At 70.7% G+C, this 57,671-nt stretch carries 46 protein-coding genes; 29 read left to right on the top strand and 17 right to left on the bottom strand.

Annotated elements, in window-relative coordinates; translation table 11 throughout:
• Positions 1–95: 95 nt before the first annotated feature.
• The 5 genes from ACFXOM_RS04695 to ACFXOM_RS04715 all read right to left on the bottom strand — a co-directional run bounded on the left by ACFXOM_RS04695 (position 96) and on the right by ACFXOM_RS04715 (position 5,874).
• A complete protein-coding gene (locus tag ACFXOM_RS04695; RefSeq protein ID WP_384930070.1) occupies positions 96–704 on the bottom strand; it encodes a TetR/AcrR family transcriptional regulator in 609 nt (202 codons plus the stop codon).
• A 28-nt stretch (positions 705–732) separates the two neighbouring features.
• Entirely contained in the window at positions 733–2,820 is a 2,088-nt protein-coding gene (locus ACFXOM_RS04700) for a YhgE/Pip family protein (RefSeq protein WP_385036951.1), read from the bottom strand.
• Complete coding sequence (locus ACFXOM_RS04705) at positions 2,792–3,841, bottom strand: ATP-binding cassette domain-containing protein (RefSeq protein WP_385036953.1); 1,050 nt, start codon at positions 3,839–3,841, stop codon at positions 2,792–2,794. The genes ACFXOM_RS04700 and ACFXOM_RS04705 overlap by 29 nt, the downstream gene beginning before the upstream one ends.
• Positions 3,842–3,930: 89 nt before the next feature.
• Complete coding sequence (locus ACFXOM_RS04710) at positions 3,931–4,878, bottom strand: MASE1 domain-containing protein (protein ID WP_384930063.1); 948 nt, start codon at positions 4,876–4,878, stop codon at positions 3,931–3,933.
• 141 nt (positions 4,879–5,019) lie between these two features.
• A complete protein-coding gene (locus ACFXOM_RS04715; protein WP_384930060.1) occupies positions 5,020–5,874 on the bottom strand; it encodes a PP2C family protein-serine/threonine phosphatase in 855 nt (284 codons plus the stop codon).
• A 165-nt stretch (positions 5,875–6,039) separates the two neighbouring features.
• Between ACFXOM_RS04715 and ACFXOM_RS04720 the strand changes: the two genes are divergently transcribed.
• The 3 genes from ACFXOM_RS04720 to ACFXOM_RS04730 all read left to right on the top strand — a co-directional run bounded on the left by ACFXOM_RS04720 (position 6,040) and on the right by ACFXOM_RS04730 (position 8,135).
• On the top strand, positions 6,040–6,582 hold the full coding sequence (locus ACFXOM_RS04720) for an SAV_6107 family HEPN domain-containing protein (protein WP_384930057.1): 543 nt from the start codon (positions 6,040–6,042) through the stop codon (positions 6,580–6,582).
• 127 nt (positions 6,583–6,709) lie between these two features.
• Complete coding sequence (locus ACFXOM_RS04725) at positions 6,710–7,486, top strand: methyltransferase (RefSeq protein WP_384930359.1); 777 nt, start codon at positions 6,710–6,712, stop codon at positions 7,484–7,486.
• Positions 7,487–7,745: 259 nt separating this feature from the next.
• Entirely contained in the window at positions 7,746–8,135 is a 390-nt protein-coding gene (locus tag ACFXOM_RS04730) for a DUF3040 domain-containing protein (RefSeq protein WP_384930054.1), read from the top strand.
• A 566-nt stretch (positions 8,136–8,701) separates the two neighbouring features.
• Here the strand turns inward: ACFXOM_RS04730 and ACFXOM_RS04735 are convergent.
• From ACFXOM_RS04735 to ACFXOM_RS04750, 4 genes are all read right to left on the bottom strand, one after another.
• The gene (locus tag ACFXOM_RS04735; protein WP_384930051.1) at positions 8,702–11,116 is read right to left on the bottom strand and encodes a transglutaminaseTgpA domain-containing protein; all 2,415 of its coding nucleotides are present in this window, start codon (positions 11,114–11,116) and stop codon (positions 8,702–8,704) included.
• On the bottom strand, positions 11,113–12,501 hold the full coding sequence (locus ACFXOM_RS04740; RefSeq protein ID WP_384930048.1) for a DUF58 domain-containing protein: 1,389 nt from the start codon (positions 12,499–12,501) through the stop codon (positions 11,113–11,115). The genes ACFXOM_RS04735 and ACFXOM_RS04740 overlap by 4 nt, the downstream gene beginning before the upstream one ends.
• Entirely contained in the window at positions 12,501–13,553 is a 1,053-nt protein-coding gene (locus ACFXOM_RS04745; RefSeq protein WP_384930046.1) for an AAA family ATPase, read from the bottom strand. The genes ACFXOM_RS04740 and ACFXOM_RS04745 overlap by 1 nt, the downstream gene beginning before the upstream one ends.
• A 215-nt stretch (positions 13,554–13,768) precedes the next feature.
• The gene (locus tag ACFXOM_RS04750) at positions 13,769–14,323 is read right to left on the bottom strand and encodes a beta-class carbonic anhydrase (protein ID WP_384930043.1); all 555 of its coding nucleotides are present in this window, start codon (positions 14,321–14,323) and stop codon (positions 13,769–13,771) included.
• 306 nt (positions 14,324–14,629) lie between these two features.
• Between ACFXOM_RS04750 and rsmH the strand changes: the two genes are divergently transcribed.
• From rsmH to ACFXOM_RS04830, 16 genes are all read left to right on the top strand, one after another.
• Complete coding sequence (gene rsmH, locus ACFXOM_RS04755; protein ID WP_384930040.1) at positions 14,630–15,586, top strand: 16S rRNA (cytosine(1402)-N(4))-methyltransferase RsmH; 957 nt, start codon at positions 14,630–14,632, stop codon at positions 15,584–15,586.
• 45 nt (positions 15,587–15,631) lie between these two features.
• Positions 15,632–16,237: a septum formation initiator family protein gene (locus ACFXOM_RS04760; RefSeq protein WP_384930037.1), complete on the top strand. Its 606-nt coding sequence runs from the start codon at positions 15,632–15,634 to the stop codon at positions 16,235–16,237.
• A 4-nt stretch (positions 16,238–16,241) separates the two neighbouring features.
• The gene (locus ACFXOM_RS04765; RefSeq protein WP_384930034.1) at positions 16,242–18,188 is read left to right on the top strand and encodes a peptidoglycan D,D-transpeptidase FtsI family protein; all 1,947 of its coding nucleotides are present in this window, start codon (positions 16,242–16,244) and stop codon (positions 18,186–18,188) included.
• 15 nt (positions 18,189–18,203) lie between these two features.
• Positions 18,204–19,913 (top strand): UDP-N-acetylmuramoyl-L-alanyl-D-glutamate--2,6-diaminopimelate ligase, encoded by a 1,710-nt coding sequence (locus ACFXOM_RS04770; RefSeq protein WP_384930031.1) that lies wholly within the window; start codon positions 18,204–18,206, stop codon positions 19,911–19,913.
• Positions 19,913–21,352, top strand: coding sequence for a UDP-N-acetylmuramoyl-tripeptide--D-alanyl-D-alanine ligase (murF, locus tag ACFXOM_RS04775; protein ID WP_384930028.1), 1,440 nt, complete (start codon positions 19,913–19,915; stop codon positions 21,350–21,352). The genes ACFXOM_RS04770 and murF overlap by 1 nt, the downstream gene beginning before the upstream one ends.
• Positions 21,349–22,419 (top strand): phospho-N-acetylmuramoyl-pentapeptide-transferase, encoded by a 1,071-nt coding sequence (mraY, locus tag ACFXOM_RS04780; RefSeq protein WP_384930025.1) that lies wholly within the window; start codon positions 21,349–21,351, stop codon positions 22,417–22,419. Before murF ends, mraY begins: the two co-directional genes overlap by 4 nt.
• Entirely contained in the window at positions 22,416–23,843 is a 1,428-nt protein-coding gene (gene murD, locus ACFXOM_RS04785; RefSeq protein WP_384930023.1) for a UDP-N-acetylmuramoyl-L-alanine--D-glutamate ligase, read from the top strand. The genes mraY and murD overlap by 4 nt, the downstream gene beginning before the upstream one ends.
• A 62-nt stretch (positions 23,844–23,905) precedes the next feature.
• Positions 23,906–25,384: a putative lipid II flippase FtsW gene (gene ftsW / locus ACFXOM_RS04790; protein ID WP_384930020.1), complete on the top strand. Its 1,479-nt coding sequence runs from the start codon at positions 23,906–23,908 to the stop codon at positions 25,382–25,384.
• Between the two features lie 6 nt (positions 25,385–25,390).
• Positions 25,391–26,485: an undecaprenyldiphospho-muramoylpentapeptide beta-N-acetylglucosaminyltransferase gene (murG, locus tag ACFXOM_RS04795; protein ID WP_384930018.1), complete on the top strand. Its 1,095-nt coding sequence runs from the start codon at positions 25,391–25,393 to the stop codon at positions 26,483–26,485.
• 15 nt (positions 26,486–26,500) lie between these two features.
• On the top strand, positions 26,501–27,301 hold the full coding sequence (locus ACFXOM_RS04800) for a cell division protein FtsQ/DivIB (RefSeq protein ID WP_384930016.1): 801 nt from the start codon (positions 26,501–26,503) through the stop codon (positions 27,299–27,301).
• A 279-nt stretch (positions 27,302–27,580) separates the two neighbouring features.
• Entirely contained in the window at positions 27,581–28,798 is a 1,218-nt protein-coding gene (gene ftsZ / locus ACFXOM_RS04805; protein ID WP_384930013.1) for a cell division protein FtsZ, read from the top strand.
• On the top strand, positions 28,795–29,529 hold the full coding sequence (gene pgeF, locus ACFXOM_RS04810; protein ID WP_384930010.1) for a peptidoglycan editing factor PgeF: 735 nt from the start codon (positions 28,795–28,797) through the stop codon (positions 29,527–29,529). The genes ftsZ and pgeF overlap by 4 nt, the downstream gene beginning before the upstream one ends.
• On the top strand, positions 29,526–30,245 hold the full coding sequence (locus tag ACFXOM_RS04815; protein ID WP_384930008.1) for a YggS family pyridoxal phosphate-dependent enzyme: 720 nt from the start codon (positions 29,526–29,528) through the stop codon (positions 30,243–30,245). Before pgeF ends, ACFXOM_RS04815 begins: the two co-directional genes overlap by 4 nt.
• Before the next feature lie 124 nt (positions 30,246–30,369).
• Positions 30,370–30,993, top strand: a complete 624-nt coding sequence (locus ACFXOM_RS04820; RefSeq protein WP_384930005.1) for a cell division protein SepF — start codon at positions 30,370–30,372, stop codon at positions 30,991–30,993.
• A gap of 70 nt (positions 30,994–31,063) precedes the next feature.
• Positions 31,064–31,360: a YggT family protein gene (locus ACFXOM_RS04825; protein ID WP_384930002.1), complete on the top strand. Its 297-nt coding sequence runs from the start codon at positions 31,064–31,066 to the stop codon at positions 31,358–31,360.
• Between the two features lie 49 nt (positions 31,361–31,409).
• Positions 31,410–32,486 carry a DivIVA domain-containing protein gene (locus ACFXOM_RS04830; protein ID WP_384929999.1) on the top strand — a complete coding sequence of 359 codons (1,077 nt, stop codon included), beginning with the start codon at positions 31,410–31,412 and terminating at the stop codon, positions 32,484–32,486.
• Positions 32,487–32,801: 315 nt separating this feature from the next.
• Here ACFXOM_RS04830 and ileS read toward each other — a convergent pair whose 3' ends face one another.
• The gene (ileS, locus tag ACFXOM_RS04835; protein WP_384929996.1) at positions 32,802–35,972 is read right to left on the bottom strand and encodes an isoleucine--tRNA ligase; all 3,171 of its coding nucleotides are present in this window, start codon (positions 35,970–35,972) and stop codon (positions 32,802–32,804) included.
• A gap of 579 nt (positions 35,973–36,551) precedes the next feature.
• Here ileS and ACFXOM_RS04840 point away from each other — a divergent pair.
• From ACFXOM_RS04840 to ACFXOM_RS04855, 4 genes are all read left to right on the top strand, one after another.
• The gene (locus ACFXOM_RS04840; protein WP_384929993.1) at positions 36,552–37,568 is read left to right on the top strand and encodes a TraR/DksA C4-type zinc finger protein; all 1,017 of its coding nucleotides are present in this window, start codon (positions 36,552–36,554) and stop codon (positions 37,566–37,568) included.
• Positions 37,569–37,651: 83 nt separating this feature from the next.
• Positions 37,652–38,212 carry a signal peptidase II gene (gene lspA, locus ACFXOM_RS04845; protein ID WP_384929991.1) on the top strand — a complete coding sequence of 187 codons (561 nt, stop codon included), beginning with the start codon at positions 37,652–37,654 and terminating at the stop codon, positions 38,210–38,212.
• A 149-nt stretch (positions 38,213–38,361) separates the two neighbouring features.
• Positions 38,362–39,303 (top strand): RluA family pseudouridine synthase, encoded by a 942-nt coding sequence (locus ACFXOM_RS04850; RefSeq protein ID WP_384929989.1) that lies wholly within the window; start codon positions 38,362–38,364, stop codon positions 39,301–39,303.
• 404 nt (positions 39,304–39,707) lie between these two features.
• Positions 39,708–41,294, top strand: coding sequence for a Na+/H+ antiporter (locus ACFXOM_RS04855; protein ID WP_384929986.1), 1,587 nt, complete (start codon positions 39,708–39,710; stop codon positions 41,292–41,294).
• A 110-nt stretch (positions 41,295–41,404) separates the two neighbouring features.
• On the opposite strand, the gene ACFXOM_RS04860 is transcribed toward ACFXOM_RS04855, so the two are convergent.
• Positions 41,405–42,496 (bottom strand): mechanosensitive ion channel family protein, encoded by a 1,092-nt coding sequence (locus ACFXOM_RS04860; RefSeq protein WP_384929983.1) that lies wholly within the window; start codon positions 42,494–42,496, stop codon positions 41,405–41,407.
• Positions 42,497–42,519: 23 nt separating this feature from the next.
• Between ACFXOM_RS04860 and ACFXOM_RS04865 the strand changes: the two genes are divergently transcribed.
• On the top strand, positions 42,520–43,098 hold the full coding sequence (locus tag ACFXOM_RS04865) for a dienelactone hydrolase family protein (protein ID WP_384944282.1): 579 nt from the start codon (positions 42,520–42,522) through the stop codon (positions 43,096–43,098).
• Between the two features lie 92 nt (positions 43,099–43,190).
• Here the strand turns inward: ACFXOM_RS04865 and ACFXOM_RS04870 are convergent, their stop codons facing one another.
• The 5 genes from ACFXOM_RS04870 to ACFXOM_RS04890 form a co-directional block, all read right to left on the bottom strand.
• Entirely contained in the window at positions 43,191–44,147 is a 957-nt protein-coding gene (locus tag ACFXOM_RS04870) for a zinc metalloprotease (protein ID WP_384944280.1), read from the bottom strand.
• Positions 44,148–44,494: 347 nt separating this feature from the next.
• The gene (locus ACFXOM_RS04875; RefSeq protein ID WP_384929974.1) at positions 44,495–46,150 is read right to left on the bottom strand and encodes an alkaline phosphatase D family protein; all 1,656 of its coding nucleotides are present in this window, start codon (positions 46,148–46,150) and stop codon (positions 44,495–44,497) included.
• An 87-nt stretch (positions 46,151–46,237) separates the two neighbouring features.
• Positions 46,238–47,050, bottom strand: coding sequence for a DsbA family protein (locus tag ACFXOM_RS04880; RefSeq protein WP_384929971.1), 813 nt, complete (start codon positions 47,048–47,050; stop codon positions 46,238–46,240).
• A gap of 48 nt (positions 47,051–47,098) precedes the next feature.
• The gene (locus ACFXOM_RS04885; RefSeq protein ID WP_384929968.1) at positions 47,099–47,785 is read right to left on the bottom strand and encodes a hypothetical protein; all 687 of its coding nucleotides are present in this window, start codon (positions 47,783–47,785) and stop codon (positions 47,099–47,101) included.
• A 116-nt stretch (positions 47,786–47,901) separates the two neighbouring features.
• Complete coding sequence (locus ACFXOM_RS04890; protein WP_384944278.1) at positions 47,902–49,242, bottom strand: DUF2252 domain-containing protein; 1,341 nt, start codon at positions 49,240–49,242, stop codon at positions 47,902–47,904.
• A 256-nt stretch (positions 49,243–49,498) separates the two neighbouring features.
• Here ACFXOM_RS04890 and dnaE point away from each other — a divergent pair, with 256 nt between their 5' ends.
• Entirely contained in the window at positions 49,499–53,038 is a 3,540-nt protein-coding gene (gene dnaE / locus ACFXOM_RS04895) for a DNA polymerase III subunit alpha (RefSeq protein ID WP_384929963.1), read from the top strand.
• A gap of 122 nt (positions 53,039–53,160) precedes the next feature.
• Here dnaE and ACFXOM_RS04900 read toward each other — a convergent pair whose 3' ends face one another.
• The gene (locus tag ACFXOM_RS04900; protein ID WP_384929960.1) at positions 53,161–53,331 is read right to left on the bottom strand and encodes a hypothetical protein; all 171 of its coding nucleotides are present in this window, start codon (positions 53,329–53,331) and stop codon (positions 53,161–53,163) included.
• Positions 53,332–53,556: 225 nt separating this feature from the next.
• Here ACFXOM_RS04900 and ACFXOM_RS04905 point away from each other — a divergent pair, with 225 nt between their 5' ends.
• The 4 genes from ACFXOM_RS04905 to ACFXOM_RS04920 all read left to right on the top strand — a co-directional run bounded on the left by ACFXOM_RS04905 (position 53,557) and on the right by ACFXOM_RS04920 (position 57,409).
• On the top strand, positions 53,557–54,810 hold the full coding sequence (locus tag ACFXOM_RS04905) for an NYN domain-containing protein (RefSeq protein ID WP_384929957.1): 1,254 nt from the start codon (positions 53,557–53,559) through the stop codon (positions 54,808–54,810).
• 38 nt (positions 54,811–54,848) lie between these two features.
• On the top strand, positions 54,849–55,823 hold the full coding sequence (locus tag ACFXOM_RS04910; protein ID WP_384930356.1) for an ABC transporter ATP-binding protein: 975 nt from the start codon (positions 54,849–54,851) through the stop codon (positions 55,821–55,823).
• A gap of 97 nt (positions 55,824–55,920) precedes the next feature.
• Entirely contained in the window at positions 55,921–56,745 is an 825-nt protein-coding gene (locus ACFXOM_RS04915; protein WP_384929955.1) for an ABC transporter permease, read from the top strand.
• Positions 56,746–56,779: 34 nt separating this feature from the next.
• Positions 56,780–57,409 carry a DUF2567 domain-containing protein gene (locus ACFXOM_RS04920; RefSeq protein ID WP_384929952.1) on the top strand — a complete coding sequence of 210 codons (630 nt, stop codon included), beginning with the start codon at positions 56,780–56,782 and terminating at the stop codon, positions 57,407–57,409.
• The last annotated feature ends 262 nt before the right edge of the window (positions 57,410–57,671 follow it).

Below are 57,671 nucleotides of genomic sequence, written 5' to 3' on the forward strand. Positions count from 1 at the left end.
CTATTCTTCTCTGGCTGAGGTGGGGTGGGGGGTGCTCACCCTCCCCCTTTCCTCCCTCTTCTCTCTCTCGTCCCCTCTCCCTCTCTCCCTCGGCGCTACTCGCGCCCGCCGACGCGGCCGTGCAGCAGCCGCGACAGCGCGGAGTGGACGTCATCGAGCGACCGCTCGCGCTGGAAGGCCTGCCAGTCGAGCGCTGCCACCAGTACCATGCCGACGAGTGCGGCAGCGGTGAGCTGGACGTCGATCTCCTCGCTGAGCTCTCCCCGCTCGACCGCCTCGCGCAGGACCGCCTCGACCACGGCGACCACCTGCTGACGGACCACCATGAGCGTGGACTGCCAGGCCCGGTTGGTGCGCCACAACTCGGCGACGTACAGCTGGGTGAAGGCCGGGTAGCGTTCGATGAAGCCGAGGCCAGCCTTGATCATCGCGTCGAGCGCCTCGACCTTGGTGCCGCCCCGCTCCTCCGTCTCGTCGGCCGCAGCCTGCAGCGAGGCGGTGAGCAGCCCCACTCCGTACCGCAGCAGCTCCTCGAAGAGCTCGGTCTTGCTCTTGAAGTTGTAGTAGACCGTGCCCTTCGCGACTCCGGCGCGCTCGGCGATCTCGTCCACCGTCGTGGCGGAGAACCCCTGTTCCGCTATCAGCGTCACGGCCGCCTCGTAGAGCTTGGCCCGCGTCGCCTGTCTCCGGGTGCTGCTGTTCATGGTGCCGATTCTCACAGGTCCGCCCATCTCACAGGCTCAGCTCGGGATGAAGACGGTCGAACGTCCAGACCTGCTTGCGCCGGGCCGAGACGGCGGTCAGCGCGAGGGCTCCCACGGTGAAGGCGGCGAGCACGGCGGTCCCCTGCCAGACCGGCGCGACCGGGCCGCCAGTGATCAGCCGGCGCAGCGCCTCGATGACGTACGTCATCGGCAGGAAGGGGTGCATCGTGTTGAAGAACGCCGGGCTGGTCTGGACGGGGTAGGTGCCGCCCGCCGACGTCAGCTGGAGCATCAGCAGGGCCAGGACGAGGATCCGGCCCGCCGCGCCGAAGCGGGCGTTGAGCCACTGGATGATCGCGGCGAAGCAGCACACCACCAGGGCCAGGAAGCCGACCGTTCCTGCGGCGCGTTCCATGCGCAGGCCGAGTCCCCAGTGCAGCACCGACATCAGGGCGGCGACCTGGAGCAGACCGATCGTGGCCACCGGCAGCCAGCCCGCCAGGGCGATCCGCCAGGCGGAGGCTCCGGCCGCGAGGGCGCGCCGGTTGAGGGGCTGGATCAGCATGTAGGCCACCATCGCGCCGACCCAGAGGGAGAGCGGGATGAAGTACGGGGCGAAGCCCGTGCCGTAGTTGTCGGCCTTGTGCATCGACTGGGAGGCGAGCTGGACCGGGTCGGCCATCACGTCCGTGCGGCGGTCGCGGTCCTTCTTGTCGTAGTCGGGGATCTTGTCGACGCCGTCGTTCAGCCCGCCGGCGAGCTCGCCCGAACCGTCGACCAGCTTGAACATGCCGCCGTCGAGCTCGTTCGCCCCGTTGCGGAGCTTGCCGACTCCGGTGTCCAGGTCGGTGGAGCCGGTCCTGGCCTGGGTCAGTCCGGTGTGGATCTTGGCGGCCCCGTCGGCCACCTTGTGGGCCCCGGAGTTCAGCGCGTTGACGTCCTTGACGGCGGATGCCAGGTCCTCGTCCAGGTGGGGGGAGCGGTCGGCGAGTGCCTTGGCCTTCCTCTCCAGGTCCTTCAGTTGGGTGTCGAGCTGCTTCAGGTCGCCGTTGTTGTCCTTGATGAGGGCGTTGAGGTCGTCAGCGATCTCGGCGGAGTCGGCTGCGGTCGCCTTGGCGTCCTGCAAAAGGGCGCACAGCTTGGGGTCGGGCAGGAGAGCGTCCTCGCAGCGCTCCTTGTGGAAGGCGGCGAGCCCGTCGGCGGCCTTGTGCGCCGCGGCGGCCACACCGGGTGCCCGCTTCACCAGCTCGTCGAGGTGACGGCGGGTGAGCCGGGAGGAATCCTCGACGAGGCGTGCCGTGTCCCCGATGGTCTTCCCGTTGTCCCTGAAGTACGGGCGTACACCCGTGGCGATCCCGTTGACCTTGTCGGCCAGCTTCTGCGTGCCGTCGGCGACCCCGGCCGCCCCCGTCTGCAGCCGACCCGCCGCCGAGTCGAGCCGGGTGATGCCACCTGCCAGCTTCCCGCTGCCGTTCTTGGCGTTCTCCAGCCCGTTGGCGAGGTCCTTCGAGCCCTTCTTCGCCTTGCCGATGCCGCCCTTCAGCTCGTCGGCGCCCTTGGCGGCCTTCTCGGTCGCGTCGTGGATGTCCGAGAAGGAGATGAAGATCTTGTCGAGGAAGGTGCGGGAAGCGTTCTTGGACGCGGACTTGCGCACCTCGGCGAAGACCGTGCGGGAGATCGATCCGACGATGTAGTTGTTCGCGTCGTTCGTCCGCACCTCCAGCGCCCCGGTCTCCGGGGCGCTGCCCGAACTGGAAGCGATGCGCTTGCTGAAGTCGGACGGCATGGTGAGCGAGAGGTAGTAGGTGCCGTCCTCCACGCCCTTGCGGGCGTCCGCGGAGCTCACCTCGTGCCACTCGAAGACGTTGCTGTCGTGCAGGCCCTTGGTGATCTCGTCGCCGGCGTGGATCTTCTTGCCCGTGGCGGTGGCTCCTTCGTCCTCGTTGACGAGGGCGACGGGGATCCGGTCGAGGCGGCTGTACGGATCCCAGAAGGACCACAGGTACAGCGCGCCGTAGAGCAGTGGAAGCAGCAGGATCGCGACGAGCGCGGCCCGGGGCAGTTTGCCCCTGCCGAAGCGCTTCAGCTCAAGCGCGGCCAGTTTCGGCGAGCGCATCGGCCGCCCCCTCCTCGTTGTCGTCCTTGTGGTGCTCCGCCGCGGACTCCCGGCCTTCGCGCCGCGTCGCGGTCTCCCCGGTCTCCCCGGTCTCCGCGGTCTGCTCGACGGCCGTCGCGGACTTCCCGCTCTTCACGGGGGCATCCGCGCTGGTCTGCGGGGCCTTCGCGGTGGTCTCCGCGGTCTCCGTGGCGGTCTTGGCGGGGGAGTCGGCAGGGGCCTCGGCAGCACGGCCCCGGCCCTTGGCCGCCGACTTCGCTGCGCCACCGGCTCCGGCGGGCCGGTCGGCAGCGTTCTTGGTCGTGGGGGAGGTCGTGGCAGTGGCAGCCGGGCCGGTACGGACGACGACGGCGTCCTGCGGGGCCTCGCTGCACACGGCCAGGACCGTGGTGCCTTCGGCCACGACGCCGCGGAGCATCTCCCAGACCTCGGACCGCTCCGCTTCGGAGAGCTTGAGGTCCGTGTCGTCGACGGCCAGCAGCCGAGGGCGACCGATCAGGGCGAGGGCGACGGACAGCCGCAGGGCCTCCAACCGGTCCAGGTCCCTGACCGCCGTGCGCTCGCCCTTGGGCAGGGTGTCGAGGTCCAGGCCGGCGGCGGTCAGCGCTTCGCCGATCCGGTTCCGGGCCGCCTTGCTCTGTTCGGAACCGGGCCGCAGCAGCGCGCGCAGCGAGCCGTCGAACCGTCGCTGCAGCAGCGCCCGCTCCCGCAGGTGCTCGGCGACCGTGAGCGCCGGGTCGAGATCGCTGACTCCGGGGACGGGCCCGAGGGCGCTGATACGGCGTACCGCCGCCATCTTGCCCGGCAGCCGCATGCCCCCGACCTCAGCGTGGCCCTCGGAGGGCTTCATCCGGCCGGAGAGCGCGAGCAGCAGGCAGGTGCGACCCGAGCCGGACGGGCCCTCGACCGCGATGAGCGAGCCGGGCTCCGCCCGGACCGCCACCGCGCGGAAAGCCCAGCCGCGCGGCCCCTTGAGTCCGAAGTTCTCGGCGACGACGGCTGCCCCGTGCGGGCTGTCCACGCATCCTCCCCCAATTTGAACTGACTGGTCAGTTCAAAAATAACCCGAACCTGCGAGCGAAGTAAAACCGGGGCGTCGCGGTAGCCCCCTCACCGGTCGCGGGGCTCGATCCCGGCCACCATCTCCGCCAGCTGATCGCACACCCGCTTGATCTCCTCGTGGGTCCGGTTGCGCTCGGTGATGACGGCCGCGACCAGCAGCGCCGTCAATGCCGCCGACCCGTTGAAGGCCTGGAGCGTGACCATGTTCTCGAACAACTCGTGCCCCGCGAACGGGCCCGCATCCCGGGTCGCCGCGAGGATCGCCAGCGTCGAGACGGCCAGCGCGCACGGCGCGGCGCCGGCCAACCGGAAGCGGAACGCGGCCCAGATCAACACGGGGAACACCAGGAACAGCAGGGACGACGTGCTCGTCCCCACGGCCAGGAACGTCACGAAGAACGTGCACAGCGCCAGGGCCGCGGCCTCCGCCCAGCGGCGCGGGCTCGCCCGCACCGGCCATCGGGCGCGGCGCAGGACCAGCAGCAGCGGGGTCACCACCAGGACCCCCATGGCGTCGCCGGTCCACCACACCGACCAGGCCGACCAGAAGTCGTCCGGCGACAGGGCCCCCGCGAGCACGAGCACGCCGCTGCCCACGGTCGAGCTGATCAGCATCCCGGCCAGCGCGCCGAGGAAGACCAGCGCCAGTACGTCCCGCAGCCGGTCCAGGTCCGCGCGGAACCCCGCACGGCGCAGCATCAGGTAGGCGCAGACCGGGGCGAGGGTGTTGCCGGCGGCGATGCCCAGCACCCCGAGCGCCGATGGGCCGATGGAGACGTTGACCAGGAAGGCGCCGAGCGCGATGCCCGGCCAGACCCGCAGTCCGAAGAACAGCAGCCCGGCGAGGGCGACGCCGGTGGGCGGCCACAGCGGGGTGACCTGACCGCGCACCACTTGCTGGAGGAGCCCCAGCTTGGCAGCGACGTAGTAGGCGGCGGCGACGGCGAGGCTCTGCAGCGCTGCGGAGCCGTAACGCCGGATCTCCTCGGTGCGCACCACAGCAGTCTGCGCTGTCGGGAAGACCGCGGCGACTCAAGGGCGAGCAGGTCCGGGGGAGGAGGAGGGGGAGAGGAGAGGGGGAGGAGCGGGCCGGCGGGTGCCGGCCCGGTTCGGAGCGCGGCGGGCACGTCGACGCCGTCACCGGTCGGCCGCGCGACCTGCGTACCGGCGCGGAGGGCCGTCGTAGCGGGCCACGAGGACGGCCGCATCGTCGCTGTGCCCCGTCAGTTCGGCCACGTCGATCACGGCGGAGGCCAGCCCGCCGGGGTCGGGGTCCCCGACCGCGGCGTCCACGAGTCTGGCCACCTCCGCGAGGCCCTCCTCCATCGGGAAGGAGGGCCCCTCCACGACGCCATCGGTCAGCAGGACGAGCACCCCCGCCTCCTTCAGCCTCCGGCGCGTCACCGGGTACTTCTCGCCGGGCACGACGCCGAGCGGGGGACCTCCGCTGTCGAGGGTGATGCCGGCGCGCCCGTGGACGGTGGCCCACACCATCGGGATGTGGCCGGCGCGCGAGACCAGGAGTTCCCCGCTGCGCGGGTCGAAGCGCAGGAGGCAGCAGGTCGCGAAGAGCCCGAAACCCATCGACAGGAGCAGGTCGTTGGCGCGGCTGAGCACGTCCCCGGGGTCGGGGGTCGACCCGGCGAGGGCGCGGAGGCTGGTGCGGACCTGCCCCATGAACGCCACGGCCTCCACGTCGTGCCCCTGCACGTCACCGATGGCCACCCCGACCGAACCGTCCGCGAGGACGAAGGCGTCGTACCAGTCGCCGCCGACGTCCAGCCCGTCCCGTGACGGCGCGTAGCGCCCGGCGATGCGGAGCCCCGGCAGCTCGGGCAGCTCGGGCGGGAGCATGTGGCGTTGCAGGGCCATGGCCAGCTCGACGCGCGCACGCTGGACCTTGGTCCTTTCCCGTGCCTGGTCGACCAGGTGCCCGAGGGTCACCAGGAGTGCCTGCGTACTGTCGGGCGCGTCGTGGCCGTGTTCGCGCATGACCGCTCCGGAAGGCTCCCGCGTTCTCCTCGCATCACCTTAGCCCGCACTCGAGGTAACCACCTCCGCGTGAGAGAGTCCCAGGTCAGGGCCGATTGTCAGTGGTGTCCCCCACGATGGACACATACGGCCACAGCGCCGTCACACGACGACAGGAGGTTCGTCATGGCCAGTTCCCACGCCGCTGCCGCACGTCGGCACCGCACGGCCGGCCCTGCCCCCTCACTGACCGGTCCCGCGACAGACGTCCACCCCGTGCTGCGGCGCTCCTCGGCGCCACCCGCGGCACTCGACCTGCTGGGCCAGGCACGAGCCGGCCTCGACGAAGCCGCCACCCTGGACACGCCCAACGAGCGGTACGCCACCGCACACCTCGCCGCGCTGCGCACCGCCGCCGCCGTCCTCGCCGTCCGCGGCAGGCCGGAGACGGCCCCGCGACGCCGCGCGCGGATACGGTCCGCATGGGAAGTGCTCCCGGAGATCGCACCGGAGCTCACCGAGTGGAGTGCACTGTTCGCCTCCGGCGCCCGGCGCAGGGCCCGCGCCGAGGCGGGCATCCAGGGCGCCGCCAGCACCCGTGATGCCGACGACCTGCTGCGCGACGCAGCGATGTTCCTGCGCATCGTGGAGCGGCTCCTCCTGCCCCAGCCGGTACTTCCGCAGCCCAGGCCGCAGGAGCCGCCGAGGACGGAGGGCGGCCACGGCTGAGACGGACGGCATCCAGGGATGACGGGGACACCCGGTTGAGGCAATAGGGTGGAGCGAGTCTTCACCATTCGCGCCCCGACAGCAGGGGCGGCACCGCGCCGAGGAGTCAACTGCCGTGTCGGACCAGATGCTCCCCCAGGGGCTTCGTCCCGGGGGGACCCCCTCCCGCGCCTCCCTGCGTACCGCCGTGGTCTGGGACGTCCTGTCGGACGCCCTCGACCGCCGGGCCAAGGCCACCGGGACGGAAGCCCTGGACGTCCTCGACACGGGTGGCGGCTCGGGCAACTTCGCGGTACCGGCCGCCCGCCTCGGTCACCGGGTCACCGTGGTCGACCCGAGTCCCAACGCGCTGTTCGCGCTGGAGCGCAGGGCTGCCGAGGCCGGGGTCGCCGACCGTGTGCGCGGTGTCCAGGGCGACGTCCACGGCCTGTTCGACGTGGTCGAGCACGGTGGTTTCGACGCCGTGCTCGTCCACGGCGTGCTGGAGTACGTCGACGACCCGGCCGAGGGCGTGCGCAACGCGGTGGACGCCCTGCGTCCCGGCGGTTCCTTGAGCCTGCTCGCCGCGGGGCTCGGTGGTGCCGTTCTGGCCAGGGCCCTGGCCGGGCACTTCACCGAGGCCCGCCATGCGCTCAGCGACCCGGCGGGGCGCTGGGGGAGCGGCGACCCGGTGCCGCGCCGCTTCACCGCCGATCAGCTCACCGAACTGGTCACGGCCGCGGGGATGCACGTCGGTTCCGTGCACGGGGTCAGGGTGTTCGCCGACCTCGTTCCCGGCGTGCTCGTGGACACCGAGCCGGGTGCGCTGGACGCCCTTCTCAAGCTGGAGGAGGCGGCGGCCGAGCTTCCGGCGTTCCACGCGGTGGCGACCCAGCTCCACGTGCTCGCGGAGAAGCGCGAATGACGCGCCGCTGATCAGCGGCGCAACCGCAGACGGAGTACGCCACAGGCCCCCCGATCGAGTCGCCAGCCCCGTATGATCGGGGGACACCATCCGGCATGACGGATCGGCCGTTGGGGAATCAACGCCTCAGCAAGTCGAGCCCGGCATGGCGGCCCGGAAGGCAAGTGGGTTTGGGGCGGGTTTCACGGGGGCGATTCCCTGCCTATCCTGAAAGGGCCGCATACCGGTCGCCCCCGCGGCCGACGACGAGGAGGACTCCGTGCCGCTCTCGGAGCACGAGCAGCGAATGCTCGAGCAGATGGAGCGAGCGCTGTACGCCGAAGATCCCAAGTTCGCGACAGCGCTTGAGGGAAGCGGGCTGCGCACGTACACCCGGCGACGGGTCTACCAGGCGGTCGCGGGCTTCCTGGTGGGTATCGCGCTCCTCATGGCCGGAATGGTCGCCCAGCAGATCTGGATCAGCGTGGTGGGATTCCTCGTCATGCTTGGCTGTGCGGTCCTCGCGGTCACCGGTTGGCGCAAGGCGCCCAAGCCGGGTGAGCAGGGCGGCCCCGGGGCTCAGGCAACACGCCGGCCCAGGCAGCGCCGGTCGATGATGGACCGGATCGAACAGCGGTGGCAGCGACGCCGCGATGAACAGGGGCACTGAGCTCCTCGGGACCCGGACGTGGTCCATCGGGATGGTCGCGCGGTGTTTCAGAAACGCCGGGCACAACAGTTCGTGGACGGGTGAGGGGTGACCGCGATCAGCGCGGTCACCCCTCACCCGTAGGACGTCATGTCCGTCCGGCGGGTGCCCGCACGGGTCAGCCCCGTCGGGAGGGGCGCCGGCTGAGGCAGGCGCAGGCCGGTTACGCGATCTGGTGAGGCGGGGGCATCCCGGGTATTCACGCAGAGGCCCGGTTCCGGCTCCGCCCCACCACCCCCACGCCCGCCCGCGGCTTGCCTCGTAGCCGTAGCCGTAGCCGTAGCCGAAGCCGTGGCCGCCCGTGCGACTGCCCTGTCTGCGCCCGCCGGCGGTACGGCGGCAGACGTCGCCGCCGTCCCACGCCGTACCGCTGTCGCCCGCCCGGTGGTCGATCTGCTTCGCCGCCGTGGGAAAGGGCGCCGCTCACGCCGGCGCCTGCCGGACATGCTCGGCGGACGGCGGGCCGGGGACGCGCCGCAGCCAGCCAGCCAGGCCGGCCCACCCGCCCGGATAACCCCGCGCCCGCGTCAGCCCCGCTGCCGGGAGGGTCGCCGCAACTGCGCCGTCGTACGCTCCACGAGCCTGAGCCTGGCCGCGGTCCAGCGGCCGAAGAGCGCGTTCCACCGCTCCGACACCGTCCAGACGGCCTGCACCGTCGAGCGGGGCAGGAAGCGTGCGCGCAGGCGTGCGCGACGGCCCCCTGCTGCGGCAAGCCCCTCACGGAAGCGTGCGACGTCGTCGGTGAGCCCCGAGCCCGGATGGGGATCCGGCGCGTACAGCACCTGTTCCACCGCGCGGGCGGCGCGGTGCACCGCATCGGCGGGCTCGCCTTCCAGCCGGCCCTCCCGCACGATGCGCGCGGCGGTCTTGCGTGGCGTCTGCGACCCGTCGGGAGGCATGCCGTGGTCCCACGCCGTGTCGATGATTTCCTGCCAGGCCGCCATCGTCCGGACGGCAGCCTCCTCCGGCGTGCGTCCACCGGCGCCCAGCCGGCGGGCGCGCACCCGCTGCCGCCACAGCATGGGCAGCAGCGGCACGAGCAGTGCGGCGGCTCCGGCCGCGGCCCACAGGAGGATCGCCCCGATGGCGGACCCCTCGTCGGAAGACGGATCCACATCCTGCGGCGCCGCAGCCCCGCACTCGCCGAGCTTGCGGTTCTGCGGCGAGCAGCTCTGGGAGGCCGGGGGAACAGCAGGCGCCGCCACGGACGCGCTCGGCTCCGGCGCGGCGGGCGTGCTCGGTGCACCCGAAGGAGCCTGCGGGCGGGTGTACTCGGGCGCGCTGCCCCGCGTCGGTGTCGGTTCGAAGCGCGTCCACCCCACGCCCTCGAAGTACAGCTCGGGCCAGGCGTGGGCGTCCTGGTTGCTGACGGACATCGCCCCGTCGCTCACGGGCTTGCCGGGGGTGAAGCCGACGGCGACCCGCGCGGGGATCCCCAACGTCCGCGCCATCGCGGCCATGGAGAACGAGAAGTGGATGCAGAACCCTTCCTTGCTCTTCAGGAAGCGCGAGATGCCCAGGAGGCCGCCCCCCGACTCCACGTCGGTGTCATAGGTGAAGCCGCCCTTCACCGCGAACCAGTCCTGGAGCCTGACCGCACGCTCGTAGTCGCTCGACGCGCCCTTCGTCACCTGGCGTGCGGTCTCCAGGACGTCGACCGGAATCGCGTCCGGGACCTTGGTGTACTCCTCCAGCACCGACGCCGGTGCCTTGGGCGCCCGGGCGAGCTGTTCGGCGGTCGGGTTCACCAGCAGGCTGGTGACCGAGTACTGCACTCCACCGGTCGTCTGCCCGTGGTCGCCGAGGATGGTGCGCCGGTCCCGGTCAAATCGCCAGTCACCCTCGATGGACACCTTCGTGGCCGGATACGGCATCGGCAGCCAGCCCTGTTCGTAGGAGTCCGCAGCGGAGATGTTGGTCCTGATCTCCGTCGTGCTGACCCCGTCCGCGAGACCCTCGGGCCGGGGGAACTGCTCGGGCACACCCTGGAGCTTGCGTTGCGAGAACTTCCAAGCACCGCCGTCGAACTGATCCAGCGCCATGATCCGCAGATACATGTTGCTGGTGGTCTCGGCATTGGTCTTGTACTGCAACCACTCGCGGCTCTCGGCCTGGTTGAGGTTGTCCTGCAGCGTCACCACCGGGTTCACCGCGTTGATGACGCCGCCGCCGGGGCCGTCACCCGGGCCGTTACCGGTGCCGTTCAGCAGCCCGCCGCCCAAGGCCGGGAGCACCGTCGGGACGACCAGGGCCACGCCCAGCGCGACCGCGCCGATCCGCCGGCCGGTACGGACCGGTGCCCGGGCGGCACCGTTGTCCGTCGTCAAGCCCCCACCGGTCGACGGCGCACTTCCGAACACCCGGCCCCACTGGGAGAGCCGGTCCCGGCCCTCGGCCAGCAGGAGCAGCAGATAGCCAGAGGCCGCCAACAGGAACCACAGCCAGCCGGAACCGCCGCCGGACAGTCCTGCGGCCACGGAGTAGAGAGCCAGCAACGGAAGGCCCGCGGGAGCGGCGCTGCGGTAGGTCACGGCCAGCGCGTCCACCGTCAGCGCGATCATCAGGACGCCGCCGACCAGCATCAGCTGGATTCCTTCGGTGGCCGGCGCGGGGATCGCGTACTGGCCCACGTCGCCCGTGCCCGACGACAGCAGGTCCCCGAACCTGGCGAAGGCGCGCGGACCGGGGAACAGCCAGAGCAGGGCCTCGTCCCGTGCGAAGACCAGTGTGAGCATCAGCAGGACGAGTACGCCCTGGGCCACCACGGTCAGCGGGCGGGCCAACGGCACCCTGCGGGCCAGTGCACCCGCTCCGGAGACCAGCGCCACCATGAACGCCGCCTGGAGGAACCAGGTCGACGGAGCGACCAGCGGCACCAGTGCGGCGGCCGCCATCATCGAGGCGGCGAAGGCGCACACGGCGAGCCTTCCTCGTCCGCTCATGACCATCCCCCCGGAAGACCCGTCGTGCCGGCCGGAGCCGGTGCACCGTTCCGCTCGCCCGCCGCCTGCCGCCACAGGTCGGGTAGGGCCGCGCCCGGCGGCACGGCCACCGCCGTCCACCCGGCGTCCCGCAGCCGCCCGAGCCGTTCCTCAAGAGCGGAGTGCCCGCCCGCGGCCGCACCGAGCGGGGGGACGCTCCCGTTTCCTCCCGCCCACCAGACATCGCTGTCCAGGACGAAGGCGACGGCGGCCCCAGTGCGCTGCCGCATCCGGGCCGCCGATGCGGACTGCTCATCGTCGAGGTCGCCGATGAAGGCGACAAGCAACCCTTCGCCGCCCCCGCGCAGCACGTCGTACGCACGCGACAGCCCTGTTCCGTCGGAGTGCTCCACCATCGCGAGGGTGTCGAGCATCAGCCCGGCGGAATCCGCCGACTCCTGGACCGACCCGGCGAAGCCCTCCGCCCCCTCCCCGGGCACCGAACTGCCCGTGTCCGTCAGCAGCCGGACCGAGAAGCCCCGCTCCAACATGTGCACGAGGACCGACGCCGCGCCCGATACCGCCCACTCGAAGGCCGAGTCCGGGCCGCCGCCACGGTAGGCGGTGCGGCGGGTGTCCAGCAGGACGGTGCACCTCGCCCGCTGCGGCTGCTCCTCGCGACGCACCATCAGCTCGCCGTAGCGGGCGGTGGAGCGCCAGTGCACCCGACGCAGGTCGTCACCGTGCCGGTAGGCGCGGGGGATCACGTCGTCCTCCCCGGCGAGTGCCAGGGAGCGCTGCCGTCCGTCACCGTAGCCCGCTGCCTCGCCCGACAGCCGCACCGGCGGCAGTGGTTCGGTCCGTGGGATGACGGTCAGCATGTCGGAGGCGCGGAACGAGCGCGTCAGTTCGCACATGCCGAACGGGTCGTTGAGGCGCAGTTGCAGGGGACCGAGCGGGTAGCGGCCGCGCAGGTCCGAGCGCACCCGGTAGGACACCTCGCGCCGTCCGCCGGGCTCCACCCGGTCCAGTACGAACCGCGGCCGGGGTCCCAGCACGTACGGCACGTGGTCCTGGAGCATCAGGAGTCCGGTGGGCAGCCGGGAGACGTTGTCCATCCGCAGGTGCACCCGCGACTCGGAGCCGGCGGCCACCCGGGACGGGGACAGCCGGCGGTTCGCCGCCACCCGGTGACGCGTGCGGTACAGCACGCCGACACAGACCAGCGGCAGGGCGGCGAGCAGCAGCCCGACCCGGAGCAGATCGGCCTGCCCCAGTACGTATGCGCACACGGCCGCGGCCGCACCGGCCGCCAGGAAGGAGCGCCCGCGTGTGGTCAGCCCGCCGAGAGCCGCCCGCAGACCGCCCTTGTCCTCACCGCCGGCGGCAGGACTCCCGGCCGCCATCAGATCCGCCGGACGCCGGGACGCTGCTGGCTGTAGATCGGCCCCGTGGCCATCGGCCGCCCGGAGCCACCCGGCCCGGTGTCGGAGCCCGAGGTGGGCACCGGCGTGCGCTGGAGGATCTCCGACACGACCTGTTCCGAGGTGCGCCGGTTCAGCTGGGCCTGGGCCGTGGGCAGCAGCCGGTGCGCCAGCACGGGCACGGCGAGCGACTGCACGTCGTCCGGCAGGGCGTAGTCCCGGCCGGCGAGTGCGGCCGACGCCTTGGCGGCCCGCAGCAGGTGCAGGGTGGCGCGCGGGGAGGCGCCCAGTCTGAGATCCGGGTGGTTGCGGGTGGCGGCGACCAGCTCCACCGCGTAGCGCCGCACGGAGTCCGCCACGTGGACGTGCCGCACGGCTTCCACCAGCTTCAGGATGTCGTGCGCGTGCGCCACCGGCTGGAGGTCGTCGAGCGGCGACACCGCCCCGTGCACGTCGAGCATCTGGAACTCGGCCTCGGGGGTCGGATAGCCCATCGACACCCGGACCATGAAGCGGTCGCGCTGCGCTTCGGGCAGCGGGTACGTGCCCTCCATCTCCACGGGGTTCTGCGTGGCCACCACCATGAAGGGACTGGGCAGTTCGTGCGTCTGCCCGTCAATGGTGACCTGGCGCTCCTCCATGGATTCCAGAAGCGCCGACTGCGTCTTCGGTGAGGCCCTGTTGATCTCGTCGCCGATCACGATCTGCGCGAAGATCGCACCGGGCTTGAACTCGAAGTCCCGCCGCTGCTGGTCGTAGATGGACACGCCCGTGATGTCCGACGGCAGCAGGTCCGGCGTGAACTGGATGCGCCGGACCGAACAGTCGATGGACCTCGCCAGTGCCTTGGCCAGCATCGTCTTGCCCACGCCCGGGACGTCTTCGATGAGCAGATGTCCTTCGGCGAGCAGCACGGTCAGCGAAAGCCGTACGACCTCAGGCTTGCCCTCGATCACACCCTCGACCGACCTGCGGACTCGCTCCGCTGTGGCGGTCAGATCTGTGAGGCTCGCTCGATCGTCATAGGTCGTCACCCGGCCCTCCTCGGCCCGTTCCATGGGCCGGTGCACTGCTTGCGGCACGGCCCACCCCAAAACACGGACACCCCCTCCGGTCGGTTCCGCAGAGGTGTCACACCCGCATTCTTGTTGCCGTTACCGCTTCGTGTCACTTGCCTGTGGATAAGTGGGCGCCATATGTCAGGCGTTGCCGTACTTTCGCCGCTCACACGGAGCGACGGGAGCGTGGCTCACCCCACGGGGTGGATCTCCCGCAGCAGGCCGGTCGTGACGTCGAAGACGAAACCGCGCACGTCGTCGGTGTGCAGCAGGAACGGCGAGGTGCGCACCCGCTGCATCGACTGCCGTACATCCTGGTCGACATCGCGGAACGCCTCAACCGCCCAGGACGGACGCTGCCCCACCTCGTCTTCCAACTCGTGTCGGAAGTCCTCCGTCAGGCTCTCCAGGCCGCACCCCGTGTGGTGGATCAGTATCACGCTGCGGGTGCCCAGCGCCCGCTGGCTGATGGTGAGCGAACGGATCACGTCGTCGGTGACCACGCCACCGGCGTTGCGGATCGTGTGGCAGTCGCCGAGCTTCAGGCCCAGCGCCTTGTGCAGGTCGAGGCGGGCGTCCATGCAGGCCACCACGGCCACCTGGAGGACCGGACGTGCGTCCATGCCCGGGTCGGTGAAACCTGCTGCGTACTGCTCGTTCGCTGCGACGAGCCGGTCGGTCACGGTGCCGTCGCCCCTGGCGGCGGATTCGGCGGCTTCGGCGGGGAGGTGCGCGGAGGTCGACATGGCTATGACGTTAGTGGTCCCAGGGCCGTGGGGCGCGCGGTGAGGGCGGACAAAGAACGTCAATGGCGCCCGTTGTGAGGTAACCCACAGGCGTGAGTTGCGTCCAGCTGTTTGGGTGACTTGTCTCATATGTCTACCTGGTGTCGGCGGGCCGTGCGACGCGCCAGCCGGTTGATTGACCGGCAGGACCAGTGGACTAAAGTGACGCGCAGTTCACGGACACAACCTGCACGTTTCCACGATCCCCCGCGCGTGCGGCAAACGTACGGCCCGGCATCACCCCCGCGCCGGATCTGAGAGGGCGCATTGAGCCAGCGACACGTCCCGGTGATGCTCCAGCGGTGCCTGGACCTGCTGGCCCCCGCCTTGGAGCGACAGCCCGGCGCGACCGTCGTCGACTGCACCCTCGGCCTCGGCGGGCACAGCGAGGCCCTGTTGTCCCGCTTCCCCGAGGTGCGTCTCGTCGCGCTGGACCGCGACAAGGAGGCGTTGCGGCTCTCCGGCGAGCGACTCGCCCCGTTCGGCGACCGCGCCACCCTCGTGCACGCCGTCTACGACGAGCTGCCGGACGTCCTCGACCGGCTCGGCACCGGACGGGTGCAGGGCGTCCTCTTCGACCTCGGTGTTTCGTCCATGCAGCTCGACGAGGCCGACCGCGGCTTCGCCTACGCCCAGGACGCCCCGCTCGACATGCGCATGGACCAGACGGCGGGCGTCAGCGCCGCAGAGGTCCTCAACACCTACCCGGCCGGCGACCTGGTGCGGATCCTGCGTGCCTACGGCGAGGAGAAGCAGGCCAAGAGGATCGTGGCCGCCATCGTGCGCGAGCGGGAGAGGGAACCCTTCTCGCACAGTGCACGGCTTGTGGAACTGATCCGCGACGCCCTCCCGCAGGCCGCCAAGCGGACCGGCGGCAACCCGGCCAAGCGGACCTTCCAGGCCCTCCGCATCGAGGTCAACGGTGAGCTCGCGGTCCTGGAACGGGCGATCCCGGCGGCGGTCGCGTCCCTCTCCGTCGGTGGCAGGATCGCCGTGCTGTCGTACCACTCGCTCGAGGACCGCTTGGTCAAGCAGGTCTTCGCAGCCGGCGCGGCCAGTACCGCGCCGCCCGGGTTGCCCGTCGTGCCCGAGCGCTACCAGCCACGGTTGAAGCTCCTCACCCGAGGCGCCGAGCTGCCGGGCGAGGACGAGGTCGCCGAGAACCGCAGGGCCGCGCCCGCCAGGCTGCGGGGCGCAGAGCGGATCCGCGAGGACGAGCTGTGACGGCAGCCGCAGCGAGGAACGGCGAGCGGTGAGGAAGGGCGCGCGGTGAGGAAGGCGGCAGGACACGTCAAGGAGCGGGCCGCGCGGCTCGTACGGTTCATGCCGTCCGGTCCCAGCACCGCGGCCCGCACCCCCTTCGTCCTGCTGGTCGTGCTGCTGCTCGGCGGCGGCCTGATCACCCTGCTGCTCCTCAACACCTCCCTCAACGAGGGCTCCTTCAACCTGAGCGAACTGCGCAAGAAGACCACGGAGCTCACCGACGAGGAGCAGGCCCTTCAACGGGACGTCGACAGCAGGTCCGCCCCCGATGCCCTGGAGCGGCGGGCCCGCGAGCTCGGCATGGTGCCCGGGGGCAGTCCGGTCTTCATCGGCCCCGACGGCAAGGTTCAGGGGGTGCCGCGGAAGGCTCAGGCGGACCCGTCGTATGTGCGTGCCCCCGCCACTCCCTCGGCACCCGCCACGTCCCGGATCAAGCCGGTCGGCCCGCCGGTGCTGCCGCCCCCGTCGAGTCCGGCGGCCTCGGCCTCACCCGCGGCTCCCGCTCCGACGGCGGCCCCGGCAGCCCCGACGAAGCCACCCGGGGCGGGCAGCCCGCCCAAGACTCCGCCGTCCCCCACGACACCGCCGTCCCCCACGACCTCCGGCAGGTGACGCTGTGCCCTCGAAGGAACCCCCGCGCCGCGTGCCGGGTCCGGCGCGCCCCCGAGGTGCCGGGAGCCGCAACCGCCCGGCCCCGCGCCGGCCCCGCTCCGCCACCCCGCCCGGGCTGATCCGGCTCGGGCGACCGCGCCCCCGACTCCGGCTCGTCAGCCTGGCACTCACCCTCGTGATGCTGGTGTTCGTCGTGAGGCTGCTCCAGGTGCAGGCCGTCGACGGGAGCGCGTACGCCGCGAAGGCCGAGAAGAACCGGTACATGAGCCACAAGCTGGCGGCCGAGCGCGGGGAGATCACTGATCGGTCCGGGGTCGCCCTCGCCACCAGCGTCGACGCCTACGACATCACGGCCGATCCCAAGATGTTCACGCCCGAGGAGAGCAAGGCCCCCGACGCGCCCGAGCAGGCCGCCGCGATCCTCGCACCGATCCTCGGGGCGGACGCGGCGGAGTTGGCGAACAAGCTCAAGGTCCCCAAGTCCCGCTACACCGTCCTGGCCCGGCGCCAGACCCCGCAGGTCTGGAACCAGATCAAGGACCTCAAGAGCGTCTTCGCCGAGAAGGCGTCCCGGGACAGGGCAGCCGGAGGTCCCGGTGCCAACGTGCTGGCCGGTCTCTTCCGGGAGGCCAGCAGCAAGCGGATCTATCCCAACGGGGACCTCGCCGCCGGGATACTCGGTTTCGTCAACGGGGAGGGCCGCGGCGCGGGCGGTCTGGAGTCCATGCTCGAGAAGACGCTCGCGGGCAAGGACGGCAAGACCACCTACGCCCAGTCCGGGGGGCGCCGGGTGCCTACCGCAGGCACCCGCGAGACCCCCGCCGTCCCCGGCTCCGACGTCGAGCTCACCATCGACCGGGACATCCAGTGGGCCGCCCAGCAGGCGATCACCGCCCAGGTGGAGAAGTCCAAGGCGGACCGCGGTTACGTGGTGGTGCAGAACGCCAGGACCGGGGAGGTGCTGGCGATGGCCAACGCTCCGGGTTTCAACCCCAACGACCTGACCCACGCCGACTCCGCCGCCCTGGGGAACGCAGCCCTCCAGGACGCCTACGAGCCGGGTTCCACCAGCAAGATCATGTCCATGGCCGCGGTGCTGGAGGAACAAGCCGCCACCCCCCGCACCCATGTCACGGTCCCCAACCGGCTGCACCGCGGGGACCGGTTGTTCAAGGACGATATCGACCACCCCACCTGGCACCTGACGCTCAACGGCGTCCTCGCCAAGTCCAGCAACATCGGCACGATCCTGGCGACGGGTCAGCTCGGCAAGACCCAGTCGCAGGCCAACCGGGTCCTCTACGCATATCTGCGCAAGTTCGGCATCGGCAGCCCGACGGGGCTCGGCTACCCGGGGGAGACGCCCGGCATCCTCGCCAAACCGCAGGACTGGTCCACCTCGCAGCAGTACACGATCCCCTTCGGCCAGGGGCTGTCGGTCAACGCCATGCAGGCCGCCTCCGTCTACTCCACCATCGCCAACGGCGGCGTCCGCATCGAACCCACCCTGATCCGCGGGATCAAGGGCCCCGACGGCCGATTCACCCCGTCGCCCGCCCCGGAAAAGACCCGCGTGGTCAGCGAACGGACCGCGAAAACCCTCACCGCCATGCTCGAATCGGTGGTCGGCGACGAGGAGGGCACCGGCACCAAGGCCCGGATCCCGGGCTACCGGGTCGCAGGCAAGACGGGAACGGCCAACAGGGTCGACCCCAAACTCGGTCGCTACCGGGGCTACACCGCCAACTTCGCGGGCTTCGCACCGGCGGACAAACCGCAGATCACCGTCTACTGCGCGATCCAGAACCCGACCGAGGGGAGCTACTTCGGCGGACAGATCTGCGGACCCATCTACAAGAAAGTCATGGAGTTCGCCCTCAAGAGCCTGCAGGTCCCGCCGACCGGCAGCGCGCCCGCCCGCCTGCCGGTCACCTTCGAACCCGGCGCGTGACCGGAGGAACCACCAGTGAGAACGATCACGTCCGACTCCGGGAACCACGAGCCGGGTGCCACCCGCGCCGCCCCGCCGCCGACCTCACCCGGAGACGGCGGCGCGGCCCTCGCGCCCCCCTCATTTAGCGCCCGTCCCGGTGCGCCCGGTACGCTCACCGCCGTGCCACATGCTGATCAGTACCGAACCGCCCCACCCCGTCCGGCCGAGGTCCGCCCCGTCGACCTCGCAGAGCTGGCCGACCGGCTGGAGGTCGAGCCCCCGGGCTCCGGCGCGGTCACCGGCATCACGCACGACTCGCGTGCCGTGCGTCCCGGTGACGTGTACGCCGCACTGCCCGGCGCCCGGCTGCACGGCGCCGACTACGTCGCCCAGGCCAAGGACCTGGGGGCGGCCGCGATCCTCACCGATCCCACCGGCGCCGAGCGCGCAGCGGCGACCGGACTCCCCGTCCTGGTCACCGGGAATCCGCGCGGCCGGATGGGGGAGCTCGCCGCCGCGATCTACGGGCGGCCCGGCGAGGGCCTGCTGCAGATCGGCATCACGGGAACCTCCGGGAAGACCACCACGGCGTACCTCGTCGAGGGCGGGCTGCGCGGCGCGGGCCACCGCACCGGCCTGATCGGCACCGTGGAGATGCGCATCGAAGACGAGCGCATCAAGTCGGAGCGCACCACTCCCGAAGCCACCGACCTGCAGGCGCTGTTCGCGGTGATGCGCGAGCGCGGTGTCGAGTCGGTCGCCATGGAGGTCTCCAGCCACGCGCTGGTGCTCGGCCGGGTCGACGGCTGCGTCTTCGACGTCGCGGTCTTCAACAACCTCTCGCCGGAGCACATGGAGTTCCACTCCGGCATGGAGGACTACTTCCAGGCCAAGGCCCAGCTGTTCACCGCGGCCCGGGCGCGGCGGGGCGTCGTCAACCTGGACGACGAGTACGGCCGCCGCCTCACGACGGAGTCCGGCATCCCGGTCGTCACCTTCTCGGCCGAAGGGCACCCGGACGCCGACTGGCGCGCTGAGGACGTCGAAGTGGGGGCCGTGGATTCCACCTTCACCGCCGTCGGCCCGCAGGGCGAGCGGGTCCGCGCCACCGCGCCGCTGCCCGGGCCGTTCAACGTCGCCAACACCCTCGCCGCGATCGTCACTCTGGCCGTCGCCGGCGTCGACCCGCAGACCGCCGCCGACGGCGTCGCCGCCGTCCCCGGCGTCCCGGGCCGGCTGGAGCGCGTCGACGCGGGCCAGCCGTACCTCGCCGTGGTCGACTACGCGCACAAGACGGACGCCGTCGAATCCGTCCTGCGGTCGCTGCGCAAGGTCACCCAGGGCAAGCTGCACATCGTCCTCGGCTGCGGCGGCGACCGGGACCAGAGCAAGCGCGGACCGATGGGTGCGGCGGCCGCCCGCCTGGCGGACACCGCGGTACTGACCGCGGACAACCCGCGTTCCGAGGACCCCCTCGCGATCCTCGCCGCCATGCTGGCGGGCGCCGCCGAGGTGCCGGTCCACGAGCGGGGCGACGTCCTCGTCGACGCGGACCGGGCCGCCGCCATCGCCGCGGCCGTGGCGCGCGCGCAGCCGGGCGACACGGTGCTCGTCGCGGGCAAGGGCCACGAGCAGGGCCAGGACATCGCAGGCGTGGTGCGTCCCTTCGACGACCGGCAGGTGCTCCGCGAAGCGATCGAGCACCGGCACAAGACGTCACAGGAACAGGCGGGGATGCCGTAGTGATCGCCCTCTCCCTCGCCGAGATCGCCGAAATCGTCGGCGGGCAGCCGCACGACATACCGGACCCCTCCGTGCAGGTCACCGGCCCCGTGGTGCGGGACTCGCGGGAGGTCGGACCGGGCAGCCTCTTCGTCGCCTTCGTGGGCGAACGCGTCGACGGCCACGACTACGCGGCGGACGTCGTCGGGGCGGGCGCGGTCGCCGTTCTGGCCTCACGCCCGGTCGGCGTGCCCGCCGTCGTCGTCGACGACGTGCAGGCGGCGCTCGGCGCGCTCGCCCGCGCCGTCGTGGAGCGTCTCGGCACGACCCTCGTGGCGCTCACCGGCTCCGCGGGCAAGACAAGCACCAAGGACCTCATCGCACAGGTGCTGCAGCGCAAGGCGCCGACCGTCTTCACGCCCGGCTCCCTCAACAACGAGATCGGTCTGCCGCTCACGGCGCTGACCGCCACCGAGGAGACCCGGTTCCTCGTCCTGGAGATGGGTGCGCGCGGCATCGGCCACATCCGCTACCTCGCGGGCCTCACCCCGCCGAGGATCGGCCTGGTCCTGAACGTCGGCACCGCCCACATCGGCGAGTTCGGCGGTCGCGAGCAGATCGCCCGGGCCAAGGGCGAACTCGTCGAGAGCCTTCCCCCGGCGGAGCGGGGCGGTGTGGCCGTCCTCAACGCCGATGACGCCCTGGTACGTGCGATGGCGTCCCGGACGGAGGCCCGCGTCGTGCTGTTCGGGGAGTCGGACGAAGCGGACGTACGCGCCGAGAACGTGCGACTCCTGCCGAGCGGGCAGCCCGCATTCCGGCTTCGCACACCCTCCGGGTGCAGTGACGTGACCTTGCGGCTGTACGGTGAGCACCACGTGTCGAACGCGCTCGCCGCGGCCGCCGTCGCCCATGAGCTGGGCATGTCCGTGGACGAGATCGCCACTGCGCTCTCGGAGGCGGGCACCCTCTCCCGCTGGCGCATGGAGGTCACCGAGCGTCCGGACGGCGTGACGGTCGTCAACGACGCCTACAACGCGAACCCCGAGTCCATGCGAGCCGCTCTGCGCGCGCTCGTGGCCATGGGCGCGGCCGCCCAGGCCGAAGGGGGACGCACGTGGGCGGTGCTCGGCCCTATGGCCGAGCTCGGGGAGGAGTCGCTCGCCGAGCACGACGCGGTCGGACGGCTCGCCGTCCGGCTCAACGTCAGCAAGCTCGTCGCAGTCGGGGGCAGGGAAGCGTCCTGGTTGCAACTGGGCGCCTATAACGAGGGTTCGTGGGGTGAGGAGTCGGTGCACGTGTCCGACGCGCAGGCGGCTGTCGACCTGTTGCGCAGAGAGCTGCGTCCGGGAGATGTCGTACTGGTGAAGGCTTCAAGGTCGGCCGGGCTCGAGCGGATCGCCCAGGCGCTGCTCGACGACTGCGCCGGGTCGTCCGAGGGGCAGGTCGCCGGTCGATGAGGCAGATCCTCTTCGCGGGAGCCATCGGGCTCTTCCTGACGCTCATCGGTACCCCGCTGCTGATCAAGCTGCTGGCCCGCAAGGGGTACGGGCAGTTCATCCGTGACGACGGACCGCGCAGCCACGGCAGCAAGAAGGGCACGCCCACCATGGGCGGCATCGCCTTCATCCTCGCCACGCTCATCGCGTACGCCCTCGCCAAGGTGATCACCGGCGAGGACCCGAGGTTCTCCGGCGTCCTGGTGCTCTTCCTGATGACGGGCATGGGCCTGGTGGGCTTCCTCGACGACTACATCAAGATCGTCAAACAGCGGTCCCTGGGCCTGCGGGCCAAGGCGAAGATGGCGGGGCAGCTGATCGTCGGTATCGCCTTCGCCGTGTTGGCGCTGCAGTTCGCGGACAACCGCGGCCAGACGCCGGCGTCCACGCGGCTGTCGTTCGTCACCGACTTCGGCTGGTCCATCGGCCCGGTGCTGTTCGTCGTCTGGGCGCTTTTCATGATCCTCGCCATGTCGAACGGGGTGAACCTCACCGACGGCCTCGACGGTCTGGCCACCGGCGCGTCCGTGATGGTCTTCGGCGCCTACACCTTCATCGGACTCTGGCAGTTCCAGGAGTCGTGCGCCAATGCCGTGACGCTGACCAATCCCAACGCCTGTTTCGAGGTGCGCGACCCGCTGGACCTCGCCGTGGTCGCCTCCGCGTTGATGGGCGCCTGCTTCGGCTTCCTGTGGTGGAACACTTCGCCGGCCAAGATCTTCATGGGCGACACGGGCTCGCTCGCCCTCGGCGGTGCCCTCGCGGGTCTCGCGATCTGCTCCCGCACGGAGCTGCTCCTGGCGATCCTCGGCGGCCTGTTCGTCCTGATCACCATGTCCGTGATCATCCAGGTCGGTTCGTTCCGGCTCACCGGCAAGCGCGTGTTCCGGATGGCGCCGCTGCAGCACCACTTCGAGCTCAAGGGGTGGTCCGAGGTTCTCGTCGTGGTCCGTTTCTGGATCATCCAGGGCATGTGCGTCATCGTGGGTCTGGGACTCTTCTACGCGGGCTGGGCGGCCGACAAGTGAGCACGCAGGACTGGCAGGGCAAGCACGTCACCGTCGCCGGGCTGGGCGTGAGCGGCATCCCCGCCGCCCGCGTCCTGCACCGCCTCGGCGCCGTCGTCACGGTCGTCAACGACGGCGACGACGAGCGGGCGCGCGCCCAGGCCGCGGAGCTCGAGGCGGAGGGGATCACCGTTCGCCTCGGCGACGGGGACACCCTGCCGGAGGGCACCGAGCTGGTCGTCACCGCGCCCGGCTGGAAGCCGGACAAGCCCCTGTTCACCGCCGCCGCCGAGGCCGGCGTGGAGGTCTGGGGCGACGTGGAGCTCGCCTGGCGGCTGCGCGACCCCGACGCCGCCCCTTGGCTCGCCGTCACCGGCACCAACGGCAAGACCACCACGGTGCGGATGCTCGCCTCGATCCTGGAGGCGGCCGGTCTGAAGACCGCGGCCGTCGGGAACATCGGGGTGTCGCTGCTCGACGCCGTGCTCGGTGAGGAGGGGCACGATCCGTACGACGTGCTCGCCGTCGAGCTCTCCAGCTACCAGCTGCACTGGGCGCCCTCGTTGCGCGCCCACTCCGCCGCCGTGCTCAACCTGGCGCCGGACCACCTGGACTGGCACGGCTCGATGGAGGCGTACGCGGCCGACAAGGGCCGGATCTACGAGGGGAACACGGTCGCCTGCGTCTACAACGCCGCCGATCCCGCCACCGAGGACCTGGTGCGCGGGGCGGACGTCGTGGAGGGCTGCCGGGCGATCGGCTTCACGCTCGGTACACCGGGCCCCTCGCAGCTCGGAGTCGTGGACGGCATCCTCGTGGACCGTGCGTTCGTCGAGAACCGCCAGAAGCAGGCGCAGGAACTCGCCGAGGTCTCCGACGTCAATCCGCCGGCCCCGCACAACATCGCCAACGCGCTCGCCGCGGCGGCGCTCGCCCGCGCCTTCGGGGTCGAGCCCGCCGCGGTACGGGACGGGCTGCGGAGCTTCCGTCCCGACGCGCACCGCATCGAACATGTCGCCGAGGTCGACGGTGTGGCGTACGTGGACGACTCCAAGGCCACCAACACCCATGCCGCAGAAGCATCCTTGGCGGCGTACGACCCGATCGTCTGGATCGCGGGCGGTCTCGCCAAGGGCGCGACGTTCGACGAGCTCGTGCAGAAGTCGGCCGAGCGGCTCCGCGGGGTCGTTCTGATCGGCGCGGAACGGGCACTGATCGCCGAAGCCCTCGCGCGACACGCGCCCGAGGTCCCGGTGGTCGACCTCGAGCGGACCGACACTGGGGCGATGTCGGCGGCCGTCCGCGAGGCGGCACGGCTCGCGCGGCCGGGGGACACGGTACTGCTGGCCCCCGCCTGCGCCTCGATGGACATGTTCGTCAACTACAACAAGCGAGGCGAGGCCTTCGCGGACGCGGTCCGCGCACTCGCCGCCGAGCGCGCCTGACCGGCCGCGGCCCCACCGTCGCGATCCGGCGGCGTCGGCCACGACTGGAGGGGACAGCGACCATGCCGCCCGACGCCACCGCGCCCCAGCGGGTACTCCCCGCGCACAGTGCGGCCGCAGCCCGCCGGTTCGTCGGCGCCCTCGCGGACGCGGCCGCCTCCGTGGGCCGCGTCCCGGCGCCGCAACCGGCCGTCGCCTCGGCCCCTCCGGGTGTCCTGCTGCGCAACGGCACCGCGGGGTCGCGCCGGTCGCCCGCCCCGCGCAGGGGCGGGGGCCGCAACGGCGGAGGGCCGACCTCTCCGTCCGGGAACGGACTCCGAGTGCTGTACGAGAGGGCGCGACGCGCCTGGGACCGCCCGCTCACCGCCTACTACCTGATCCTGGGCGCAGGGTTGCTGATCACGGTGCTGGGGCTGGTGATGGTCTACTCCGCGTCGATGATCACCGCGCTGGAGCTGTCCCTGCCCGCGTCCTACTTCTTCAGGAAGCAGTTCCTCGCGGCCGCCATCGGCACGTGCCTGCTGCTGATCGCCTCCCGGATGCCGTCCAAGCTCCACCGGGCCCTGGCGTACCCCCTGCTCGTCGGTAGCGTCTTCCTGATGGTCCTGGTCCAGGTCCCGGGGATAGGGCATGCCGTCAACGGCAACCAGAACTGGCTCTACCTGGGCGGGCCCTTCCAGCTCCAGCCCAGCGAGTTCGGCAAGCTCGCGCTGATCCTCTGGGGCGCCGACCTGCTCGCCCGCAAACAGGAAAAGCGGCTGCTCACCCAGTGGAAGCACCTGCTCGTGCCGCTCGTCCCGGTCGCCTTCGTCCTGCTCGGCCTGATCATGCTCGGCGGCGACATGGGCACCGCCATCATCCTGACCGCGATCCTCTTCGGGCTCCTGTGGCTCGCCGGGGCACCCACCCGTCTCTTCGCGGGGGTCCTCGGCGTCGCCACGGTGATCGGTGCCGTCCTGATCAGGACGAGTTCCAACCGCATGGCCAGGTTCCAGTGCATCGGCGCGACAGATCCGGGACCCGACGACCACTGCTGGCAGGCCGTGCACGGGATCTATGCTCTTGCGTCCGGAGGCTGGTTCGGTTCTGGCATCGGGGCAAGTGTGGAAAAATGGGGTCAACTCCCTGAGCCGCACACCGACTTCATTTTCGCCATCACCGGGGAGGAACTGGGGCTGGCGGGGACGCTGTCGGTGCTCGCCCTGTTCGCGGCTCTAGGCTATGCGGGTATCCGCGTGGCCGGACGCACGGAGGACCCCTTCGTGAGGTACGCCGCGGGAGGCGTGACCACCTGGATCACGGCCCAGGCCGTGGTCAACATCGGTGCGGTGCTCGGCCTGCTGCCGATCGCCGGTGTCCCCCTCCCGCTGTTCTCATACGGGGGCTCCGCCCTGCTGCCGACCATGTTCGCCGTGGGACTGCTGATCGCCTTCGCGCGAGAGGATCCCGCCGCGAGGGCGGCCCTGGCCATGCGGACGCCCGGGGTGAGATGGAAGACGATGAGACGGCGCGTCAAGGAACGTCCGTCCGGAGAGCGGTGAATTTCGGTGCATGTCGTACTCGCCGGCGGGGGGACCGCCGGCCACATCGAGCCTGCGCTCGCCCTCGCGGACGCCCTGCGTAGGCACGATCCGACGGTGGGCATCACTGCCCTCGGCACGGAACGGGGACTGGAGACCAGGCTCGTCCCGGAGCGGGGCTACGAGCTGGCACTGATCCCCGCGGTGCCGCTGCCACGCAAGCCGACCCCCGAGTTGATCACCGTCCCGGGGCGGCTGCGCGGCACGATCAAGGCCGCGGAACAGGTCCTGGAGCGCACCAAGGCCGACGCCGTCGTGGGCTTCGGCGGCTACGTCGCGCTGCCGGGCTACCTCGCCGCGAAGCGGCTCGGGGTGCCGATCATCGTGCACGAGGCCAACGCCCGCCCGGGCCTGGCCAACAAGATCGGCTCCCGGTACGCCGCCGCCGTCGCGGTTTCGACCCCCGACAGCAAGCTGCGCGGCGCCCGCTACATCGGCATCCCGTTGCGTCGTTCCATCGCCACCCTCGACCGGGCCCGGGTCAGGCCCGAGGCGCGCGCCGCCTTCGGTCTCGACCCCAGCCTGCCCACGCTGCTGGTCTCCGGCGGTTCCCAGGGAGCCCGCCGACTCAACGAAGTGGTGCAGCAGGTCGCACCGCTGCTCCAGCGCTCCGGCATCCAGATCCTGCACGCCGTGGGTCCGAAGAACGAACTGCCACGCGTGGACAACATGCCCGGGATGCCGCCCTACATCCCGGTACCGTACGTGGATCGGATGGACTTGGCGTACGCAGCGGCCGACATGATGCTCTGCCGCGCGGGCGCCATGACCGTCGCCGAACTCTCCGCCGTCGGGCTGCCGGCCGCCTATGTCCCGCTGCCGATCGGCAACGGCGAACAGCGGCTCAATGCCCAGCCGGTGGTGAAGTCGGGCGGTGGACTCCTGGTCGACGACGCCGAGCTGACCCCCGAGTGGATCCAGGGGAACGTGCTCCCGGTGCTCGCCGATCCGCACCGGCTGTACGAGATGTCCCGTGCTGCCGCCGAGTTCGGCCGCCGGGATGCCGACGATCTGCTTGTCGGAATGGTGTACGAGGCGATTGCCGCACGCCGTCAGGCGTAGGGAAGGGCAGGGAGCATGGCCGGACCGACGGCTGCCGAGCGCGGCACGCGGAAGCCGAACGGCCCGTCGCCAGCCGGCCGGGTGCCGGGCGGCAGTTCGTCCCGGCGCCCCCGCCTGCCCCGCCCCCGCGTCCTCCTGCTCCTCGTGGCGGTGCTCGTGCTCGGCGGGGCGGGGGTCTGGGCGCTCTACGGCTCCGACTGGTTGCGCGTCGAGCGCGTCGGGGTGTCCGGCACCAAGGTCCTGACGCCCCGTGAAGTCCTGGCGGTGGCGGAGGTGCCCGTCGGTGAGCCGTTGATCTCCGTCGACACGGGTCGTATGGAAGACCGGTTGCGCAAGGAACTGCCCCGCATCGATGCGGTCGAAGTCGCCCGCTCCTGGCCCCACGGGATCGCGGTCCGGGTGACCGAGCGAACGCCCGTCCTCCTCATCGGGAAGCAGGCCAAGTTCATCGAAGTGGACGCAAAAGGCGTGCGCTTCGCCACGGTGGAGGACGCCCCCCGGGGGCTTCCGCTGCTGGAATGGGCGGCTGCCCGGTCGCCGAGCCTGTCGCGCTTCGGCGAGTCGCGTCTGGTGCGCGAGGCGGTCCGCGTCGTCGGCGAACTCCCCGCGCACGTCAAGAAGGACACCCGGACCGTCCGGGTCGTCTCGTACGATTCCGTCACACTGAAGCTGACGCACGGTCGCAGCGTGCAGTGGGGCAGCGGCGAAGAAGGGGAGGCCAAGGCTCGGGCGCTCACCGTGCTCATGAAGGCGGAGCCCGAAGCCCGGCACTTCGACGTGAGTGCACCCACGGCGCCTGCCGCATCGGGCAGTTGACGCACAAATGCGCAGGCCAACACCCTGGTTGGTCAGCGCAACGGCTGATCACATAGGGTGAAAAGAAAAACGGGAGGTTCGGCGTGTTCGTTGAACGCGCGCCACTTGTCGACTTAGTGTCTCGTTCGAGAGAGTCCAGGAATCAGAGACACTGGTAACCCTAAACTTCAACGTTAGGGTTTGGGTCGGCGTTTCGGACCGTCCCATCGGCATCCGTCGTCGCGGCGCGGGATCACCCGCGGAGCGGCGACACGTATCTCGAGGCGAGAGGCCTTCGACGTGGCAGCACCGCAGAACTACCTCGCAGTCATCAAGGTCATCGGTGTCGGCGGCGGTGGTGTCAATGCCATCAACCGGATGATCGAGGTCGGCCTCAAGGGCGTCGAGTTCATCGCGATCAACACCGACGCGCAAGCCCTGCTGATGAGCGACGCCGACGTCAAGCTCGACGTCGGTCGCGAGCTCACCCGCGGCCTCGGCGCCGGCGCCAACCCGGCAGTCGGCCGCAAGGCGGCAGAGGACCACCGCGAGGAGATCGAGGAGGTCCTCAAGGGGGCCGACATGGTCTTCGTCACCGCCGGCGAAGGGGGCGGCACCGGCACCGGCGGCGCGCCCGTCGTGGCCAACATCGCACGCTCGCTCGGAGCCCTGACCATCGGCGTGGTCACCCGGCCCTTCACCTTCGAGGGCCGACGCCGCGCCAACCAGGCCGAAGACGGCATCGCCGAACTCCGCGAAGAGGTCGACACCCTCATCGTCATCCCGAACGACCGGCTGCTGTCCATCTCGGACCGCCAGGTCAGCGTGCTGGACGCCTTCAAGTCCGCGGACCAGGTGCTGCTCTCCGGCGTCCAGGGCATCACGGACCTCATCACCACCCCGGGACTGATCAACCTCGACTTCGCCGACGTCAAGTCGGTGATGTCCGAGGCGGGCTCCGCGCTCATGGGCATCGGTTCGGCCCGCGGGGACGACCGCGCCGTGGCCGCGGCCGAGATGGCGATCTCCTCGCCACTGCTCGAGGCCTCCATCGACGGCGCGCGCGGCGTCCTCCTTTCCATCTCCGGCGGCTCGGACCTGGGTCTGTTCGAGATCAACGAGGCGGCACAGCTGGTCAGCGAAGCCGCCCACCCCGAAGCCAACATCATCTTCGGCGCCGTCATCGACGACGCCCTGGGGGACGAGGTACGGGTCACGGTCATCGCCGCGGGCTTCGACGGGGGGCAGCCCCCCGCCCGACGGGACAACGTGATCGGTTCCGCGTCCGCCAAGCGCGACGAACCGGCCCCGACCCCGTCCTCCCGTCCCGAGGCACCGAGGACCCTGGGCGGCCTCGGCACCGTTCCGCCGCGCGAGGAGCCGGCGGCGCCGGTCGAGCCCGCACCGGCCGCGAACAACGAGACGCCGCTGCCGTCGACCCCCTCCCCGCAGGTCCCGCCGGCCCGTCCGTACGACAGCCAGGCGGAAGAGCTGGACGTCCCGGACTTCCTGAAGTGATACACGAGCACGACACCGTGAGCGGCGCGCACTTCGCCTTCACCGACAGGTGGGGCGGGGTGAGCGCCGCTCCGTACGAGGAGCTCAACCTGGGCGGTGCGGTCGGTGACGACCCCGTCGCCGTTGGTAGGAACCGGGCGCTCGTGGCCGGATCCCTGGGACTCGACCCGGGCCTCGTCGTGTGGATGAACCAGGTGCACGGGCCGGAGGTCGCCGTCGTCGACGGTCCCTGGACGTCCGGGGACGTCCCTGCGGTGGACGGGGTGGTGACCGCCCGGCGCGGTCTGGCGCTCGCGGTCCTCACCGCTGACTGCACCCCTGTGCTGTTGGCCGACCCCGTCGCGTCGGTCGTGGCCGCCGCCCACGCGGGACGGCCCGGAATGGTCGCCGGGGTCGTTCCGGCCGCCGTCGAGGCGATGGTCACACTGGGGGCCGATCCGGCGCGCATCGTGGCCCGGACCGGTCCGGCGGTCTGCGGGCGCTGCTACGAAGTCCCGGAAGCCATGCGGTCCGACGTCGCCGCGGTGGCGCCGGCGGCTTGGGCCGAGACGAGCTGGGGCACTCCGGCCGTCGACGTCACCGCTGGGGTGCACGCCCAGCTCGAGGCCCTCGGGGTGACGGACCGTACGGCGTCTTCGGTCTGCACCCGGGAATCCGAGGACCATTACTCGTACCGCCGCGACCGCACCACCGGGCGGCTCGCGGGCTATGTCTGGCTGGATGGGGCATGACCGACCGCAGGAACGAACTGGCCGCGAACCTGGCGCGCGTGGAGGAACGTATCGCCTCCGCTTGTGCCGCAGCCGGCCGCAAGCGGGAGGAGGTGACCCTGATCGTGGTCACCAAGACCTACCCCGCGAGCGACGTCCGGCTGCTGCACGAACTCGGGGTCCGGCACGTCGCGGAGAACAAGGACCAGGACGCTGCCCCGAAGGCTGCCGCCTGCTCGGACCTGTCGCTTACATGGCACTTTGTCGGTCAGCTTCAGACGAACAAGGCCCGATCTGTGGCGAGTTATGCCGATGTGGTGCAGTCGGTCGACCGGTTGAAACTCGTTCGTGCCCTGTCCGCAGGGGCGGTCCACGCGGAACGGGAGCTGGGGTGTCTGATCCAGGTGGCCCTTGACGCGGAGTCGGGGCAGCAGGGCGACCGTGGTGGTGTAGCGCCCGACGGGATCGAGGAGTTGGCCGCCGCGGTGGACGCGGCGCCCGGGCTCAGGCTCGACGGACTGATGACCGTCGCGCCCCTTTCGGGACCCTATGCGGGACGTCAACATGCCGCCTTCGAGCGGCTGGTGGAATTCTCATCCCGCCTGCGCGCGGACCGCCCGACTGCGAACATGGTGTCCGCAGGGATGAGTGCGGACCTCGAACAGGCCGTTGCAGCCGGAGCGACACACGTGCGCGTCGGTACGGCGGTACTCGGAGTCCGACCCAGGCTCGGGTAACGTCGCGAAGCAAGTCGGACCACGGCAGAAAATATGGTCTTTTCCGTCGAACGGCGGACGGGCCGAGTGGATCGCGGGCACTTGGTGACGTAGTCGATCCACCACAGAGCGGAGGACTCAGAGAATGGCCGGCGCGATGCGCAAGATGGCGGTCTACCTCGGCCTCGTGGAGGACGATGGGTACGACGGCCGGGGGTTCGACCCCGACGACGACTTCGAACCCGAGATGGAGCCGGAGCCCGAGCGGGACCGCCGCCGGCACCAGCCCGCCCATCAGGTCGAGCGGGAGGAGCCGGCGCGCGCCGTCTCACCGCCCGCGCCGCGCGAGCCCGTATCCCATCCCGCACCGCTCCCCGTCGAAAACGGACGTCCGGCACGAATCGCCCCCGTGGCATCCATCACACCTGAACGTCCGAATCTGGAGAAGAACGCACCTGTGATCATGCCCAAGGTCGTGTCCGAGCGGGAGCCCTACCGCATCACCACGCTGCACCCGCGGACCTACAACGAGGCCCGTACCATCGGGGAACACTTCCGTGAGGGCACTCCGGTGATCATGAATCTCACGGAGATGGACGACACCGATGCAAAGCGACTTGTCGACTTTGCCGCGGGACTCGTCTTCGGTCTTCATGGCAGCATTGAGCGGGTGACGCAGAAGGTGTTCCTGCTGTCGCCTGCTAACGTCGATGTCACGGCGGAGGACAAGGCCCGTATTGCAGAGGGCGGGTTCTTCAACCAGAGCTAGAAAGCACGACCGAGGGAACAGCCCGGCCGCAAGGTCGGACAACGAGAGCCAGGGGAGAGGGAAGCGCGGGATGGGCGTGGCACTGCAGGTGATCTACATCGTGCTGACGTGCTTCCTTATCGTGCTCATTTTCCGGCTGGTCATGGACTACGTCTTCCAGTTCGCCCGCTCGTGGCAACCCGGGAAGGCGATGGTGGTCGTCCTGGAGGCCACCTACACTGTCACCGATCCACCGCTCAAGCTCCTGCGGCGGTTCATTCCGCCGCTGCGTCTCGGGGGCGTGGCACTCGATCTGTCCTTCTTCGTTCTGATGATCATCGTCTACATCCTGATCTCCATCGTGAACAGCTTTGCGAGCCGGATGTGAGCGATACGGTCTTGCCGACTGCCGACGACTACGTAGAGGTGAAGAAGACATGCCGCTGACCCCCGAGGACGTGCGGAACAAGCAGTTCACGACCGTCCGCCTCCGAGAAGGCTATGACGAGGACGAGGTCGATGCCTTCCTCGACGAGGTCGAAGCCGAGCTGACGCGCCTGCTCCGTGAGAACGAGGACCTGAGGGCGAAGCTGGCCGCAGCGACCCGCGCCGCTGCGCAGAACCAGCAACAGCAAGGAATGCGTAAACCGGAGCCGCAGGACAGTCGAGGTCCAGGGGCACCCGTGCCCGCCGCCATATCCGGACCCCCCGTCCAGCAGCAGCCGCCTCAGATGGGTCCCCCCCAGCTGCCCGGTGGTGCTCCTCAGCTGCCGGCCGGTCCCGGTGGTCAGGGCCCGATGGGTCCCGGCCCGATGCAGGGTGGTCCGATGGGCGGCCCCATGGGCGGTCCGATGGGTGGCCCGATGGGCGGTCCGATGGGTGGCGGCCCCCAGATGCCGCAGCCGGGCCAGGGTCCGGGCGGCGACAGTGCGGCCCGTGTGCTGTCGCTCGCCCAGCAGACCGCCGACCAGGCGATCGCGGAGGCCCGTTCCGAGGCCAACAAGATCGTCGGCGAGGCCCGGTCGCGAGCCGAGGGCCTGGAGCGGGACGCCCGTGCCAAGGCCGACGCGCTGGAGCGGGACGCCCAGGAGAAGCACCGCGTCGCGATGGGCTCCCTGGAGTCCGCCCGCGCCACGCTGGAGCGCAAGGTCGAGGACCTGCGGGGCTTCGAGCGTGAGTACCGTACGCGCCTGAAGTCGTACCTGGAGAGCCAGCTGCGCCAGCTCGAGACCCAGGCGGACGACTCGCTGGCCCCGCCGCGGTCGCAGTCGGCCCCGTCGCTGCCGCCGTCCCCGTCGATGGCTCCGGCAGGAGCAGGTGCCCCGTCGTTCGGTGGCAACCAGACGATGGGTGGCAACCAGCCCATGGGCGGACCCCAGTCGTACGGTGGCCAGCAGCAGATGTCGCCCGCGATGACGCAGCCCATGGCACCGGTGCGACCGCAGGGTCAGCAGCCGATGCAGCAGGCGCCGTCGCCGATGCGCGGGTTCCTCATCGACGAGGACGACAACTGACGGCGGGAGACGCGCTGAGCGCGTAGCCGTCGGCAGGCATTCAGGGCCGGGGAGCCGGCTGCTGCGGCCAAGGGTGTCCGGCCGGGGGCGGCGGGCGCGGGCCTGTCCGACTTCGGACACGCGAGACGAGTCGAGGCGGCCCACACCGGTACAGACGGCGTGCTACCAACCGACCAACCGACCAACCGACCGACCGGCCGACCGGCCAGGCCAGGTCAGGCCAGGCCCTCGCCCAAGACGCCCTCGCCCCCGGCACACGGCCTCGACCGTGTCCCGGGGGCGAGGGGGACGACGGAGAAAGCCCCCGCCGCGCGCCTACGCCTTGCGGAGGCGGAACGTCAGGGACAGGCCCTCGTCCGTGAACGGCTGCCCGAACGTTCCGTCCGCCTCGCCCTGAGCGAAGTCGGTCGCCAGGACCTCGTCCGCGATCAGCTCGGTGTGGTCCGTGAGGGCGGTCGTGACCTCCGCGTCGGTGGAGGACCAACGCAGGGCGATCCGGTCCGCCACGTCCAGACCGCTGTTCTTGCGGGCCTCTTGGATCAGCCGGATCGCGTCCCGGGCCAGGCCCGCGAGCCGCAATTCCGGAGTGATCTCCAGGTCCAGCGCCACCGTCGCGCCCTGGTCCGAAGCCACCGACCAGCCCTCGCGCGGGGTCTCCGTGATGATGACCTCCTCCGGGGAGAGGGTGATCTTCTCGCCGTTCACCTCCAGCGTGGCCACGCCTTCACGCAGGGCGAGCGACAGTGCCGCCGCGTCCGCGGCCGCCACCGCCTTGGCCACGTCCTGAACTCCCTTGCCGAAGCGCTTGCCCAGGGCCCGGAAGTTCGCCTTGGCCGTGGTGTCCACCAGCGAACCGCCCACCTCGGACAGGGACGCCAGCGACGAGACGTTGAGCTCCTCGGTGATCTGGGCGTGCAGTTCGGGCGACAGGGACTCGAAGCCGGCCGCCGCCACCAGCGCCCGTGACAGCGGCTGCCGGGTCTTCACACCCGACTCCGCCCGCGTTGCCCGTCCCAGCTCCACGAGCCTGCGGACCAGCACCATCTGCTGCGAGAGGGTCGGGTCGACGGCGGAGAGGTCCGCTTCCGGCCAGCTGGACAGGTGCACGGACTCGGGGGCGTCGGGTGTCACCGGGACCACCAGGTCCTGCCACACCCGCTCGGTGATGAACGGGGTCAGCGGGGCCATGAGACGGGTGACGGTCTCCACGGCCTCGTGCAGGGTGCGCAGCGCGGCCTTGTCGCCCTGCCAGAAACGCCGCCGCGAGCGTCGCACGTACCAGTTCGACAGGTCGTCGACGAACGCGGACAGCAGCTTGCCGGCGCGCTGGGTGTCGTAGTCCTCCAGCGCCTGCGTGACCTGGTCCACCAGGGCGTGCAGCTCGCTGAGCAGCCAGCGGTCCAGCACCGGACGTTCGGCCGGCGTCGGGTCAGCGGCGGACGGCGCCCACTGCGAGGTGCGTGCGTACAGGGCCTGGAAGGCGACCGTGTTCCAGTACGTGAGGAGCGTCTTGCGCACGACCTCCTGGATCGTGCCGTGACCGACGCGGCGGGCCGCCCACGGCGAGCCGCCGGCCGCCATGAACCAGCGCACCGCGTCGGCGCCGTGCTGGTCCATGAGCGGGATCGGCTGAAGGATGTTGCCCAGGTGCTTGGACATCTTGCGGCCGTCCTCGGCGAGGATGTGGCCCAGGCAGACCACGTTCTCGTACGACGACTTGTCGAAGACCAGCGTCCCGACGGCCATCAGGGTGTAGAACCAGCCGCGGGTCTGGTCGATCGCCTCGGAGATGAACTGCGCCGGGTAGCGGCTCTCGAACAACTCCTTGTCCTTGTACGGGTAGCCGTACTGCGCGAACGGCATGGAGCCCGAGTCGTACCAGGCGTCGATCACCTCGGGCACCCGCGTGGACGTCGCCGAGCACTGTGGGCAGGGGAAGGTCACGTCGTCGATGAACGGACGGTGCGGGTCCAGGGCCGACTGGTCCTCGCCCGTCAGCTCGGTCAGCTCGGCGCGCGAGCCGACGCAGGTCAGGTGGTTCTCCTCGCAGCGCCAGATCGGCAGTGGTGTGCCCCAGTACCGGTTGCGGGACAGCGCCCAGTCGATGTTGTTGTTCAGCCAGTCGCCGAAGCGGCCGTGCTTGACCGACTCGGGGAACCAGTTCGTCCGCTCGTTCTCCTCGAGCAGCCGGTCCTTGACCGCGGTCGTCCGGATGTACCAGGACGGCTGCGCGTAGTAGAGGAGCGCCGTGTGGCAGCGCCAGCAGTGCGGGTAGCTGTGCTCGTACGGGACGTGCCGGAAGAGCAGCCCGCGGGTGGCGAGGTCCTTGGTGAGCGCCTCGTCGGCCTTCTTGAAGAAGATCCCGCCGACCAGCGGTACGTCCTCCTCGAAGGTGCCGTCGGGGCGGACCGGGTTCACCACCGGCAGCCCATACGCACGGCAGACCTTGAGGTCGTCCTCACCGAAGGCGGGCGACTGGTGGACCAGGCCCGTACCGTCGCCGGTGGTCACGTACTCGGCGTTGACGACGAAGTGCGCCTCGGCGGGGAACTCCACCAGAGAGAAGGGACGCTCGTAGGTCCAGCGCTCCATTTCGGCGCCGGTGAAGGTCTGCCCGGTCGCCACCCAGTCTCCCCCTGGTCCCTGCGGCCCGGGCGACGCCCCCACGCCGAGCACCTTCTCCAGCAGGGGCTCGGCGACGACGAGCTTCTCCTCGCCGTCCGTCGCCACCACGTAGGTGACCTCGGGGTGCACGGCGACGGCGGTGTTCGAGACCAGCGTCCACGGGGTCGTCGTCCACACGAGGAGCGAGGCCTCGCCGGCGAGCGGGCCCGACGTCAGGGGGAAGCGGACGAACACGGACGGGTCGACGACCGTCTCGTAGCCCTGCGCCAGCTCGTGGTCGGACAGCCCCGTGCCGCAGCGGGGGCACCACGGGGCGACGCGGTGGTCCTGGACCAGCAGCCCCTTGGTGAAGATCTCCTTCAGCGACCACCAGACCGACTCGATGTACTCCGGGTCCATCGTCCGGTACGCGGCGTCGAGGTCGACCCAGTAGCCCATGCGGTTCGTCAGGTCGGCGAAGGCGTCGGTGTGGCGGGTCACGGACTCGCGGCACTTGGCGTTGAATTCCGCGATGCCGAAGGCCTCGATGTCCTTCTTGCCGTTGAAGCCGAGCTCCTTCTCCACCGCGAGCTCGACCGGCAGGCCGTGGCAGTCCCAGCCGGCCTTGCGCGCCACGTGGTAGCCCCGCATGGTGCGGTAGCGCGGGAAGACGTCCTTGAAGACGCGGGCTTCGATGTGGTGGGCGCCGGGCATGCCGTTGGCGGTGGGCGGACCCTCGTAGAAGACCCATTCCGGGCGGCCCTCGGACTGCTCCAGGCTCTTTGCGAAGATCTTGCTCTCACGCCAGAAGTCGAGCACGGCGTGCTCCAGCGCGGGCAGGTCGACCTGGGCGGGTACCTGGTGGTACTGCGGCGGCGTCATGTGACGAGCTCCTCCAACGGACTGTGGCTCTCTTCCGTCGGAGGGACGAGAGCCAAGCGCTGTGCTCCCGCGGTACCACCCTCCTTGGCTCCCGGCGCCGCCGATGAGCCCCCTCATTGGGGTCGCGATGCCGGGTCTACTGGCCGTGCGGGACGTCCCGCGGGCGTTCTTCCGGCGGCTCCGGGGTGATGCTTCGCCTCGCGCTCGCCCCCGGGCTCCCACCGTCCCCGGGTCGCTCTTGGCTGCGTACGACGCTACTCGTCCCCATCCACGCCTTTCGCTGCGCCCAGTGTACGGGCCCGCGCCGACGGAGGCGGACCGGTTTTCCCGGCCTGCCGCACGGACGTCGCACGGGTTCCGCCCGTGACCCGATCGGGCAGACCGGGCAGTCCGGAGTCGGGCACCGCCCGAGTGGCGGATTACGAGGCGGGGAGCTGGGCACAACGGATGCAGACTCGTGGTGGGGAGGCGCGGGGCAGCTTCGATCGGCGGCGTGCCCCGTTGCCGCGGGGCTGGGACCGATTTATCGTCCCAGCACGATTCGCGAGCAAGATCACAATATGTGAAGGGGCCGCGGCCATGGTGGCGAAGAAGACCGCCGTGAAGAAGACGGCGTCAACGAATTCCACCGCCGCTGCGGGGGCGGCGGTCACGGACACGAACGGCAGGAAGAACACCGTTGCGAAGAAGGCCACCCGGAGGGTGGCCAGGGCCGATGCGTCCGACGGCGACGCACAGGACGCGACCGAGGTGAAGGCGGCCGCCGGGCGGGCCGGGAAGAAGGCTGCGGACGCGAAGCGGGCCCCTGCCCGCACGAAGGCCGATAAGGAGACGCCGGCGCCGAAGCGGACGGCGAAGAAGGCCGTGAAGGAGCCGTCGGGGAAGGCGGCCCCCAAGGCCGCGGAAGCGAAGAAGGGCGCCACCGCCAGGAAGGCGGCGAAGAAGACCGCGGCCGTGAAGAAGGAGGCGGCGGGGCGCTCGACGGCGTCTCCTGCCGGGGCGGCCGTCAAGCCGTCCGGCAGGAAGGCGGCTGCGAAGGCAGACGCCGGGAAGGCCGCCACTGCGGCCAACGGGGCGGCCGAGGCCGCGGACCAGACGGGAGCCAGGACGGTGGCAGCCAAGAAGAGCGCGGGCGGGACCAGCACGGCCACGAAGGGCGGCGCGACGGCGGTTCCCCCGGCCCGGGCCACCGCCGCTCCAGGGGAGCTCGCCGTTCGGCCGGGCGAGGACCCGTGGACCCCGGAGGAGGTCAGCGAGGCACGCGCCGAGCTGGAGAGCGAGCTGCTCCGGCTGCAGGCCGAGATCAGCCATTCCGAGGAGGCGCTGACGGGACTGATGCGGGACTCCGGCGACGGGGCGGGTGACGACCAGGCCGACACCGGGACCAAGAACATCACCCGCGAGCACGAGCTTGCGCTCGCCGCCAACGCCCGGGAGATGGTCGAACAGACCGAGCGGGCCCTCCACCAACTGGACACCGGTACGTACGGGCTCTGCGAGATCTGCGGGAACCCGATCGGGAAGGCGCGGATGCAGGCCTTCCCGCGCGCGACGCTCTGCGTGGAGGACAAGCAGAAGCAGGAACGGCGGGGCTGAGCCACGGCCCCCGGCGCCGGGGCCGGGGCCCACGTGCGTGCCGTACCCTCGTGACCAGTCAGCACCTAGGTTGAGGGACTCACGTGGCAGAGACGGAGCGCATCATCGGTACGCCGGACGTCGACGACGAGGCCGCGGCTCCTGCCGAGCAGTCCAGGGGCAGGCGCCGCCTCCTCGCGCTGTTCGCCGTGGCGGCGGTGGCCTACCTGCTGGATCTCGGTAGCAAGATGCTCGTGGTGGCGAAGCTGGAGCACCACGAGCCGATCAGGGTCATCGGTGATCTGCTGCAGTTCAAGGCGATCCGGAATCCCGGCGCGGCCTTCGGCCTGGGCGAAGCCTTCACGATCATCTTCACGATCATCGCGGCATCGGTGATCGTGGTGATCGCCCGGCTGGCGCGCAAGCTGTACAGCCTGCCCTGGGCCATCGCGCTCGGGCTGCTGCTCGGCGGAGCACTGGGCAACCTCACCGACCGTGTCTTCCGTTCTCCCGGTGTCTTCGAAGGGGCGGTCGTCGACTTCATCGCACCCGCCCACTTCGCCGTCTTCAACCTCGCCGACTCGGCGATCGTGTGCGGCGGGTTCCTCATCGTGATCCTCTCCTTCCGGGGGCTGGACCCGGACGGGACCGTCCACAAGGACTGACCCCCGCCGGGGTGGCCGGTGCCACGGCTCTCCGCGGGCGTTCACCGCGGTGCGACCGCGAGCCGCGACGACCGTGGGACCCGGGGTGCCGGGCTGTTGCGGCGGACCACCCGGCGCGGTCACGGGGACGGACAAGGCATACTCGACGGGTGAGCACGATTCCCGAGGTCCGCACGCTGCCCGTTCCCGACGGCCTGGAGGGCGAGCGCGTCGACGCCGCCATCTCGCGCATGTTCGGCTTTTCCCGGACGAAGGCGGCCGAGCTCGCGACCGCCGGCAAGGTCCTGGTCGACGGGTCGGTCGTGGGAAAGTCCGAGCGGGTCAGCGGAGGCTCGTGGCTCGAGGTCGAGATGCCGCAGGCGCCGGCGCCGGTGCAGATCGTGGCCGAGCCGGTCGAGGGCATGGAGATCGTGCACGACGACGACGACATCGTCGTGATCGTGAAGCCGGTGGGCGTGGCCGCCCATCCGAGCCCCGGCTGGACCGGCACGACCGTGATCGGCGGGCTGGCCGCCGCCGGCTACCGGATCTCCACTTCGGGCGCCGCCGAGCGCCAGGGCATCGTGCACCGGCTGGACGTCGGTACGTCCGGCCTGATGGTGGTCGCCAAGTCGGAGCGCGCCTACACGCTCCTGAAGCAGCAGTTCCGGGACCGGACCGTCGACAAGCGCTACCACGCCCTCGTACAGGGCCACCCCGACCCGCTGAGCGGCACCATCGACGCACCGATCGGCCGCCATCCCCAGCACGACTACAAGTGGGCCGTGACCGCCGACGGCAAGCCGTCCGTCACGCACTACGACCTGATCGAGGCGTTCCGGGCCGCTTCGCTGCTGGACATCAAGCTCGAGACGGGCCGAACCCACCAGATCCGGGTCCACATGGCGGCCCATCGGCACCCGTGCGTGGGCGACCTGACCTACGGCGCCGATCCGACGATGGCGCGGCGGTTGGGGATCACCCGGCAGTGGCTGCACGCCGTGCGCCTCGGTTTCGAGCACCCGGCCGACGGGCGGTGGGTCGAATTCGCGAGCCAGTATCCGGACGACCTGCAGTCCGCGCTCGACAAGATCGCTGCCGAGAGCGCATGACCGGCGCTGCCGCCGGATGCGGGGCGGTGGGCCCCGGAGCACCGGGCGGCGGACCGCTGCGCCCGTCGTCGCGCCACTCGTAGCGGTCGCCCGCGGGCCGTGCCGTCGTTGCCGGCACCCGGTGGGTCGTGCTGTCGAGGGGCACGGCCCCGCTCGGCCGTGCCCCGGTCCGGGCGGCCGGTCGCTGTCGGGGCGCGCACCGGTGACGTCGGGTCAGGTCGTCGGGCGCGGCACCACCTGGATCGGGTCGGGTCCGCGGCCCGCGACCACACGGATCACGTGGGCGAGTGCCGTGCCACCCTGGTCGGGGCGGCGCACGTTGAAGTGGTTTGACCGGTTCGTCAGGATTGCGTGGCACGCTTGGAGGGCGTCGTCGCCGATCCGACCGCCGGAGGGGTGTGCTCGTGGACCAACTGGCCCTGCTGTTCGTGCTGTTGCTGGGGGCCGTGATCACGGTGCCGCTCGGGGACCGGCTGGGTCTGCCCGCGCCGGTACTCATGACGCTCGCCGGGGTGGGGCTGGCCCTGCTGCCGTTCGTCCCGAGCATCCAGGTGCCTCCCGAGCTCATCCTGCCGCTGCTGCTGCCGCCCCTGCTGTACGCCGCCGTGCAGCGCACCTCCTGGCGGCAGTTCGCCGCGAACATCCGGCCCATCCTGCTGCTGGCGGTCGCGCTGGTGTTCGTCACCATGGCGGCGGTGGCGGCGGTGGCCCACGCCGTCGTCCCCGGACTGCCGATCGCCGCGGCGCTCGTCCTCGGCGCGCTGGTCGCTCCGCCCGATCCCGTCGCCGCGACGGCCGTCGCGGGCTCGCTCGGGCTGCCCCGCCGGTTGGTGTCGATCCTGGAGGGCGAGGGCCTCTTCAACGACGTCACCGCGATCGTGCTCTACCACGTGGCCGTCGCCGCCGTGGTCAGCGGGACGTTCTCCTGGCCGAAGGCGCTGGGGGAGCTGGTCCTCTCCGCCGTGGTGGCCGTGGCGGTGGGCCTGGCGCTGGGGTGGCTCTCCAACCGCCTCATGGGGCTGTTGGGCGATCCGACCCTGCAGATCGGCCTCACCCTGCTGGTGCCGTACGTGAGCTACGTGCTGGCGGAGGAGCTCCTGGGCTCGGGGGTGCTCGCGGTCCTCGTCACCGCGCTCTATCTCGCCGAGCGCACGGCCGACGCGGACGACGTGATGGGGCGGCTCGCCGGGAACGCCTTCTGGCGGGTCGTGGACACCCTGGTGACGGGTGTCGCCTTCGGCCTCATCGGGCTGGAACTCGAGAACGTCTTCGGGGCGCCGGGTGTCCGTCAGGGCGAGATGATCGGCTGGGGCGCCGTGATCGTCGGCGTGGTCGTGCTGGTACGGCTGCTGTACCTGCTGCCCGCCACCTGGCTGGCGAAGCGGCTCCACAAGCTCAGGGACTACGACGAGGAGATCCCCGTCGGCTGGCGCGAGACCGTCGTCATGTGGTGGTCGGGCATGCGCGGTGTGGCATCGGTGGCGCTGGCCCTGGCGATCCCGCTGACGACGGCTGACGGAGCTCCCTTCCCGGTGCGCGGCGAGATCGTCTACATCGCCTTCGTCGTGATCATGACCACCTTGGTCCTCCAGGGGCTCACCCTGCCCTGGCTCGTCAAGCGGCTCGGCGTGCGGGCCGACGCGGACGTCGAGCAGGCGATGACGCACGAACTCGCCCTGCGTGCCGCCAAGGCGGCCAAGCGCCGGCTCAAGGAGATCGAGGCGGTCGAGGAACTGTCCGAAGAGGCATTCGACCGGCTGCACCGCACCGCGTACGACATCGGTGCGAGGATCAGCCCGGACATCGTCGAAGGCGAGCGTCTTGAGTGGTACGCGAAGCGGGTCGACCGGCTGCGCACGGTGCAGCGCATCCAGCGCGAGATGATGTCCGCAGCACGCCATGAGGTCCTCGCCGCCCGTAGCGAGCCGGGCGCCGACCCGGAGGTGGTGGACCGCGTGCTGCGCCACCTCGACACCCGCAGCCTCCGCTGAACACCGCCGACCGTCCCGGGCGGGGCACCGAACGCCGGGAGGGGTGACGGCGGAGCGGGGCGCCGAGTGTCGTCCGAGCTCGCCGCGTCGAGCTCCCCGGGCCCGCCTCCCTAGCCCCGGCCCGTGTTCCGGGTGCTCTCCTCGTGTTCCCTCCGTGGCTCCGGCAGCTCCGCCGACAGCGAGGTGGCGACGCGTGGCAGGGCGTACGGATGGTCGTCGTGCACCCATGCGACCAGCCGTTCCCGCACCGCGCACCGCACGGTCCACAGGTCGTCCGCGTCCTTCGCGGTGACGACCGCCCGCACGACGATCGTGCTCGGCGTGGTGTCGGTGACGGCCAGCGACCAGTTCCGGCCGTCCCACGCCGGGCATTCGGTCAGGACGTCGTGGAGCTTCTCGCGCATCTCGTGTACGGGCGCGGAGTGGTCCAGGTGGAAGAAGACCGTGCCGGTCATCTGCGCGCCGCCGCGCGACCAGTTCTCGAAGGGCTTGCCCGTGAAGTACGAGACGGGCATGGTGATCCGGCGCTCGTCCCACGTGCGCACGGCGAGGAAGGTGAGCGTGATCTCCTCGACGGTTCCCCACTCGCCGTCCACGACCACCGTGTCCCCGATCCGCACCATGTCGCCGAAGGCGATCTGCAGCCCCGCGAAGAGGTTGCCGAGCGTCGACTGGGCCGCGATACCGGCCACGATGCCGACGAGGCCCGCCGACGCGAGCATGGAGGTGCCGAAGGTGCGCATCGCGGGGAAGGTCAGCAGCATGGCGGCGACGGCGACGACGCCGACGACGGCGGTGACGACCCGCTGGATCAGCGTCACCTGGGTGCGCACCCGGCGGACGCGGGCCGGATCACGGGTCGTCGCGGCGTACCGCGAGTACGAGGACTCGACCACGGCCGTCGCGATCCGCACCACCAGCCAGGCCGAGGCTCCGATGAGCACCAGCGTCAGCAGTTGCCCGATGCCCGCCTCGTGATCCTGGACGGTCTCGATCCGGGTCTGGCGGAAGGTCGCCCTCAGCAGCGCGGTGCAGAGCACGACCTGCAGCGGTACCCGGCAGCGGCGCAGCAGCCCCCACAGGGGGGTTTCGGTGTGCCGGGAGTCTGTCCGGCGCAGCAACAGGTCGGCCAGCCAACCCACCGCCAGCGTGAGCACGATCGTGCCACTGAGGACGATCAACGGACGAAGCACGTTCTCCATGTCTTCGAACGTAACCTCATCGCATGGACATCATGCTTTTCCATTCGACGTACGGTCGTCGACCCGCGGTATTCTCCGCCGCGGACCGTCTGCGTGACGCGGGTCACGAGGTGTGGACTCCGGACCTGTTCGAGGGTCGGGTCTTCGACTCCGTCGAGGAGGGCCTGAAGTACCGGGAGGGGCTGGGCAACGAGGAGTTGCTCAGGCGGGCGGTTCTGGCTGCAGCACCGTTCTCCGACCGGGGGGTGGTGTACGCCGGTCTCTCCTTGGGAGCGGCGTTCGCGCAGAACCTGGCGCTCGGCGACGAGAAGGCCCGCGGCCTGCTCCTGCTGCACGGGACGTCGGACATTGCGAGAAATGTCACAGTGGACGGGCTGCCGGTCCAACTGCACGGGGCCGACCCCGATCCGTTCGAGCCGCACGACTGGCTGACGGCCTGGTACCTGCAGATGCGCGGGGTCGGTGCAGACGTCGAGGTGCACCGTTACAGCGGGGCCGGCCACCTCTACACCGACCCGGATCTGCCCGACTACGACGAGGAGGCCGCCGAGCGGACCTGGCGGGTGGCGCTCGGGTTCCTGGAGTCGCTCTCCGCGGGCTAGCCCGTGGCCGGCGACGACGGGCTGCCCGGTGGGGGCAGCCCGTCGCGCGTTTCACGGGGCCTGCACCGCACCCGCTCGGGTGCGGTCGCCGGTCAGCCGGCGCGGTAGGCGCTCCAGCTGTTGTTCATCCGCTGCACCTGACCCGCGGTGAACTGGTACATGCACGAGTCGTACGTGTAGTCCATGAAGTTGTGGATCGGGTCCGCGCCGGCCTTTCTGGTGCAGGTGTCGCGGCCGGTCGGGCAGGCGTAGGCGGCGCTCTTCTCGGCGGGGGTGTCGGAGACGTAGTCGCCCTTGCCGTTACAGCCGCCCTGGAAGGTGTGGTAGAGCCCCATCCAGTGGCCGACCTCGTGGGTGGCGGTGTCGCCCTCGTCGTAGTTGGTCGCGGAGCCGCCGGGCAGCGAGCTGTCGAGGACCACCACGCCGTCCATCGACGGCTTGGACGTGTAGTCGGACGGGAAGGTGGCCCAGCCGAGCAGGCCGCCGCCGAGGTTGGCGGTGTAGAAGTTCAGCGCGCCGGCGCCGCCCTTGCGCAGGGAGGTCTTCATGGCCTTCTCGGCGCTGGAGCCGGAGGACAGGTTGTACCAGGCGGCGTTGTCCGTGTAGTCGGTGCCGGCCAGGGAGAATTGGAAGCCCGACGCCGTGTTGCCGGTGCCCTGGCCGCCGTAGGCGGCGTTCAGCACCGCGATCTGGTCGGCGATATCGGTCGCCGACAGCTTGCCCGTCGAACCGTCGTGGATGACGTGGAAGTAGACCGGGATCGTGGTGCTCGTGGCCGCTGCGGCCGTCGAGAGTCTCGCGCCCTTGGCGTTCGACGCGGCGACTCTGTTCTTCAGGTCGGCCTCCATGGCCTCGACCTTGGCCGTGGTGACCTCATTGGGCTCGTGGGTGCGCGTGGCGGCGGCCGAGGAGCCCGGGCGGGCTTCGCGGGCGGTTGCGTTCGTACCGTCCGTGGCGCACTTCTCGGCGGCGGCCGAGGCGGCGGGGGCCTGGGCGGCGGCGACTCCGGTGGGGGCGGAGAGCGGAGCAAGTGCCAGGGTTCCAGCCATGATTGCCGTACCGATTGCGCGGTGGCGCAAACGTGGGGATATACGGGCAAGAGCACGCATCGTGTCTCCTCGCGGGGGGTTCTGTGGGGGGGGGCCTTCTTGGCCATCGCGGGGAGATTACGGGTCCATGACAGAAGTTGTTGAGGATTGATCAGGCCCATTCAATCTTTGAGTAATTGCGGACATCGGTGAGAAAACTTGCACCTGTGTCCGGTGGTTGAGATCTGTACGTAACGTGGGCGCGCAAAACAACGGGTGGTGTGTCCGCATTCGAGCCGCGGAGCACACCACCCGTCGTAGCGATGTGATCTCGTGTTAACAGATCCTGGAGTGGCTGAAAAAGACCCTCAGTGCACTGGCTGGTTCACGCGCTCGACCTTCTGCGTTCCGTTGAGCGTCCGGTAGGAACGCGCCCAACTGGCCGTCGCGTCCCGCCGGGTCTTGTCGGAGAGCGTGTAGTAGTCCATTTGCGAGCGCTGGGACGTCACGTCGAGCACGCCGTACCCGTGGCTGTCCATGTCGAGCCACTTCACGTGGCGGTTGGCGGCCTTGATGGCGGTGGCGGCGACGAGCGAGAGCGTGCCCGGCGCGACGTGCAGCATGTCGTCGATGTTGTCGGACGTCACCGACGTCACCACGAACTCGGTCGCGGCCGACCGGGACAGCGGGTACGTCGCGGCCGTCACCGGCACGTCGTTGGCCCATGCCATGTGGATGTCGCCGGTGAGGAAGACCGTGTTCTTGATCCCCCGGTCCGTCAGGTGCTTGAGCAGCTCCTTGCGGTCGTCCGTGTAGCCGTCCCACTGGTCCACGTTGATCGCCAGGCCCTCCTTGGGCAGGCCCAGTAGTTCGGCCAGCGGCCCCAGCAGGCGTGCGGGCAACGCGCCGAAGGCGACCGGCGAGATCATCACCGACGTCCCGACCAGCTTCCAGGCCGCGTCCGAGGACGCCAGGCCCGACTTGAGCCAGTCGAGCTGGGTGCGTCCGGTGATCGTGCGCTCGGGATCGTCGACCTTGCCGCTGCCCACCTTCACCTGCTCCGAGCGGAACGAGCGCAGGTCCAGCAGGTGCAGGTCGGCCAGCTTGCCGAACCGCAGCCGGCGGTAGACCGTGCCCTCCGTCGAGGCGCGCACCGGCATCCACTCGAAGTACGCCTGCCGCGCGGCGGCCGCCCGCACCGCGTAGTCGCCCTCGGTGCCCGGGGTGTGGTTCTCGGCGCCGCCCGACCAGGCGTCGTTGGCGAACTCGTGGTCGTCCCAGATCGCGATGACCGGGTGGGTCGCGTGGAGCGTCTGGAGGTCGGTGTCCGTCTTGTACGTGGCGTGCCGGACGCGGTAGTCGGCGAGCGAGACGATCTCGTGCTTGGGCTCGTGCTGGCGTACGACGTACTTGGGCTCCGGGTAACCGCCCGTCTGGTACTCGTAGATGTAGTCGCCCAGGTGGAGCACGGCGTCCAGATCGGGGCGGGCGGCCAGGTGCCGGTACGCGGAGAAGTAGCCCGACTCCCAGTTGGCGCACGAGACCACGCCGAAGCGGACCGAGGACGGGGCGGCGTCGGCGGCCGGCGCGGTCCTCGTCCGGCCGACGGGGGAGAGCGCCTCACCGGCGCCGAACCGGTAGTAGTAGGTGGTTCCGTGGCGGAGGCCCCGGACGTCCACCTTGACGGTGTGGTCGGACGCGGCGCTCGCCGTCGTCCGTCCGCGTGCGACGACGTTCGAGAACCCCCTGTCCTCGGCGACCTCCCACGTGACCTCTGTTTCCGGGCCCTTGCCGGAACCGGGCACGGCGTCCGGGACGGGCGTGATCCGGGTCCACAGGAGGACGCCGTCCGGAAGCGGGTCGCCGGAGGCGATGCCGTGGAGGAAGGCGGGAGCCTGTTCGGCGGCGACGGCGGAGGGGGCGGCCGCGAGTGTGGGGGCCGCGGCGGCGGTTGCGACAGCAGTGGCGGCGGCGGCCTTGACGACCGTGCGGCGGCTGTGGGTTGCGTTGAGTCTACTTGTCACGGCCGGTCACACTACTGACCAGTAAGCCGAACGGGCAGGCGAATTGGTGAATGTTCGCCTACCCGTTCGTCAACCGTTTTCCAGCGGCTACCCCTTGAGGGCCTTGTCGATCGCCGCGTTGTACTGCTCCACCGTCATCGGCGTGTTGTCGCCGCCCTCGGCGGTGATCTTCTTGCCGTCCATCTTCAGCGTCGGAGTGCCCTCGACACCGCTCTTCTGGAAGACCTCGGACATCTTCAGCGCCCAGGCGTCGTACGTACCGTCCTTGACGGCCTTCTGGAACTCGCTGTTGTTCTTCAGGGCCGCCACGGTGTCCGCGACCTCGATGAGGTAGTCGTCCTTGGCGAACTTGTCGTCCCGCTCCTCCGGGTGGAACTTCGCGGAGTAGAGCGCCGCCTTGTAGTCGAGGAACGCCTCGGGGCTCACGTTCAGCGCCGCGCCCAGGGCGGAGAGGGCGTTCCTGGAGCCCTCGCCGGGGAGGGAGCCGTCGATGAAGGTCGCACCGATGTACTTGACCTTGTACTTGCCGGCGTCGACGTCCTTCCTCACGGTCTCGCCGATGGACTGCTCGAACGTCGCGCACACCGGGCAGCGCGAGTCCTCGTAGAGCTCCAGGGTCTTCTTCGCGGTGGGCTTGCCGATGACGACCGTCGTGCCGTCCGCGCCCTCGCTGTTCTTCGGCTTGACGACCTTGGCGTCCTTGGCGGCCTCCCAGGCCGTGGGCTTGTTGGCCTGGACGACGGCGTAGCCGACGCCGCCCGCCGCCGCCAGCACGGCGACGACCGAGGCGGCGACGATGACCTGCCGCTTGATCTTGTCCCGCTTGGCCTGGCGCTCGCGCTCCTGGCGCATGCGCTCACGGGCGGCAGCCTTGTTGGCCTGGCTGTTGCGTGCACTCATGGTGGTGTGTCTCCGTTGTGTGGTGGTCTCGAAGGGGGACTGCCTGGCTCAGCAGGGAGCGAGAGCCGGCGAAGGCGGGCCCCTCCGCCCCACGGAGTGCACGAAACGACGGGTGCGGACCCCGCGCGGACCGCTGCGGGGTCGCGGCGCCGGGCCGGGGGTGTCGTGTATGCCGCGGACCATCGCCACGGCGACCAGCAGCGGGCGGAACGCGAATGCCGCCACCGCCCGCAGCAGCCCGGCCAGCGCCGACTCGCCGCGCCGCAGCCAGGCCGCGGCCAGCAGCCCGACGGACACGTGGGCGGCCAGCAGCAGCCACGGCACGACGGGGTCGGGGGAGTCCACCAGCGCGGCCATCCTGCCGCCCGCCGTGGTGACCCCGGGCAGTGGCGCGCCCGCGTGGCCGCCGCACAGCACGTCCACCCCGACCGAGCGCAGCGAGCCGGCCACGGGTCCGCCGGCGGCCCCGTAACAGAGGTGCTGACCAGTGGTGAAGACGGTGTCCGCGGCCAGCTCCAGCGGGACCAGAACGCCCGCGATCGGTCCGTAGCCGCGCTCGCGGCCCGCCAGCGCGTACGCGAGGAGGAACACGGCCGCCGTGACGGAGCACACGGTCGTCAGCGGCAGCGGTACCCCGGACAGCAGCACGTGGGAGGCCGCGGACAGCGTCACGACGAGTGCCGTGAAGAGCGCTGCCCGCAGCCCCCTGAGACACTGCGTGTCACCTATGTGCAACGGGTCCCTGCCTGGCCGGATCTGCTGGCTGCCGTTTTCCGGGGCCGTCCCGGGGACACGGCGTTCGTGGAGGAGTGTGCCATGTCCTGCGGTACGCGACGACCAAGGATCCGTCCTCAGGCCAGACCTGGAATCCTTCCGTTGCGGAAGAGGTCCAGGAAGATCTGGTGGTCGGCCCGAGCCCGGGCGCCGTAGCTGTGCGCGAAGTCCACCATCACGTCGGCGAAGCCGTCCTCGTCGGCCGCGATCGCGGCGTCGATGGCGCGCTCCGTGGAGAACGGGACCAGGGAGTGGCCGCTCTCGTCGTCCGCCGCGGAGTGCATGGTCGCCGTCGCCCGGCCCAGGTCCGCGACCACGGCCGCGATCTCCTCCGGGTCGTCGATGTCCGACCAGTCCAGGTCGACGGCGTACGGCGAGACCTCCGCGACCAGTTGGCCGGTGCGGCGGCCGCCCTCCTCGATCTCCGTCCAGCCCAGCCACGGATCGGCGTGCGCCTGGAGCGCCCGCTGCGAGATCACCGTCCGGTGCCCCTCGTGCTGGAAGTACTCGCGGACGCGCCGGTCGCTGACGTGCCGGGACACCGCGGGCGTTTGTGCCTGCTTCATGTAGATCACGACGTCGTTCTCGAGGGCGTCGCTGTTGCCCTCCAGCAGGATGTTGTAGGAGGGCAGCCCGGCCGAACCGATGCCGATGCCGCGCCGCCCGACCACGTCCTTCACCCGGTAGGAGTCCGGGCGCGTCAGGCTCGCCTCGGGCAGGGTCTCCAGATAGCCGTCGAACGCGGCCAGCACCTTGTACCGCGTCGCCGCGTCCAGCTCGATCGCTCCGCCGCCCGGGGCGAAGCGCCGCTCGAAGTCACGGATCTCGGTCATCGAGTCGAGCAGTCCGAAGCGGGTGAGCGAGCGGGCGCTGCGCAGCGCGTCCAGCAGCGGGCCTTCGGCGGTGTCCAGGGTGAACGGCGGCACCTCGTCGTTCTTGGCACCGGTCGCCAGGGCGTGGATGCGCTCGCGGTAGGCGGCCGCGTAGATCCGGACCAGCTCGGTGATCTGCTCGTCGCCGAGCGCCTTGGTGTAGCCGATCAGCGCCAGGGAGGCGGAGAGCCTCTTGACGTCCCAGGTGAAAGGGCCGACGTAGGCCTCGTCGAAGTCGTTGACGTTGAAGATCAGCCGACCGTTGGCGTCCATGTACGTGCCGAAGTTCTCGGCGTGCAGGTCGCCGTGGATCCAGACCCGGCTGGTGCGCTCGTCCAGGTACGGGCCGCCGTGCTGCTCCCTCTCCAGGTCGTTGTAGAACAGGCTCGCCGAGCCCCGGTAGAAGGCGAAGGCGGAGGCCGCCATCTTGCGGAACTTCACCCGGAACGCGGCCGGGTCGGCGGCCAGGAGCTCGCCGAAGGCGGCGTCGAAGACGGAGAGGATCTCCTCGCCTCGTGCGCCGGACGAGGGCTGGTGGACCGACATCGCTGGGTGCCTCCTGGTGCGTGCAAAGGGGACGGGTGTTCCGTCCCGCTCAACGCACGACGGTATTCCCGAGTGCCCGCGGTCCCAACCCGCCACCCGGGCCTGTCACCCCCGCCGCGGTACCGCGAGCGGCCCCCTTCTGTCAGTGGGGAGCCGTAGACTTCCAGGCTGTCCCCCAGACTGCCCGCAGCGAGGGGGCCGGGGGTGCATCCCCCGGGCAAAGACGTGCCGATTCGCTCCCCGGAGGCCTTCCGCCGTGACCAAGCCGCCCTTCACGCACCTTCACGTCCACACCCAGTACTCCCTGCTGGACGGCGCGGCGCGGCTCAAGGACATGTTCAACGCCTGCAACGAGATGGGCATGACCCACATCGCCATGTCCGACCACGGCAACCTGCACGGCGCGTACGACTTCTTCCACTCCGCGACGAAGGCCGGAGTCACCCCGATCATCGGTATCGAGGCGTACGTCGCCCCGGAGTCGCGGCGGAACAAGCGCAAGATCCAGTGGGGCCAGCCGCACCAGAAGAGGGACGACGTCTCCGGATCGGGTGGCTACACCCACAAGACCATCTGGGCGGCGAACGCGACGGGCCTGCACAACCTCTTCCGGCTGTCGTCCGACGCGTACGCGGAGGGCTGGCTCCAGAAGTGGCCCCGGATGGACAAGGAGACCATCTCCCAGTGGTCCGAGGGCCTGATCGCATCCACCGGCTGCCCCTCCGGCGAGTTGCAGACCCGGCTGCGCCTCGGCCAGTTCGACGAGGCCCTGAAGTCGGCGGCCGAGTACCAGGACATCTTCGGCAAGGACCGGTACTTCCTGGAGCTGATGGACCACGGCATCGAGATCGAGCGCCGCGTCCGTGACGGGCTGCTGGAGATCGGCAAGAAGCTCGGCATCCCGCCGCTGGTCACCAATGACTCGCACTACACGTACGCGCACGAGGCCGGCGCCCACGACGCGCTGCTGTGCATCCAGACCGGAAAGAACCTCTCCGATCCCGACCGCTTCAAGTTCGACGGTACCGGCTACTACCTGAAGTCCACGGACGAGATGTACGCCATCGACTCGTCCGACGCCTGGCAGGAGGGCTGCCGGAACACCCTGCTGGTCGCCGAGCAGATCGACACCACCGGGATGTTCGAGAAGCGCGACCTGATGCCGAAGTTCGACATCCCGGAGGGCTACACCGAGGTCTCCTGGTTCCGCGAAGAGACCATGCGCGGCATGGAGCGCCGCTTCCCCGGTGGCATCCCCGAAGACCGCCTCAAGCAGGTCGAGTACGAGATGGACACCATCATCTCGATGGGCTTCCCGGGCTACTTCCTCGTCGTCGCCGACTTCATCATGTGGGCCAAGAACCAGGGCATCGCGGTCGGCCCCGGCCGTGGCTCCGCGGCCGGCTCCATCGTGGCCTACGCGCTGGGCATCACCGACCTCGATCCGATCCCGCACGGTCTGATCTTCGAGCGCTTCCTCAACCCCGAGCGCATCTCGATGCCCGACGTCGACATCGACTTCGACGAGCGCCGGCGCGTCGAAGTGATCAGGTACGTGACGGAGAAGTACGGCGCCGACAAGGTCGCCATGATCGGCACCTACGGCACGATCAAGGCCAAGAACGCGATCAAGGACTCCGCGCGTGTCCTCGGCTACCCGTACGCGATGGGCGACCGGCTAACCAAGGCGATGCCCGCCGACGTCCTCGGCAAGGGCATTCCGCTCTCCGGCATCATCGACCCGAGCCACCCGCGGTACTCGGAGGCCGGTGAGATCCGCGGGATGTACGAGAACGAGCCGGACGTGAAGAAGGTGATCGACACCGCCCGCGGCGTCGAGGGCCTGGTCCGGCAGATGGGCGTGCACGCCGCCGGTGTGATCATGTCCAGCGAGACCATCACCGACCACGTTCCCGTCTGGGTCCGGCACACCGACGGCGTCACGATCACCCAGTGGGACTACCCGAGCTGCGAGTCGCTCGGCCTGCTGAAGATGGACTTCCTCGGCCTGCGCAACCTCACGATCATGGACGACGCCGTCAAGATGGTGAAGGCCAACAAGGGGATCGACATCGATCTGCTGAGCCTGCCGCTCGACGACCCCACGACCTTCGAACTGCTCCAGCGCGGTGACACCCTCGGCGTCTTCCAGTTCGACGGCGGCCCCATGCGCTCGCTGCTGCGGCTGATGAAGCCCGACAACTTCGAAGACATCTCCGCCGTGTCCGCCCTCTACCGGCCGGGCCCGATGGGCATGAACTCGCACACGAACTACGCGCTGCGCAAGAACGGCCAGCAGGAGATCACCCCGATCCACCCCGAGCTGGAGAAACCGCTCGAGGAGGTCCTCGCCGTCACCTACGGCTTGATCGTGTACCAGGAGCAGGTGCAGAAGGCGGCCCAGATCATCGCCGGGTACTCGCTCGGCGAGGCCGACATCCTCCGCCGCGTCATGGGCAAGAAGAAGCCCGAGGAACTGGCGAAGAACTTCGTCCTCTTCCAGGAGGGCGCGCGGAAGAAGGACTACAGCGACGAGGCCATCCAGGCCCTGTGGGACGTGCTGGTCCCCTTCGCCGGCTATGCCTTCAACAAGGCGCACTCCGCTGCCTACGGTCTCGTGTCCTACTGGACGGCCTACCTCAAGGCCAACCATCCCGCGGAGTACATGGCGGCCCTGCTCACCTCGGTCAAGGACGACAAGGACAAGTCGGCCGTCTACTTGAACGAGTGCCGCCGCATGGGCATCAAGGTCCTCCCGCCCAACGTGAACGAGTCCGTGTCGAACTTCGCCGCCCAGGGCAACGACGTCATCCTGTTCGGTCTGACCGCCGTCCGCAACGTCGGCCAGAACGTGGTGGAGTCGATCATCAAGTGCCGCAAGGCCAAGGGCAAGTACGCGTCCTTCCCGGACTTCCTGGACAAGGTCGAGGCGGTCGTCTGCAACAAGCGGACCATCGAGTCCCTGATCAAGGCAGGCGCCTTCGACGAGATGGGCCACACCCGCAAGGGCCTGGTCGCCCAGCACGAGCCCATGATCGACAACGTGGTGGCGGTCAAGCGCAAGGAGGCCGAGGGACAGTTCGACCTCTTCGGCGGAATGGGCGACGAGGGCAGCAGCGAGCCGGGCTTCGGCCTCGACGTCGAGTTCTCCGACGTCGAGTGGGAGAAGAGCTATCTGCTCGCGCAGGAGCGCGAGATGCTCGGCCTCTACGTCTCGGACCACCCGCTCTTCGGTATCGAGCACGTGCTGTCCGACAAGACCGACGCGGCGATCTCCCAGCTCACGGGAGGTGAGCACGCGGACGGTGCGGTCGTCACCATCGGCGGCATCATCTCCGGGCTCCAGCGGAAGATGACCAAGCAGGGCAACGCGTGGGCGATCGCCACCGTGGAGGACCTGGCCGGCTCCATCGAGTGCATGTTCTTCCCCGCCACCTACCAGCTGGTGTCCACCCAGCTCGTGGAGGACACCGTCGTCTTCGTGAAGGGGCGCCTCGACAAGCGCGAGGACGTACCCCGGCTGGTCGCGATGGAGCTGATGGTCCCCGACCTGTCCTCGGCGGGCACCAACGCCCCCGTGGTGATCACGATCCCCACGGTGAAGGTCACCCCGCCCATGGTCAGCCGGCTCGGTGAGATCCTCGGGCACCACAAGGGCAACACAGAGGTGCGGATCAAGCTCCAGGGCGCCCGCAAGACCACCGTGCTCCGCCTCGACCGGCACCGGGTCCAGCCCGATCCCGCACTCTTCGGCGACTTGAAGGTCCTGCTCGGCCCGTCCTGCCTGGCGGGCTGAGCGGGACCGCGCAGCGCCGTCGAGCCGCCCGCCCGGCCCGCACCGGCGGGCGGCCCGTACGAGCGGATGCACAAGGGGCGCACCTGTGTCGACGGGCGCGCCCCTTCACGTGCATGCGCCCGTCAGTTGTGGCCGAAGCGCTTCTGGCGGCCCTTGTGGGCCATGTCGGTCGGTGTCACCTGCGTCGCCCGCTGCTCGGTCTGCGACTCCATCGCCGAGCTCTTGGCCTGCTGGGCGCCCCTCTCGGCGCTGGAAGTGACCTGTTTACGCTCACGGTTCTTGTTCTTGGCCATGGTGGTGCCTCCTGTGGGGATCTAGGGGCCAGGGCCGCACTCAGACTCACATACCGCCAGATGAGGCGCATTTCGGATCATTGCGGTGAGTAACGGACCATGCCGGGGAGGGCGCTCCTCGATCCGCCACGCCGATGATCGAGTTCCGGCAGTCAACCCTCCGGCCGTCGGGCAGACTCGAAGGAAACCCGGAGCAACTTCCGATCCCGAGGTTCCCGAAAGAGGGTGGAACACGTGGACCGCTGCGTCGTCCTGGTGGACGCCGGCTACCTGCTGGGCGCCGCCGCGAGCCTCCTCGCCGGGGAGCCGGCACGCTCCCGCATCACCGTCGACCACGCGGCCCTCATCCTGGCTCTCCGGGAGCGCGCCGAGGCCGACACCGAACGCCCCCTGCTGCGCATCTACTGGTTCGACGGCGCACCCGACCGGGTGCCCCAGCCGGAGCACCGGCGACTGCGGGTCATGCCTCGGGTGACCGTGCGGCTCGGCGCGCTGACCCGCAGCGACGGCCGCTGGGCCCAGAAGGGCGTCGACGCCGCGATGCACGCCGAACTCACCGAGCTGGCCAGGAACCGGGCCTGTTCCGACGTGGTCCTGGTGACCGGCGACGGGGACCTGCTGCCCGGACTCATGTCGGCGAAGGAACACGGCGTCGCCGTCCACCTCTGGGCCGTGCAGGCCGCCGACGGCGACTACAACCAGTCCGAGGACCTGGTCGCCGAAGCCGACGAGCGACGCGTGCTCGACCGCTCCTGGATCACCCAGGCCGTCCGCGTCAAGGAGCTCACCGGCGGCTGCGCCCCACCGCCCGCGCCCCGCCCCGAGATCGCGGCGATCCTCTCCGCCCCGCTGCCCGAGGCGGCGCTCGCCGCCTCCGCGGAGCGCGCGGACGAGGCCCGCGCGCCGGGGGCCCCCGCCCAGAACGGGGCGGCGGCACCGCCCGTGGCGGGGACCACTGGCAGTGCGGGAACCGCGCCCGCCAAGGGGGTCCCCACCCCCAAGGACCTGGCAGCCCTGCGCGGGCCGGTCTGCCAGCCCGATCGCAACACCGCGGGCGCCACCCTGCGCTGGTCCTCCGACAAGGGCTGGATCGAGCGCCCGGGCGGTGCGCTCGGCGAGCCCCCGGAGACCGCTTCCCTGCCGACCCTGGCGCAGCTCACCAGCGCGGAGCAGCGGTGGGCCGATCGTGAGGAGGACATCACCGCTGTCGGCGGTGACCCCTTCGAGGTCGGGCAGGTCTTCGCACGCCGCTGGATGGAGCGGCTCCCCGACCCGGCGCACGTGCCGAAGCTCTCCACGATGTACCCGCGCATCCCGCACCGCATCGACGGCGAACTGTTGCGCTACGCCGCCCGCTTCGGGCTCCTCGCCCACAAGGACGACCAGATCGACGAACACGACCGCTACGCGATCAGGGCGGGGTTCTGGCGTGAGATCGACGTGCGCGCCGCCGCCGAACGCGCCCCCGCGGCGGAGTAGGCCGGGCGACCGGCGTAGGCTCGTCCCTCGTGAGTACGGTGTGCACGGTGCGGGACCTGATCAAGACGTACCCCGCCGCGCGTGCCCGGCGAGGGGCTCCCGCAACCCCCGAAGTGCGGGCCAACGACGGTATCGGCCTCGACGTGCGGCGCGGCGAGATCTTCGGGCTGCTCGGGCCCAACGGCGCCGGCAAGTCCACCCTCGTGCGGCAGCTGACCGGACTCATGCGGCCGGACTCGGGCAGCGTCGAGGTGCTCGGCCACGACCTCGTACGGCACCCCGAGCGCGCGGCCCGACTCGTCGGCTACCTGGGGCAGGAGTCCACCGCGCTGGATGAGCTCACCGTCGCCCTCGCGGCCGAGACGACCGGACGGTTGCGCGGCCTCGACGCACGGCGGGCCCGCAGTGAGCGCGACACCGTCCTGGAAGAACTCGGGCTCACGGGTCTGGCCGGGCGCCCGCTGAAGAAGCTCTCCGGGGGACAGCGCAGGCTCGCCTGCTTCGCCGCCACCCTGGTGGGTGAGCGCCCGCTCCTGGTCCTGGACGAGCCCACGACCGGTATGGATCCCGTCGCCCGGCGTGCGGTGTGGGCGGCGGTCGACCGCCGGCGCGCCGAGAACGACGTCACCGTGCTCCTGGTCACCCACAACGTCATCGAGGCCGAGACCGTCCTCGACCGCGTCGCCGTGCTGGAACGCGGGAAGGTCATCGCCTGCGACACACCCGCCGGGCTCAAGGAGCGCATTGCCGGAGAGGTCCGCGTCGAGCTGGTCTGGCGCGAACGGGCTCCGCTGGACGTGCCCGAGGTCGCCGCGCTCATGCCCTCCGCCCAGGAGTCGGGCCGCCGCTGGGTCCTCAGGCTCGCCCCGGACGAGGCCCGCGCGGCGGTGGCCGCCGTCACCGGAGGCGCGGCGTTCGCAGCACTCGACGATTTCACCCTGGCCACCCCGAGCCTGGAGGACGTCTACCTGGCGCTCGGCGGTCATGCGTCGACGGGGCTGGTGAAGGCGTGAGGCACGACAGTCGCCCGCCGGGGCCGCCGGGCGCCACCGGACCGGCCGGCGGCCGTGGCAGAGTGGGGCCGTACGTTTCGAGAAGGAGCAGCACCAGGTGAGCATCGTGCCGGTTCAGGCCGCGTCCGCCGGCGTGCGGACGGCGCGGGAGGCGCATCCCGGTGGGCCCGTCGCGCTCGCGCCGCGGGCCCGGCTGCTGCCCGCGCTGGCCGCCGTGTACCGGGCTCAGCTGTCCCGTGCGCGAGTCGCCAGGATTCCGCTGCTCTTCGTCGCCACGTTCCAGTCCGTGGGGATCATGGTGCTGATGCGCGGTGTGGTGGACGGTGAGGCGGAGGCGCGCGCCGTGGTCGCCGGGTCGTCCGTCCTCGTCGTCGCGTTCGTCGCGCTCAATCTGCTCGCGCAGTACTTCGGACAGCTCAGGGCGAGCGGCGGCCTCGACCACTACGCCACCCTGCCGGTGCCGCCGGCAGCCGTGGTGCTCGGCGCGGCCGGGGCCTACGCCTCCTTCACGGCGCCCGGCACGGTGGTGACCGCGGTCATCGGCTCGTTGATCTTCGGGCTCCCGCTGACCCACCTGTGGGTGCTGGCGGCCGTGATCCCGCTCGCGGGTGCCGCCCTCGCCGGGCTCGGCGCGGCCCTCGGGCTGCTCGCTCCCCGTCCGGAAATCGCGACACTGCTCGGGCAGTTGGGCATGTCCGCTTCGCTGCTGTTGGGTGTGCTGCCGGCCGCCCGGCTCCCGCAGCCGATCGGGTACGCGCGGGACCTGCTGCCCTCCACGTACGGTGTCGATGCCCTCGCCCGGACCTTCGACGCCTCCACGCCGTGGCCGGCCGTCGCGCTGGACCTCGCCGTGTGTGCGGCCGTCGGCGTGGTCTCCCTCGCAGTCGCGACCTGGGCCTACCGCCGGGCCGCGGTCCGGTGAGGCGGCCCACGGGGACGTTTGGCACGATGTCAGGGTGACCGCACCGCTGACGCCGCCCCACAGGCCCGCGCCGAACGACGCGCCCTGGAACCACCCCGACTCCGTCCCGTACCCGGAAGGATCGGGAGAAGGGCCGGACATGAAGACGGAGCTGCGCCAGTCAGCCGTCGTCCTGCTGGCCGTGACGCTCGCGGGCATCGCGCTCGGTCTGCTGTGGCTGTGGCTGGCCCCCCGCGTGCCCCTGATCTCGACCGACAAGGCGGTCTTCGTCGCGGACACCGAGGGAGAGGAGGCGGCCGGTGCCGACGGCACGTTCGTGCTGCTGGCACTGGGCCTCGGGGCGTTGAGCGCCGCCGCGGTGTTCTGGTTCTGCCGGCGCGGCGGCATCGCGATCGTCCTCGCGCTCGCCCTCGGCGGACTGCTGGCCTCGGCGCTCGGCTGGGGCATCGGCTCCTGGTTGGGCCCCACGCACGACGTCGTCGCGCACGCCCGTGCGGTCGGCCAGGGCGTCCTCTTCGACGCCCCCCTCCAGCTCAGGGCCAAAGCCGCGCTGCTGGCCTGGCCGGTCGCCGCGATGATCGTGCACCTCGGCCTGACCGCGCTCTTCGGCCCGCGTGATCCGGAGCCCGAGTGGCCCGTTCCGGGCGCCGGGGGCCAGGGCTGACGCGTTCGCAGGCTGACGCGCACGTGCCGGCGGTCTGACGCACACGTGCCGGCGGCGTGGGGAGCGGCTGGCGGGAGGCGTTCCTGACGTGCGGTGCGCGCCTTCTGCGGAGGCGGCCCGGCGGCCGCTGGGGCCCGCCGGGCCGCCCCTTCGCATCACGCGGGACGGCGACCGTGGTTGGACCTGCGCTTCCTGGTCCGCCACCTGCGCTTGCGCGTCCGCTTCGACATGCGGGCCCCCTCGTCTCGGGATGTCCTTCGGT

The organism is Streptomyces sp. NPDC059169, assembly GCF_042755225.1.
Taxonomy (GTDB): domain Bacteria; phylum Actinomycetota; class Actinomycetes; order Streptomycetales; family Streptomycetaceae; genus Streptomyces.

Bases quoted from the DNA above. Each gene is read 5' to 3' on its own strand.
- ACFXOM_RS04695 (WP_384930070.1), bottom strand. From the start codon at position 704: ATGAACAGCAGCACCCGGAGACAGGCGACGCGGGCCAAGCTCTACGAG.
- ACFXOM_RS04700 (WP_385036951.1), bottom strand. From the start codon at position 2,820: ATGCGCTCGCCGAAACTGGCCGCGCTTGAGCTGAAGCGCTTCGGCAGG.
- ACFXOM_RS04715 (WP_384930060.1), bottom strand. From the start codon at position 5,874: ATGCGCGAACACGGCCACGACGCGCCCGACAGTACGCAGGCACTCCTG.
- ACFXOM_RS04720 (WP_384930057.1), top strand. From the start codon at position 6,040: ATGGCCAGTTCCCACGCCGCTGCCGCACGTCGGCACCGCACGGCCGGC.
- ACFXOM_RS04725 (WP_384930359.1), top strand. From the start codon at position 6,710: ATGCTCCCCCAGGGGCTTCGTCCCGGGGGGACCCCCTCCCGCGCCTCC.
- ACFXOM_RS04735 (WP_384930051.1), bottom strand. From the start codon at position 11,116: ATGAGCGGACGAGGAAGGCTCGCCGTGTGCGCCTTCGCCGCCTCGATG.
- ACFXOM_RS04740 (WP_384930048.1), bottom strand. From the start codon at position 12,501: ATGGCGGCCGGGAGTCCTGCCGCCGGCGGTGAGGACAAGGGCGGTCTG.
- ACFXOM_RS04750 (WP_384930043.1), bottom strand. From the start codon at position 14,323: ATGTCGACCTCCGCGCACCTCCCCGCCGAAGCCGCCGAATCCGCCGCC.
- mraY (WP_384930025.1), top strand. From the start codon at position 21,349: ATGAGGCAGATCCTCTTCGCGGGAGCCATCGGGCTCTTCCTGACGCTC.
- ftsW (WP_384930020.1), top strand. From the start codon at position 23,906: ATGCCGCCCGACGCCACCGCGCCCCAGCGGGTACTCCCCGCGCACAGT.
- ACFXOM_RS04800 (WP_384930016.1), top strand. From the start codon at position 26,501: ATGGCCGGACCGACGGCTGCCGAGCGCGGCACGCGGAAGCCGAACGGC.
- ACFXOM_RS04815 (WP_384930008.1), top strand. From the start codon at position 29,526: ATGACCGACCGCAGGAACGAACTGGCCGCGAACCTGGCGCGCGTGGAG.
- ACFXOM_RS04820 (WP_384930005.1), top strand. From the start codon at position 30,370: ATGGCCGGCGCGATGCGCAAGATGGCGGTCTACCTCGGCCTCGTGGAG.
- ACFXOM_RS04825 (WP_384930002.1), top strand. From the start codon at position 31,064: ATGGGCGTGGCACTGCAGGTGATCTACATCGTGCTGACGTGCTTCCTT.
- ACFXOM_RS04830 (WP_384929999.1), top strand. From the start codon at position 31,410: ATGCCGCTGACCCCCGAGGACGTGCGGAACAAGCAGTTCACGACCGTC.
- ileS (WP_384929996.1), bottom strand. From the start codon at position 35,972: ATGACGCCGCCGCAGTACCACCAGGTACCCGCCCAGGTCGACCTGCCC.
- ACFXOM_RS04840 (WP_384929993.1), top strand. From the start codon at position 36,552: ATGGTGGCGAAGAAGACCGCCGTGAAGAAGACGGCGTCAACGAATTCC.
- ACFXOM_RS04860 (WP_384929983.1), bottom strand. From the start codon at position 42,496: ATGGAGAACGTGCTTCGTCCGTTGATCGTCCTCAGTGGCACGATCGTG.
- ACFXOM_RS04865 (WP_384944282.1), top strand. From the start codon at position 42,520: ATGGACATCATGCTTTTCCATTCGACGTACGGTCGTCGACCCGCGGTA.
- ACFXOM_RS04870 (WP_384944280.1), bottom strand. From the start codon at position 44,147: ATGGCTGGAACCCTGGCACTTGCTCCGCTCTCCGCCCCCACCGGAGTC.
- ACFXOM_RS04880 (WP_384929971.1), bottom strand. From the start codon at position 47,050: ATGAGTGCACGCAACAGCCAGGCCAACAAGGCTGCCGCCCGTGAGCGC.
- ACFXOM_RS04890 (WP_384944278.1), bottom strand. From the start codon at position 49,242: ATGTCGGTCCACCAGCCCTCGTCCGGCGCACGAGGCGAGGAGATCCTC.
- ACFXOM_RS04900 (WP_384929960.1), bottom strand. From the start codon at position 53,331: ATGGCCAAGAACAAGAACCGTGAGCGTAAACAGGTCACTTCCAGCGCC.